Source organism: Aeoliella straminimaris (assembly GCF_024054565.1).
Taxonomy (GTDB): Bacteria; Planctomycetota; Planctomycetia; order Pirellulales; family Lacipirellulaceae; genus Aeoliella; species Aeoliella straminimaris.
On sequence record NZ_JAMXLR010000006.1, the window covers coordinates 114905 to 172575 of the forward strand.

At 58.4% G+C, this 57671-nt stretch carries 36 protein-coding genes and 1 other RNA gene (1 of these 37 cut by a window edge); 14 read left to right on the forward strand and 23 right to left on the reverse strand.

The genetic code is table 11. From position 1 onward, the window contains the following. The 8 genes from NG895_RS01860 to NG895_RS01895 form a co-directional block, all read right to left on the reverse strand. Positions 1-413 carry the 5' portion of a cupin domain-containing protein gene (locus NG895_RS01860; protein ID WP_252850739.1) on the reverse strand. 319 nt of this gene lie to the left of the window's left edge, so only the first 413 of its 732 coding nucleotides appear in the window; its start codon is at positions 411-413; its stop codon lies off the left edge, out of view. Positions 414-503: 90 nt separating this feature from the next. Continuing rightward, complete coding sequence (locus NG895_RS01865; RefSeq protein WP_252850740.1) at positions 504-3428, reverse strand: ABC transporter permease; 2925 nt, start codon at positions 3426-3428, stop codon at positions 504-506. Further along, positions 3415-4221, reverse strand: a complete 807-nt coding sequence (locus NG895_RS01870) for an ABC transporter ATP-binding protein (RefSeq protein WP_252850741.1) — start codon at positions 4219-4221, stop codon at positions 3415-3417. Before NG895_RS01870 ends, NG895_RS01865 begins: the two co-directional genes overlap by 14 nt. Positions 4222-4224: 3 nt before the next feature. After that, positions 4225-5244 (reverse strand): DUF1559 domain-containing protein, encoded by a 1020-nt coding sequence (locus NG895_RS01875; protein ID WP_252850742.1) that lies wholly within the window; start codon positions 5242-5244, stop codon positions 4225-4227. A gap of 335 nt (positions 5245-5579) precedes the next feature. Next, positions 5580-8036, reverse strand: coding sequence for a catalase/peroxidase HPI (katG, locus tag NG895_RS01880; protein WP_279675823.1), 2457 nt, complete (start codon positions 8034-8036; stop codon positions 5580-5582). A gap of 74 nt (positions 8037-8110) precedes the next feature. Continuing rightward, the gene (locus tag NG895_RS01885) at positions 8111-8533 is read right to left on the reverse strand and encodes a Fur family transcriptional regulator (RefSeq protein ID WP_252850743.1); all 423 of its coding nucleotides are present in this window, start codon (positions 8531-8533) and stop codon (positions 8111-8113) included. A 108-nt stretch (positions 8534-8641) separates the two neighbouring features. Further along, positions 8642-9466, reverse strand: a complete 825-nt coding sequence (locus NG895_RS01890; RefSeq protein ID WP_252850744.1) for a DUF1559 family PulG-like putative transporter — start codon at positions 9464-9466, stop codon at positions 8642-8644. A gap of 48 nt (positions 9467-9514) precedes the next feature. Further along, positions 9515-11182: an alkaline phosphatase gene (locus NG895_RS01895; protein ID WP_252850745.1), complete on the reverse strand. Its 1668-nt coding sequence runs from the start codon at positions 11180-11182 to the stop codon at positions 9515-9517. A gap of 317 nt (positions 11183-11499) precedes the next feature. Here NG895_RS01895 and NG895_RS01900 point away from each other — a divergent pair, with 317 nt between their 5' ends. Next, a complete protein-coding gene (locus NG895_RS01900; RefSeq protein WP_252850746.1) occupies positions 11500-13191 on the forward strand; it encodes an amidohydrolase in 1692 nt (563 codons plus the stop codon). A 137-nt stretch (positions 13192-13328) separates the two neighbouring features. Here the strand turns inward: NG895_RS01900 and NG895_RS01905 are convergent, their stop codons facing one another. The 3 genes from NG895_RS01905 to NG895_RS01915 all read right to left on the reverse strand — a co-directional run bounded on the left by NG895_RS01905 (position 13329) and on the right by NG895_RS01915 (position 17448). Next, positions 13329-15083, reverse strand: coding sequence for a HEAT repeat domain-containing protein (locus tag NG895_RS01905; RefSeq protein WP_252850747.1), 1755 nt, complete (start codon positions 15081-15083; stop codon positions 13329-13331). Positions 15084-15160: 77 nt separating this feature from the next. Further along, a complete protein-coding gene (locus NG895_RS01910) occupies positions 15161-15892 on the reverse strand; it encodes a hypothetical protein (protein ID WP_252850748.1) in 732 nt (243 codons plus the stop codon). 278 nt (positions 15893-16170) lie between these two features. Further along, positions 16171-17448, reverse strand: coding sequence for a glutamate-cysteine ligase family protein (locus tag NG895_RS01915; RefSeq protein ID WP_252850749.1), 1278 nt, complete (start codon positions 17446-17448; stop codon positions 16171-16173). 528 nt (positions 17449-17976) lie between these two features. Between NG895_RS01915 and NG895_RS01920 the strand changes: the two genes are divergently transcribed. From NG895_RS01920 to NG895_RS01935, 4 genes are all read left to right on the forward strand, one after another. Continuing rightward, positions 17977-18774 (forward strand): PEP-CTERM sorting domain-containing protein, encoded by a 798-nt coding sequence (locus NG895_RS01920; protein WP_252850750.1) that lies wholly within the window; start codon positions 17977-17979, stop codon positions 18772-18774. 486 nt (positions 18775-19260) lie between these two features. Continuing rightward, on the forward strand, positions 19261-20181 hold the full coding sequence (locus tag NG895_RS01925; RefSeq protein WP_252850751.1) for a PEP-CTERM sorting domain-containing protein: 921 nt from the start codon (positions 19261-19263) through the stop codon (positions 20179-20181). 757 nt (positions 20182-20938) lie between these two features. Beyond that, positions 20939-21580: a choice-of-anchor R domain-containing protein gene (locus NG895_RS01930; RefSeq protein ID WP_252850752.1), complete on the forward strand. Its 642-nt coding sequence runs from the start codon at positions 20939-20941 to the stop codon at positions 21578-21580. A gap of 373 nt (positions 21581-21953) precedes the next feature. Beyond that, entirely contained in the window at positions 21954-23642 is a 1689-nt protein-coding gene (locus NG895_RS01935; protein ID WP_252850753.1) for a SulP family inorganic anion transporter, read from the forward strand. Positions 23643-23672: 30 nt separating this feature from the next. On the opposite strand, the gene NG895_RS01940 is transcribed toward NG895_RS01935, so the two are convergent. Genes NG895_RS01940 through NG895_RS01950 form a run of 3 tightly spaced genes read right to left on the reverse strand, consistent with a single transcriptional unit; the run spans position 23673 to position 25369 of the window. Further along, positions 23673-24425 (reverse strand): YciI family protein, encoded by a 753-nt coding sequence (locus tag NG895_RS01940; protein ID WP_252850754.1) that lies wholly within the window; start codon positions 24423-24425, stop codon positions 23673-23675. Between the two features lie 7 nt (positions 24426-24432). Further along, complete coding sequence (locus NG895_RS01945) at positions 24433-24900, reverse strand: VOC family protein (RefSeq protein ID WP_252850755.1); 468 nt, start codon at positions 24898-24900, stop codon at positions 24433-24435. 31 nt (positions 24901-24931) lie between these two features. Then, the gene (locus NG895_RS01950; protein ID WP_252850756.1) at positions 24932-25369 is read right to left on the reverse strand and encodes a DoxX family protein; all 438 of its coding nucleotides are present in this window, start codon (positions 25367-25369) and stop codon (positions 24932-24934) included. A 347-nt stretch (positions 25370-25716) separates the two neighbouring features. Here NG895_RS01950 and NG895_RS01955 point away from each other — a divergent pair, with 347 nt between their 5' ends. Next, positions 25717-26145: a hypothetical protein gene (locus NG895_RS01955; RefSeq protein ID WP_252850757.1), complete on the forward strand. Its 429-nt coding sequence runs from the start codon at positions 25717-25719 to the stop codon at positions 26143-26145. Between the two features lie 213 nt (positions 26146-26358). Here the strand turns inward: NG895_RS01955 and NG895_RS01960 are convergent, their stop codons facing one another. Together NG895_RS01960 and NG895_RS30515 are read right to left on the reverse strand one after the other, a co-directional pair. Continuing rightward, positions 26359-28005 carry a hypothetical protein gene (locus tag NG895_RS01960; RefSeq protein WP_252850758.1) on the reverse strand — a complete coding sequence of 549 codons (1647 nt, stop codon included), beginning with the start codon at positions 28003-28005 and terminating at the stop codon, positions 26359-26361. Between the two features lie 150 nt (positions 28006-28155). Then, on the reverse strand, positions 28156-28947 hold the full coding sequence (locus tag NG895_RS30515; RefSeq protein WP_252850759.1) for an abortive infection family protein: 792 nt from the start codon (positions 28945-28947) through the stop codon (positions 28156-28158). Between the two features lie 589 nt (positions 28948-29536). Here NG895_RS30515 and NG895_RS01970 point away from each other — a divergent pair. Further along, on the forward strand, positions 29537-30079 hold the full coding sequence (locus tag NG895_RS01970; RefSeq protein WP_252850760.1) for a helix-turn-helix domain-containing protein: 543 nt from the start codon (positions 29537-29539) through the stop codon (positions 30077-30079). Between the two features lie 302 nt (positions 30080-30381). Beyond that, positions 30382-30745, forward strand: a transfer-messenger RNA (tmRNA) gene (gene ssrA, locus NG895_RS01975). Here ssrA and NG895_RS01980 read toward each other — a convergent pair. Together NG895_RS01980 and NG895_RS01985 are read right to left on the reverse strand one after the other, a co-directional pair. After that, positions 30696-32087 (reverse strand): tyrosine-type recombinase/integrase, encoded by a 1392-nt coding sequence (locus tag NG895_RS01980; protein ID WP_252850761.1) that lies wholly within the window; start codon positions 32085-32087, stop codon positions 30696-30698. The genes ssrA and NG895_RS01980 overlap by 50 nt on opposite strands. Positions 32088-32497: 410 nt before the next feature. Next, positions 32498-35650 carry a serine/threonine-protein kinase gene (locus NG895_RS01985; protein ID WP_252850762.1) on the reverse strand — a complete coding sequence of 1051 codons (3153 nt, stop codon included), beginning with the start codon at positions 35648-35650 and terminating at the stop codon, positions 32498-32500. Between the two features lie 177 nt (positions 35651-35827). Between NG895_RS01985 and NG895_RS01990 the strand changes: the two genes are divergently transcribed. The 5 genes from NG895_RS01990 to NG895_RS02010 all read left to right on the forward strand — a co-directional run bounded on the left by NG895_RS01990 (position 35828) and on the right by NG895_RS02010 (position 43493). Beyond that, complete coding sequence (locus tag NG895_RS01990) at positions 35828-36046, forward strand: helix-turn-helix domain-containing protein (RefSeq protein ID WP_252850763.1); 219 nt, start codon at positions 35828-35830, stop codon at positions 36044-36046. 78 nt (positions 36047-36124) lie between these two features. Continuing rightward, on the forward strand, positions 36125-37963 hold the full coding sequence (locus NG895_RS01995) for a hypothetical protein (RefSeq protein ID WP_252850764.1): 1839 nt from the start codon (positions 36125-36127) through the stop codon (positions 37961-37963). An 11-nt stretch (positions 37964-37974) separates the two neighbouring features. Then, entirely contained in the window at positions 37975-39735 is a 1761-nt protein-coding gene (gene mads7 / locus NG895_RS02000) for a methylation-associated defense system protein MAD7 (RefSeq protein WP_252850765.1), read from the forward strand. A 13-nt stretch (positions 39736-39748) separates the two neighbouring features. Then, positions 39749-41947, forward strand: coding sequence for a type I restriction-modification system subunit M (locus NG895_RS02005; protein WP_252850766.1), 2199 nt, complete (start codon positions 39749-39751; stop codon positions 41945-41947). Then, positions 41937-43493 carry a restriction endonuclease subunit S gene (locus NG895_RS02010; protein ID WP_252850767.1) on the forward strand — a complete coding sequence of 519 codons (1557 nt, stop codon included), beginning with the start codon at positions 41937-41939 and terminating at the stop codon, positions 43491-43493. Before NG895_RS02005 ends, NG895_RS02010 begins: the two co-directional genes overlap by 11 nt. Before the next feature lie 21 nt (positions 43494-43514). On the opposite strand, the gene NG895_RS02015 is transcribed toward NG895_RS02010, so the two are convergent. Then, positions 43515-43931 (reverse strand): hypothetical protein, encoded by a 417-nt coding sequence (locus NG895_RS02015; protein ID WP_252850768.1) that lies wholly within the window; start codon positions 43929-43931, stop codon positions 43515-43517. Between the two features lie 87 nt (positions 43932-44018). Here NG895_RS02015 and NG895_RS02020 point away from each other — a divergent pair, with 87 nt between their 5' ends. Beyond that, positions 44019-49679, forward strand: coding sequence for a protein kinase domain-containing protein (locus tag NG895_RS02020; protein ID WP_252850769.1), 5661 nt, complete (start codon positions 44019-44021; stop codon positions 49677-49679). Between the two features lie 248 nt (positions 49680-49927). Here the strand turns inward: NG895_RS02020 and NG895_RS02025 are convergent, their stop codons facing one another. The 4 genes from NG895_RS02025 to NG895_RS02040 form a co-directional block, all read right to left on the reverse strand. Next, positions 49928-53050: a UvrD-helicase domain-containing protein gene (locus NG895_RS02025; protein ID WP_252850770.1), complete on the reverse strand. Its 3123-nt coding sequence runs from the start codon at positions 53048-53050 to the stop codon at positions 49928-49930. Continuing rightward, the gene (locus NG895_RS02030; protein ID WP_252850771.1) at positions 53047-55722 is read right to left on the reverse strand and encodes a PD-(D/E)XK nuclease family protein; all 2676 of its coding nucleotides are present in this window, start codon (positions 55720-55722) and stop codon (positions 53047-53049) included. Before NG895_RS02030 ends, NG895_RS02025 begins: the two co-directional genes overlap by 4 nt. Before the next feature lie 84 nt (positions 55723-55806). Continuing rightward, positions 55807-56613, reverse strand: coding sequence for a hypothetical protein (locus NG895_RS02035; protein WP_252850772.1), 807 nt, complete (start codon positions 56611-56613; stop codon positions 55807-55809). A gap of 476 nt (positions 56614-57089) precedes the next feature. Then, the gene (locus NG895_RS02040) at positions 57090-57542 is read right to left on the reverse strand and encodes a hypothetical protein (RefSeq protein ID WP_252850773.1); all 453 of its coding nucleotides are present in this window, start codon (positions 57540-57542) and stop codon (positions 57090-57092) included. Positions 57543-57671 lie beyond the last annotated feature (129 nt).

Below are 57671 nucleotides of genomic sequence, written 5' to 3' on the forward strand. Positions count from 1 at the left end.
ACCAGCAGGTTCAGGCACGCCTGCCCTCGCACCACTGGCGAGACAAGCAGCGTGTCGCTGCAACCATCGATGTACTGCAGTCGGCCCACTCGCTCCACTGGACCGCCCAATTGAAAGAGCCCTCGGTAACCAAGCTGGGTGATCACCAACCCGCTGCCTGAACCACCGATCTTGCCCGAGCCGGGCTGGGAGAAGTACATGCCAGCGCGGAGGTCGAAGATTCCCGACCCGCCGACCAATTCCGAACTACCGGTTTGCACGTATCCAAAGTGCGTCGCGTTGTCGGGCAGCTTGAGCTCGGAATTGTTCCAAGCGCCAACCTGAAACGGCTGACCAGCATGCACTAGCTGCTGCAACAGGCCCGCCGTGAGCGTGTGTTTGCTGAAAGTTTCGTCGCGATAGATCGTCGTCATGTAGGGCTCCCGAATCCAGCGTCATTGTACCTCGCTCGCGAGGCGACGCTAGCTTGAGAGCCGCAGGAATGCAGAGCGACCTATCGAGTATTACATGGCGTTGCGACCGGCCTGCAGCAGCGTGAGAGGCTGGGCTCGACCTATGCGGAACGCGGGCCACAGGGCAGCCACCAGGCACAGGCCCAGCGCGGCCGCGAACCCCCAAGCCAAGTGGCTCCAGGGGATGATGAACGTCGGCGGTCCGCCGAAGAACGCTCCCGAGTAACGACTCATACCAACCCCGCACCAGCCAGCAATCAGACCGAAGGCCAAACTCACCAGACAGGTCACCAGCCCAATCAGCATGGCTTCGGCCAGCACCATGCGAACCAGTTCGCCGCGTGTGGTGCCAATGGCCCGCAAGATGGCCATCTCCCACCTGCGGGCCCGGACCGACGCGATGATCGTATTCACCACGGCCAGCGACGTAATGGCCAGTGTCACCAGCGGCAGTTGACTCATGCCCCAGATTACGCCGTCGGCCCGCTTCGCGATGCTGCGGTGCACGTTCTCGGTGGCGGTCAATCGAGCGAACGGACGGTAGGCGGTCACTTGGCCCACACCGGCCGCGGAGAATGTCTCGCCGGCGCTTTGTTCGGCAAGCGTCTGCATCGACTCTTCGATTTCGGCAATCGACTGGGTACCATCAAAATTCAGCCAAAAGAACTCGGTGCGATCGCCGAGGCCAAAGTCGCGATGAACGCGATCGTATTCGGCCAGCACGATACCGCCGGTACGTACGAAGTGTCGCCGGACGCCAGAAAACTTGGTAAACCACTGCCAACCGGGCAGCGACACAACGCCGACAATCTCGTACTCCACGTTCTTTTCTGGCGTGGCGGGGGGCGTAAACTGCAACGTGTCGCCGAGGCCTTTGCCGGTCGCCATCTCGTAATCTTCCGACACCAGGCAACCATTGCCCGCGGCGATCATTCGGGCCGCTTCGGCGGCCGTGCCCTCCACGAATCGCATCTGCAACATTGGCGTCTCGCCGCCAATGGCCTGCGCGGCATCGAGCCCAATCACCACGGCGTTGTCTTTGCCCATGCCACGCGGAGCTTGTCCCTCGGGCCACACGACCTTCGCCTGCTCCAAGGCCAGCGGCAACACACCGGGAGCGACACCGGCAATCTGCGACACTTCGGCGGTTTGCTCGCTGTCGAGTCCAATTGGCTGGAATCCCACAATGGCATCGGGCATCCATTTGCCGGGCAGGAATGGCTCGAGCATCGAGTAACCCCAGGTTTGCGCCGAGACGTAAAGCGCCAAACCCGATGCCAAAGCGAGCGTCGCGCCGAGCGTCCGCCACAGGTTGCTCGAAAGGTGACCGCGCAACAGCAGCGGATCGAGACGCAGCACCCATGCGAGTAGCGGACCGAGAACGCGTTCGCTGGCGATGATCGCCGCCGGGGTAACCATGGCCATGCCGATGAGGAGACTCGGATAGCAGACGATCGCCCACAACTTGATGCGGGTGGCATCCTCCATCGAGACGAAGAACACCGACACGGGGGCAATCAGAATGAGCATCAATCCCACGACCAGGCAGAGCCAGGGCCACCGCCGGGGTAAATCATCGGAGTTGGGCGAGATCGCGTCGAGCGGGCGGATCCGCATCGCCTGCCAGGCAGGTACGACGGCAGCGCCCAATGCGCCGACCATCACACTCACGCCAGTCAGCCAGACGCAGGTCCAACCGAGTGTCGCTCCGTTGGCGAACAAATCTGGTTTGCTGGCCGCGGCGATGCTCAGAATCACCCACCCGGCCAGCAGCCCCCCAATCCAACCGACGAGGGCCAGGGCAAGGCTTTCGAAAGCGATAATCATGGCTATCTGCCCGCGCGATAGAGCAATGGCCCGCAACATCGCGAACTCGCGGCTACGCTCACTAACCCCCATGCTCAACGTGCTAAAGATGATGAATACGGCCGCCAGGGTCGCCAGTCCCGTGGCCGAGTAGGCTTGCGTGAGCTTCTGCGAAACCGAACCGCTTTCGGCCAGACCTTCGCGAACCGAATCAAAGTCAACCGCTTGCAGCGGCGGCCGCATCTCCGCCAAACGTTCATCCCATGCCTGGTGAAAAGCGGGCACGTCGAATCCGTCGCGTAGTGCGATCTGCAACAGTGCAGGCGATGAATCGTAGCCGTTGACGATGTCGGCCGTATCGAAGCGGACGTACACGGCGTTCGTAGCCAGCATCGACGACATGCCGGTGGGAATCGACATGCCGCTTCCGGCACTGCCACCTGAACCGCTGCGGCCCGTCTTTGCTTCTGCGGTGGCCGCACCATTGCGACTCGCGTTATTGCCACGGTTGGCACGGCCACCACGGCCACGTCGTCGACCGCCGGGGGCCTGAGGTGCTTGTTCAACAATGCCCACCACCTGCATCCGAACCTGATTGGCGACGGTCGTTACATTGATCTCATCGCCAACGCCCACCTTCAAACTATTGGCCGCGCCGCGACTGAGCACCGCCTCGGGCTGCGTGGGCGAGTCACCGGAAAGCCACTCCCCATCGACCATCTCGTACGCCCCTTCGGTGGCATTGGTCGCTACCAGCATGGGCCCGATGGGTGGTGCTCCATTGACGGGTGGCTTCGCGCCGATCAACAGCCCCACCGAGCTTTCGTCCGCGGCCTGGTCGGTAACGGCGGCCGTCACGCTGGCGCGCGATTGTGCGATAGGGTTCACTTCCAGCACGCCGGCATCGTCCCGCAACGCGGAGATCACCTGCTCGCCCATCTTGGGTGTCGCGCCTGGTCGACCACCCGCTGGCACGACCAACAGGTCGTAGCGCCCCAAGTACTTGGTGGCGTTCTCGTCGAACTGCGAAACCAGCGCATCGTAACCACTCACCACCCACGCCACGGCGGCCGCGGCCGCCACCACCGCCAGGCTGGTCAGAATCACCCGAGCCGGATGCACTCGCATTTGAGCGAGCACAAGCTTTAGTACGAGCCTATTGCCCTCCATGAACCAGCTCCGGCTGCTCGAGGGTCGAAGTTAGCCCGTGATAATGCGCGGCCAGTTCCTGCGGACCGTCGAAGCTGGACGATTCGAATTGCGACTGCAGCTGGCCATCCTTCAGCACCACAATGCGATCGGCCCAGATGGCAACGGTCGGTTCGTGCGTGACGACCACAATCGTACGGCGTTGCTCATCGTTCAGCCGCCTCATCAGCTGACAGATCAATTGCCCATTGGTCGAATCGAGGCTGCCAGTCGGTTCGTCGGCCAGCACGATAGCGGGCTCGGTAACCAGCGCCCTGGCGATGGCAACCCGTTGTTGCTCGCCACCGCTCAGGGCACCAGGGCGATGCGTGCGGCGATCGCCTAATCCAAGTTGCTCGAGCAACTCGCCGGCGAGTTGCACGCGGTGACTGCGGTCCGATGCGGCGTACAGCGGTAGCAGCACGTTCTCTTCGGCCGTGAGCGCCGGCACCAGGTTGAGCGACTGAAACACCAACCCGATCCGACGCCGGCGAAAGTGCGTAAGCTGCTTGTCGCTCATCGAGGCCAGATCCTGCCCTGCGACGCGGACCACCCCTTCGGTGGCATCGGTAAGTCCGGCCGCCAGGTGCAACAGCGTACTCTTGCCGGAGCCGCTGGCACCCATCACGGCGACGAACTCCCCTTCCGCCACTCGCAGGCTTACGTGATCGAGCGCCGTGACTTGCTTGTTGCCTTGTCGGAACCGCTTGGTCAGCCCCACCACTTCGAGCGGTGGGGACTGCAGGGTGGCGCCGTTCTTCATGTTGGTATCCATGGCTTACTCTGCTTCGCTAATCAGCTCACCACCGGCCCGCGTCCAGTACGATTGCCAAACCAGGTAGTTGGTATCGTCGTTGAAGAAACGCACACTACCATCGGCAAAGCATGCGTTGACACCACCGGGATGGTTGCTGCGGGCCGCCTGAATTCGGATACGACGGGCCCCGAGGTCGGGGATGGGGCTATTGGGCGGGAACCTTCCGATCATGATGGTGCCGGGTATTCTGTCCATCTTGAACCAGTTGCACAGGCGCTGCGAGTTCCAGCTGCTGGCGGCCGAGATCGCCGAAGCGGCGCCGCTTTGCTCGGCCTGGTCCGCCGTGGGAACAAGCGAAGCCACGTCGAGCCCCAACGAGGCGACATAACGCTGAACATCGGGCGTGGTGTCGCTGGGTACCTCGTCGCATGGCCCTCGCAGGCTCTCGGTAAAGGCCAGTGTGTTGCTCAGCCCATCGGTCACGCGGGCGAACCGCAACTTCGAATCCTTGTAACACAACCCATCGGTTTTGTTGGCAAACGGATCGCAGTTCTGCGAAGTGCCAACGCCGCTTGAGCCATTGATGCCATAGTTGCACCCCGCCCATTGGCGGGGCGTCCCAAAGTCTTCGACCGTATGCAGCACCGGTTCGCTGTCACTGGGGCAGAGAAACATCGGCACCACGGTGGCTGCCGCCTGAATCGACTCGGGTGCGTCGGTCGCTGCCGACTCGGTGAAGTCGAACTGATCGGCGAGCTGCGATTGTTCGCAGTACGGCAGCAGTATGGCTGTGGGCGTGTAACGGTTCTCCAGCGACGGAAGCATCTGGCGCGCCGATTCATAGTTCTGCAGCGCCAGCCCCAGTTGCTTCAGGTTGTTCATGCACTGGCTGCGGCGAGCCGACTCGCGAGCCGCCTGCACCGCGGGCAACAGCAAAGCGACCAGGATTCCGATGATGGCGATCACCACCAACAGTTCTACCAACGTGAAACCGGTTCGCCGCCGCCGGGGGGGGCCAATCGATCGATAGAGGATGTTCATAGCTACAAGGCAAGATGGTTAGCAGGGCAGGCGAGACCTGCCATGGGGCAGGATGGACGCTGGCACTTTGGCAAGTTCCGTGCCAAGCCCACCCTCGCGCCTGCTGCCATCGAGAAGTGCCGAAGAAAGCGCGAACATCACGCACCGCGCACCATCGTCGCCATCGCCGGGCCACCCGAAACGCTGTTTACCCAACAGACACCACTGTCGGTCAAGGCGTCATCGGCTGGCCGTATTCCGTTGCAGGCCGATAGACAGTGCGCATAAAAAACTAGCCCCGAGCAACAGGGCTCGGGGCTAGTGCAAACGTCAGATTTTTCCGCTGGCTGCGTGGCTTACTGTCGCAGCGCTACGCCGTGCGAAGCTTCGCGCTTGGCCCGCTCCAGGTCGAAGCGATCGAGGTTCATCACCTTGTCCCAAGCCGCGATAAAGTCTTCGACAAACCGCTCTTCCCCACCGTCCGCGGCGTATACCTCCGAGATGGCGCGAAGTTGCGAGTTGGAGCCGAACACCAGGTCGACCCGGCTGCCGGTCCATTTCACGTCGCCCGACTCACGGTCCACAGCCTGAAACTCCTCATCGGTCTGACCCTTCTGCCACTCGCTACGCATGTCGAGCAAGTTGACAAAGAAATCGTTGGTGAGCGTTTCGGGCTCGTCGGTCAAGACACCGTGCTTCGAGCCTTCGTAGTTGGCGCCCAGCACTCGCATGCCACCCACCAGTACGGTCATCTCGGGAGCGGTCAGCTCCAACAGCTGCGCCTTGTCTACCAGCAACTCTTCGGGCCGCCGGCTGTGCCCACTGGCCACGTAGTTGCGGAAGCCGTCGGCAGTGGGCTCCAGCGGGGCGAATGCTTCCACGTCGGTCATCTCCTGCGTGGCGTCGGTTCGGCCCGGCTTAAACGGCACGGTCACATCGTGTCCCGCCTTCTTGGCGGCCTGCTCCACGCCGGCGCAACCGCCCAGCACGATCAGGTCGGCCAGCGAAACTTGCTTGTCGCCGGTGGCCGAGCTGTTGAAGTCCTTTTGGATCTTCTCCAGGGTGCCCAGCACCTTGGCGAGTTGCTCTGGCTGGTTGACCTGCCAATCCTTCTGCGGAGCCAGGCGAATGCGAGCACCGTTGGCGCCCCCTCGCATATCGGAACCGCGGAACGTGGAGGCCGAAGCCCAAGCAGTGGTCACCAACTCGGACACGCTCAAACCGGAGTCGAGAATCTGCCCCTTCAGATCGGCGATGTCCTTGGCGTCGACCATCTTGTAATCCGCTTCGGGCACCGGGTCTTGCCACAACTGCGGCTCAGGAACCTCGGAGCCCAGCAGGCGGGCGTAGGGTCCCATGTCGCGGTGCGTCAGCTTGTACCACGCTTTGGCGAACGCCTTCTCGAACTCTTCGGGATTCTCGTGGAACCGCCGCGAGATCTTGGCGTAGGCCGGGTCGACCTTCAGGGCCAGGTCGGTGGTAAACATCATCGGTGCGTGCGACTTCGAATCGTCGTGCGCATCGGGTACCGTGCCCTTGGCCTCGGGACTGGTAGGAGTCCACTGGTTGGCGCCAGCGGGACTCTTTGTCAGCTCCCATTCGTATCCAAACAAGTTCTCGAAGTAGTTGTGCGACCATTGATTCGGCGTGGTCGTCCAAGCTCCTTCCAGACCACTGGTGATGGTATCGCCCGCGTTGCCACTGCCCAACGAGTTCTTCCAACCGAGGCCTTGCTCCTCGAGGCCGGCCGCTTCGGGCTCGGGACCCACGTACTCGGCGGGGCTGGCTGCACCGTGAGCCTTACCGAAGGTGTGACCACCGGCGATCAGGGCCACGGTCTCTTCGTCGTTCATTGCCATGCGGCCGAACGTTTCGCGAATCGCCTGGGCCGCTGCCTTGGGATCGGGCTTGCCCTTGGGGCCTTCGGGATTCACGTAGATCAACCCCATCTGCGTAGCGGCCAGGGGATTCTCCAGGTCGCTACCGCCGTGATAACGTTTACCACCGAGCCATTCGTTTTCGGGGCCCCAGTAGACGTCCATCTGAGGTTCCCACACGTCTTCGCGACCGCCAGCAAAGCCAAACGTCTCGAAGCCCATCGACTCCAGCGCCACGTTGCCTGTGAGCACCATCAGGTCGGCCCACGAAATCCTATTGCCGTACTTCTGCTTGATGGGCCACAGCAACCGGCGAGCCTTGTCGAGGTTCGCGTTGTCGGGCCAGCTATTCAGCGGAGCGAATCGCTGCGTGCCATCCGAGGCGCCGCCACGACCGTCGGACACGCGGTACGTGCCAGCGCTGTGCCAGGCCATGCGAATGAATAGTCCTCCATAATGACCGTAGTCGGCGGGCCACCAATCCTGCGAATTGGTCATCAACTCTTCCAGGTCCTTCTTCACCGCCGCCAGGTCGAGGCTCTCGAACTCTTCTGCGTAGTTAAAGTCCTTGCCGAGCGGATTGCTCTTGGCCGAGTTCTGATGCAGGATCGAAAGATTCAACTGATTGGGCCACCAATCCTGCACACCCATCGGCTGGCCGGCCATCTCGTTGTAGATCTCGGTGTTCTCAGCCGCGTCGGCCGTGCTCACATGCTGGTGCGCGTCGCCCATGGCGGAGAACATCTGCATGGCCCCGGTGATCGGGCACCTACTTACCGCCGGCGCTTGGAGTGTACTGGCGGCCTGCTGTTTACCTTCGTTTTCGTTCGTCTCGTCTGCCATGAGTCGGCCACTGCTAACCAGCAGCGAACCAATCGCCAGGGCGGCAAGCCACCGGTAACGAGTTCTTTCGTATGCTGTTGGGGGTGCTGGCATGTGGATTCTCCTGTGCCTGGTTAAGAGGGTGGGTGCGTAACCTGTTTTTGCTTGCTGCGTGTCTACTCTTCCGCCTACTGCTGTTTCGCTCGGCACTCGGGACAGGTGCCCCAGTAGATGACTTCCGCCTCGTCGATCAGGTACCCCGAGTCGTCGGCCGCAGTGAGGCAGGGGGTCTCGCCCACCGCGCAATCGACATCCACCGTCTTGCCACAGTTGCGACAGATCACGTGGTGGTGGTTGTCGTCGACGCGATCCTCGTACAGCGCCGGCGAGCCGGCAGGTTGGATGCGGCGGATGATGCCCTTCTCGGACAAGATGCCCAGGGCGTCGTACACCGCCTGACGCGAGATGGTGCCAATCTCCGCCCGCACGCCCTCCGCCACGGCATCGGCCGTCGAGTGAGGACGCGCGGACACGGCCCGCAGCACAGCCAGTCGTTGGGCCGTCACCTGCAGACCACGTTCGCGCAGCAAATTGGCGGGATTCGTTGACACGCCCTAACCCTACCTGAATTCTGGACTATGTCAAGAATTGGCTCGGAGCCAATTTTGCATTTTGCGGCTTTGATAGCGTCAGCTACGGAAGGCCGAACGGCGCAACGGTCAGTCCTCTCTCGGTCGAGCGATGTCCTCTCCATCCGCCATCAACAACGCCCGCACCTCGGCGACGCTGGTCTCGAGCGGCAGTTCGTGCGCTTCGAAATCGTCGCCCAGGTACAGGATCGAGTCGCCGGGATGGATCGTCGGCTCGCCGCGCTGGGTCTCGAACCACTTGAGAAACTCCTCCACCGACAAGTCCCTGGGCTCGGTCCACTGGATGTCGCTCTCGGGCCACTCGACCACCAGAATCTTCGCCGGGTGGTCGATGGCTCTGGTCGCATTGCGATTGGCTGCGCGCTGTTCATCCGTAAGGGGCACCGGCAACTTGTCGCCAGTCATCGGCGTGGGCCACGGCGTGCCCTCCCCTACTACCGCCACGTAGGGCGTTAACTTCGACTGCCGCTCTTCTCGTTCGGGACACTGAATGGTGCCCACGTAGCGATCGAGTACCGCGGTGTTGACCGGATCGTCCCACGGCTTGGACAGGTCGAGCTGAGCGAAGTAGTCGGTCTCGAGGTCGTAGAAGATAGACGGCGAGATGATCGTTCGCCAACTGTGCGTGGGCGTGCCTGTTGAATCGACGAGATGCGCCGGCGGCAGAGAGCCGTGCCAATCCTGGTAACTCTGCAAGCTCAGACCGACCGATCTGAGATAGTTCTTGCAGCTGTTTTTGCGAGCCTCCCGGTTTGCTTGCTCGTATCCTCGAAACAGCAGCACCAGCAGTGCCAACAGCAAGACGGGCCAAATCCATCTAGACCACCGCCGTGTCCGCGGGGCCACGTTCTGCCCGCGTGTGCTGTCCGTCGCTTCAGTCGCTGCCGGTTCCATGGACTGGATCCCCTGCTTATAGAGGAGCAAGGCCGGCACGATCGCCAACTATCGCTTCACCGAAGCGTCTTGCGGCGGGGCCAGCAGCTCGGGATGTTCGATGAACATGTAGTGGCCGTGGTCGGCGGTGACGATCATCACGCTCTCGTGCCAGTTGCTGTGCTTCTCCACCCAGGCGGTGATCACCTTCACCGCGGCGTCGCCGCTTTGCACTGCGCCGGCCGAGGCATCCAAGTTGTTGGAGTGGTTTGCCCAGTCGACGTCGCCCGCCTCGACCATTAACCAGAACGGCTTATCGTCGGCCGACAGTACGGTCAGCGCCGCCGAAGTCATTTCGGCCAGCGTGGGATTCTCACGCAGATCGTCTTCGCTGTAGGCAATCTTGTCGCCCCCCACATGCGGTGCGGGGTCGTAGTTGCCATCGGCCGAGGCAAATGGCAGGTTTCCGCTGGCGTTGCTTTGGTTGCCGCCAATGCCGTAAAAGCCGAACAAGCGGTGATTTTCCCTCGCAGCTTGCTGGGCGGCTTTGGCAAGTTGCTCCGCGCCGTCGGTGCCCGAGGTGCGTACCGAAGTGAGGTACTTGCCGCCATGCTTGACGTCAATCTGCTTCAGGACTTTGTCGGTCAGGTACTTATTGCCAGGTACAAAGTTCTCTCCCTGGCCGCTGTCGCTATCGACTTCCACACCATGGCCGCAGCCGATGAGCACGTCGAGGCCCGGCAACGGCTGCGAGCGACTGATCGAAGCGACGCCCAACAAGTCGCGGGTGATATCTTGATAGTCGCTGCGACTGACGTTCGTCGAGTACGTGGCCGCCGGCGTGGCGTGGCTGATGGGCACGCTCGTCACGGCCCCCACGCGATAGCCTTCGGCCTGGGCGCGATGCGCAATCGATGGCCTCGGCTCCCCGGTCGGACCGACGCCAATGGCCCCATTATACGATTTGACGCCGCAGGTCATGCTGGTGGCCGAAGTGGCCGAGTCGGTGTAGGCGTGACGCACCAGGCCGCCATCCGATTCGGCAATCAGGTACTTCAGGTCGGTTGGCACCGACCACGGGTAGGGCCCCGCCACCAGTGGGCTATAACCGCCCGACAATCCCCCGCTCGGCTTGACCGTTTGGGTATTTACATCCACCTGGGCTTTGCTGCGCTGGGGGCTGGTAACCATCCAGCCGTACTGCGAAGTGCCATCGGCGTCGTAATCCTGGAAGTGCATGCCGACACCACGTCCTTCGGTATAGGCGACGCGGCCCAGCTTGGCGATCGACGCTGCCTGGGTGGTCTGCCAGTCCATACCATCGAAAACTACCAAAAAGATGTGCTTCTTGCCCGCTTCCAGTGCAGCCAGTTGCAGATCGAAGATGTTGGTTTGATCCAGGTACTCCGCGTCCGGGCTCACCGAGTCGTCCATGTTGCCATGGTACAGGCGGGCCAGTCGACGGGCATCGCGGTAGACGCTGTCGCGGCCGGTATAGCTCTCCAGGTCGATCCCCTGCCCTTCCCCGTCAGTGCCGAAGGTATAGACGGGAATCAGCCGGTTGGAGTGGTTGGTCCAACTGCTGTACTTCGACGCGTCGGGTCCCCAGTGCACGGCCTCGGAATGACCTGTTTTCAAGGCGCGATTCTGCACCTCCTGCATCCAGTCTTCTGCCTGCACCACTGCGGCAAACTGCAGAACCAACACACCCCAGGCCAGAAAACAACAACGCATCATCGTGGTATTTCGCTCCGAAAAAACCATGCGCCCCTGCACACGATGGGCGCCAGCCAACACTCTACTCTAGTTCAAGTCTACAGTGCACGCTATTGGGCGGTCAGTCCAGGGGGCCGATCACTAGGGGCCCAGCATTGTGGAGTTGGCTAGCCGAATCCGGTCACTACGGTGTTCAGCCCGCCGTCGACACCCACTGGCCCGCTCCTTGCGCGATTCGAAGAGGAACAAACGGATCGAGGTGTACCAACCATACGATTGTCGCCGTTATCATGACCAGGGTCTCAGGCGTTTCGATTTCCTCTGGTTGCGAAAATCCCATGCTCAGATTTCAGTTTCGCCACGCAATTCTGGCCGCCATGTTGGTGAGCCTGTTCGGTTCCAGCACCTTAGCCGAGCAGCCGGCGACGCTTATCATTGTCGGTGGCAAGGTGTGGACCGCCGAAGCTCAGCAGCCTTGGGCCGAAGCGGTCGCCGTGCACGACTCTCGCATCCTGGCCGTGGGCTCGCGCGACGAAATCGAGAAACTTGCCAACGAGGGCACCCAAGTGGTCGACGCCCAGGGCGGCCTGGTGGTGCCGGGATTCATCGACGCGCACGTACACTTCCTCGATGGCGGACTGCAGCTCAGCCGAGTGCAGCTACGTGGTGCCCGGTCGCGTGAGGAATTTGTCGATCGCCTGGCCCGGTTCGCTCGCAAGCTGCAACCCGGCGAGTGGATTCTCGGTGGCGAGTGGGACCACACCGTGTGGGGCGGCGAACTGCCCACTCGCGACTGGATCGACGAAGTGACCCCCGACAATCCGGTGTGGATCGATCGGCTCGATGGCCACATGGCGTTGGCCAACTCGGCGGCCCTGGCCGCGGCGGGCATCGACGATTCGGTCGAAGCCCCGGCTGGTGGATCCATCGAGCGCGACGCCTCGGGCCGCATGACGGGACTGTTGCGCGACAATGCCATGTCGCTGATCGGCCCCGCGATTCCGACCCCGACGCGCTCGCGACTCGAGTCGGCAATCGACGCCGCCACCGACTACATGTTCGCCAACGGCGTTACCTGCGTCGCTCACATGGGAAGCCTCGAACAGCTACGAGTGCTGCGTGACGTGCACGCCAAGGGCAATCTGCGCATTCGCGTGCATGCCGCCACGCCACTTTCGCAATGGCGGCAACTGCTGGACGACATCGAGCGCAACGGTCGCGGCGACGAGTGGCTTGTGGCCGGCGGGCTGAAGGGCTTTGTCGATGGTTCGTTGGGCTCGCACACGGCAGCCATGCTCGAACCGTTCGCCGACGCGCCGGACGACACCGGCCTGATGGTCAACACGCCCGAGGATCTGTACGAATGGACCTCCCAGGCCGATGCGGCGGGGCTGTACGTGATGGTGCACGCCATTGGCGACCGGGCCATTCGTGTTCAGCTCGACATCTTCGAGCGTGTGGCCAAGGAAAATGGTGAACGGGATCGCCGATTCCGCATCGAACACTCCCAGCACATCCACCCGGACGACCTGCCCAGGTTTGCCCAACTGGGCGTGATCGCCAGCATGCAGCCGTACCACGCGATTGACGACGGCCGGTGGGCCGAAGGGTTGCTGGGGCACAAACGTTCGGAGACCACCTACGCGTTTCGCTCGCTACTGGACTCCGGCGCCACGCTGGCCCTGGGCAGCGATTGGTCGGTGGCCCCTGCCTCGGTGATCGAGGGCATTTACGCCTGCGTGACTCGCGCCACGATCGATGGCAAGCAGCCCGATGGCTGGATTCCCGAGCAGAAAATCTCGGCCGAAGAAGCCCTGCAAGGCTACACCATGGGTTCAGCCTACGCGATGTTCGCCGAAGACGATCTTGGTTCGCTCCGCGCCGGCAAGTTGGCCGACGTGGTGGTGCTATCGACCGACGTTACCAAGTGCGAACCCAAAGAAATCCGCGACGCCAAGGTCTTGGTGACCATTGTCGATGGGAAGGTGGTCTACCAGCACCCCACCGCCAATATCGGCAAGGGCGAGTAAACTCGCTCGCAACAAGTTGTTGCTCCCTGCTCGATCAGGCAGCCCAGATGCACTCCAAGCCCGAGACCTCGGCTCAACGCCGGAGTCTCGGGCTTGGCTTATCTTGTTTAGCAAACTGCTTGTGTGACGAATCGGGACTAGTTGTCCGAATCCTTCGACACCACCAGGATGGCCAGGTTTCGCACGTCGGCGTTGGGGTCGGTCTTCGCCAGTTTCTCGACCTGCTTGTGCAGCTTCGAGCCGGCGGGGCCCAGATCCACCACGGCGGTAATCGACTCGAGGCGCTCGATTTCCGACTTGCTCTGCAGGCCTTCGCTAATCACCGGCACCACCACGGCTACCACCTGAGGATCGTCGGGCGACAGGCGGGCCAGGGTCCAGGCGGCGGCCAGTCGCTCGAACTGCGATTTCTTCTCGTCGTCCGTCGACTTCTTCAGGTGACCAAGCAAGGCCTCTTTGGCGGACGAGGCGTCCTTCCCGATTTCGCGCAGGGCATACATCGCACTTTGACGCACGCCTTCGTCGTCCGACTTCAGCTGGTCGAGCAACTTGTCCGTGGCCTTCGAAGCATCGGGGCCGATGCGGGCCAGCAATTGGTTGATCTTCACCTTGGCCGAAGCGTCAGCGTCGTCCATGGCCGCTACCAAATCGTCAGATGCACCGGAGACCTTTGCACCCATCCGATCGAGCACGTCGAGCGCCAGGTCGCGGGTTTCGGGTTTGGCCAGCGCCTTCTTGGCGTGCGGCAACACCTCGTCGCCCAAGGTGGCCATGGCCGCTACCATGTGCTCGCGAGATTCGGGATCGGCTGCCGCCTTCAACAGATAGGGAGCCGCCATGCCCTTGGGAATATCGAGCGTGGCCAACCCATGAGCGGCCGCGCGCGACATGTTGACGTTGTCGCTCTCGAGTCCCGCCACCAACTTTTCGATGGCGGACTTCATCAGGGCTTCGTCGCCCGAGTTCGTCTTGGCCAGCGCCCAAGCGGCCACCATGGCCACAAACTGGTCGCTGCTCTTGGCACTCATCTCCAGCGTGTCTTGGACGTCGGTGGCACCAATGGTACCCAAGGCGTACAGGCCACTGAGCTGCACCGATTGGTCGTCCGACCACTTCTCCATAGCACCGGCCACGGCGCCGGCGGCTGCCTTGGCCTTGGGACCAATGGCGGCTACCGCCATCAGCGCCTGCGGTACCGATTCGGGATACTCGGCCGACTTGATGTACTCGGCTAACTCGGGCACGGCACCAGCCGCGTCGGCACCGATATCGACAATTGCCACGCAGGCCCAGTAGCCGGAGTTCGGCTGCTTGAGTGCTTCTTTCAACAGCGGCACGGCCTTACCGTCGGCCTCGACGATGGCGTCCACCACGTGGATCGCCACGGCGCCGTTGTTCTCTTCCGATAGTTCACGGTTCAACACTTTGGCGAGCTTTGCAGGCTCGATCTTCAGTTCACGCAAAGCGTTGATGGCGGCGCCAGCCACGCGCTCGTTCGGCGAGCCCACGGCCTTCATCAGGGCGTCGATCGTGGCGTCTGACTTGTCGCCCGTCTCTTCCAGGGCCGCAATCGAATGCAACTGCACAATCCAATTGTCATCGGCAACGCCCTTCTGCAGTTTGGCCACCACGGCCGGGCTACTCAGGCCGCGCAGACCTGCCGCCCGAGCGGCTCGCCAGCGGACGGCCGGCGACGGTGCATCGAGTGCCTTTTGAATCAGAGCCTCGGCTGCTTTGGGATCGACGTCGCCGGTGAGCAGTTGATCGACCTCTGCGGCCGACTTGTCGATGGCCGGAGCCGATTGAGTTGTTTGGGCATGGGCCATGGGGAGCGACGCCACCAGCGCGGCCCCGCAAAACATGGTCGAGAGCGAATATCGTAGAGATGCCATTGTTCGAGCTTTCATCGTGCCTGAATGGGATGAGTTGTTTGCCTGCCGCTGTACCTCAACGGAGCGTGCCATGCGACTTAGCCAAACTGTTCGTTCAAGTCGTGGTGCATCGACAGCAGGAACCGCAACGCCTGACTAACGGCCGCCTTGGGGTACTTCTTGCTGTCGGCAGTGATCGCCCCGCGGAAGTCCTTGATCTGCTTTTCCAGATCCATGAACTCATCCATGCTCAGGCCGCCATACTGGGCCCGCTTGGCCAGTAGCTCATTGATCTTGTTCCGATATTGATCGTAAGCCGAATCGGAACACAACATGGGCCAATTGACCGTGCCGGTCGTAGGATTGTATTGTTCGGTGGTCAGTGGCTTGAGCTTCTTCTTGTCCAGCCACGACGCATTCTTCGCTTTCATCGCGTCGATTTCCTGCTGCTGCCGCGCCTTGGCCGAGTCTTCCCGCCAGCGATATTGCTCGACGTGCTTCGAACGATTGTCGATATTGGCGCTGCGGGCCGCTTCGATGTTGCGGGCCGCCAAGCTGTCGTTCAGGTTCTTCGAACCCTGGGCCGAGATAGCCGAGGCCATGCCCTGCATTGCATCGCCCGCGGCCGTCGACGAGTGGTAACCACCACCATTGCCACCCCAACCACCTCCGCCATAGTAGGGCGTGTATTGCGAGGGCTCCGATCCGGCGTACGGCGGGGCCTGGGGCGGCGGCTGTGTCTGTGTCTGGCCATGCGTAGGCAAACACGGGATCAGCAGGAAGCCGAACAGGGCGGCGAAAGTAGTAGAAATAACGCTTGGCAATTTCATTGCATGCCTCGCAACGGTGATGAATGGACTAAATTTAGGAGGGTCAATGTGGGGAGGGTCTCTGCTCAGCAAACCAAGACCTCGAAAGGTGGGGAGACCCCGAGAAGCCCCCCCTCGAATCCCACACAGATCGACGGGGTGAATGCGTATCTTCCCTGAGACAACTATACTACCACCTGTTTCCGGGTGCTGTCCAGCAACTTGAATGCCACTTCCCGGGAGAATTGCGAAGCTCGTAGCGGCCGCGACCGCGTACTCCGATTAACCGCGTACTCCGATTAATTGGATACGGAGCTACAGAACGCACTGCGTGACGACTTACCCGGCGGGCAAGAACGAATTGGCCGTTGTGCCGTATTCCGCTCGAACCGCTCGGCCCAAGCGCTTAGTCCGTCCACCACCGCGGGGCTGCAGTTCGCCATCCGCGACAACCCGGCCAGCGACAGTTCCAGCAGTTGCAACGCCTGCTCCCGCACCACGCCCTCGGTTCGGGCGCCCTGCTGACATGCTTCGAGCAACGCCCGCTCCCACTGCAGACGGTCGGCAAACCAGTCGGCGCGGTGATAGGCCTCGCACAGGCTTTGGGCGTCGTACAGCAGTCCCGTCCAAAACGCAGCCAGCGTCGGCAGGTCGTCGTCCGCCAGGCGATCGTTCACACGCACTTCAAGCAACTGTTTGCTGCGCACGGGAGTGAAGATCTCGCCGAGTCGCTCTTCGGCCAGTTCGCTGGTCGATTTGCCGTAGTTGTCTCGTTCGATCATCGGCTCGATGCCAGCCGCCCAAGCGGCATACTCGTCGATGCCGAACCGCGTGGCGAACGCCTGCCGTGGCAAGCGAGTGCGGTGCTCGTCCATGCAGTGCCAATACAGAGGTCGGCACGATTGCCAGTTGCGACCAAAACGCCGTGCCGCGCTATTAGCGAACAATGCCACCGAGGCGGGTATGGCAGAGAGAATCACGCGAAATTTTCGCATCCAGTCAACGTCCGACTCGTAGTCGTACGACAGATGGATCGAGGCCGTGTGTTGCATGGGCACCCACGCCCGCGGCCCTTTGCTGCGATACCGCCGCTTCATGGCGTAGTATCGTTTTTTGGGAGGCCAACTGTCGCACTCCCGTTCGCAATCGTCCAGTGCGGTGGCGTCGGCCGTCAGTCCTACGTTCCCCAGCACGGAGTCGCGCGTGGTGTTCCATTCGCGAAGGCTCTGCTCGAGCGCGTCCAGCGACTTCAAGGGAGGCGACGACCACTCCAACTGGCAGCCTGGTTCCAAGCTGATGTTGCCTTGGTCCGACTGCAGACCTACCAGCGCGTCGTCTTCGAACACCGGTTCTGCATCGAGCTCGCGCTGCAATCGTCGGAGCACCTCGAGAATCGAATCGCTCGAGCCGGAATATTCCGCCCGGCGTCCCGATGCGGTCCGACAGAACGTTTCCACTTCCATCCCGATGCGGCGTTCACCGGCGGGAGTGCGACCTTCGCGCACTGACGTAGCAATGTCGCGGGGCCGCAGCGCATCACTACATTGCTGTTGCCGAAAGTTGGTGCGAAGGTTCATTGTTGGCCTCATCCGATTCTCGGTTCCACTGGCTGGTTGGTGGGGGCGTCGAACGCCACGCCCCCAGCTTCGAACGCTTGCGACCTAGTGGAAAGCAAACCCTATGCCATGCCGGGCAACGCAGGTTACCGAACGCTTCCGGCGTCATTCCCGGCACATTAGGCAACCCCGCACCCGCCAGGGCGGCAACCCTGCGATCGGGCAGCAAGCAGTCCGTCCCTCCAGCGATCAGCCCACCGGTCGCCTCAAGCCGACATACCCATCTGCAGAGGGGTATTCTATTGTTAGTTGCTTTTTCCTCGGCGGAAACAGCCAAAGCCGTCGATCAACTGGCGTTCACCGACTTGGAGGTCCGCTTAAAACTGCACAAAAATTTCGAAATTTCGCTTCCATTGTTCCTCAGTTTCCTGCAACATGGATGCTGCAGACGTATTCGGTGGGAGGGCATACTCTTCATTTAGCCGGCAGTCTGCGGTGGAAGTTGCGCAACACTGATCCCCACCAATTCATCACTTGGAGTAGGTTCTAATGACGCGGACAACTTGGTGGACCACACTGCATCTCGCTGCAGCAGTGGCCGCATGCATTTCAATTTCTTATTCTGCCTCGGCAGCTCCTATCCCGATCAGTGTCAGCGGCTTGAACGCCGACCTGGTGGTCGAGGCTTCTTCCACTGCACCGTACTCTGACGATGCAGAAGGTTTCGACATCCCCAATCAATGGGCCTATTTCGAAACCGGCCTGGAAGGTCAGGCCGCCGGCCTGCCTGTCGACGGTGAGTTCAACGCCGATGGTACGGGCACCGAGTTCGACATCGCCGACTACAGCGGCGATAACGCTCTGTTGCTCAGCAGCGCCACCCCCAGTGGTGTGTTGACCCTCGACACTCCTAGTCAATTGGCATCGCTGCACGTGTTGGCGGTCTCCACCAACGGTGGCGGCGCCGGTGCGTTGGTTGTCACCTACGACGACAACTCCACGATGATCACCGACTACGCTGCTCCTGACTGGTATGGCGACATTAGCGGGTCGACCACCTTCAGCAACGCATTCAGCCCCGCGATTCAGGGCTTGGGCCGTATCCGTCTGACCGACGATCTGATCGACACCCCCACTGGAAACCCTGATCTGTACGAGACGATCATCCCGCTCGATTCGAGCAAGGCAGTTGTTTCGCTCGAGTTCACTCGCGCCGTGACGCTGAACTCTGCCAATACATCGACCGGCATCTTCGCCCTTAGTGGCGAGGTGGTGCCCGAACCCTCGACCATGGCCCTGCTGGGTCTGGCCGGTCTGGGCCTGGTTGGCTGGAGATTCCGCCGCTAACTCTTGGCGATAACTTAAGACACCTCTAAGCGGAGCGGACGCCCAAGCGTTCGCTCCGCTTTGCTTTTGTGCCGACACCGTTACACCGACTCTCGGTTATCCACCTATGCCACTGCAGTGAACCGAAGGCTCCCCACTCTTTTAAGGCCTCAATGCGCACGGCACTCTCGCCGACGCGCACCTGCTTTCGCATGAGTTAGAGGCAGCGCGATTGGCTGCGGTAAACGGAACACAGAGCGTGCGCAAGTGCGAGACATATTCTCGCAAAAAGAGCGGGATGAAAAGGTCTTCACCGACTATAAAGAGTAGTGTGGAGCTGTATCTGGTAGCGATGAACGCTGCGTCTTCAGTTCAACTACAGCTTCCGGTGTCGGGTTCATCGCTGAGGTTTGGGCGGCACGCTTGCCGCAGCTTGGTCGACACCACCCATGTGAAACAGGCAGGTCTTTCGTACGTATCGTTTGTTCAACTAGAGAGGTAGATCTAATGATGATGAACCGTGTAGCAACGCCTGTTGTACTCGGAGCCGCGCTCCTGCTGGCAGCGACCAGCACTGCTGCTACTGTGCTTGTTTCCGACGAATTCGAGGCCGACTCTTCGGCGTCGTACCTGGTTGTCGATGAGATCAACGGCGCCTCGGGCGACGGCACCCCCGACAGCGTCTCGACATTCGCTTACGACTACATTACCGCTGGTTTGCCTTTGGCTCCCAACTCCACCGCGGGCGACACGGGCGGACTCTTCTTGGCCGTCAACGAAACCGCCGATGATGAAGGCGCCGCCGACCATGTCACGGCCTTCCTCAACACTCCCGTTACGACTCCGGCCTACACCGTCCAGGTCGACATGTACATGGGCGTCGAGGCAGGTGCTTCCGGCAGCACCGAAATGGCAACCATCGGTGTCGGGTCGGATGGCACCGACTTCAACTCGATCTTCACCCCTATCGCGGGCGTTGGTCAATTCGTTTCCATCACCGGTGAAGGTGGTTCGTCGTCGGATTATCGTCACTACATTTCCGGCACTCCGGTCAACAGTGGCGACATGAGCTACCTCAACTCCGAGATGACCACCCAATCCACGGGCGACACCTACCTGTCGATCTTCCCGGAAGAATCGAGCGATTTCGCTGGTTCGCCCGGCAACCAGTGGGCCACGGTCACCATCTCGGTGAACCCTAATCGAGTGCTCTACTCGATCAACGGTACGCCGATCATCATGGCGCCGTCGACGGCCGTATCGGGCTTGGTTGGCTTGGGCTACAACGATCCGTTCAGCTCGGTCGGACCGCATTTCGTGGTGTACGACAACCTGACCGTCACCGAAGTCCCCGAGCCCAGCACACTGCTTCTCGGCGCTCTGGGCATGGTTGGCCTGGCTTCGCTTCGCCTGCGTCGCAACGGCTGAATCACCACCTAGTTTTGAATGTTTCCCGCACACGAGGTCATGGCGACTTGTCGCTGTGACCTCGTGTTTTTTTACGCCAGTGGCGGATCCGTTTGCTTGCCAAGCGATAATTCGTCCCCTCTCTCGCCGGCCCGCCCCCCGATACAGCATCTCATTGCCGCGATCCGCAGCGCCATATCCTGCCACAATCCATACCCTTGGCGGGCGAGCGCACCCTCGCTGTGTTTGCCCGGTGAACGGCAGGTCAAATATCTAACACACCTTGCGCACCATGCTGCTTGACGCATCTTCGGTTGCAGCGATATACTCTCCGCGCTCTTCAGGACACACGCAGTTGAACGAGCCCGCCGGCGACCGTCGTTGTCGTCTGGAGTGCCGACCAGGCTGCTCGCAAAAGTGACCTTTATTCGTAGGTTTTGCAGGGCGTCGCCATGCAGGAGGCGCACTTTATTGACTCGTTGCAACGTCACAGGACGGTAAGGGAATTACAAGTGAGCTGCTGTTCGCTTGCCAGAATTATTCGTGTGCCGGACGTTCACGTGTCGCCCCGCCTACGCTGGTGCGCATCGCCCTGAAAATCGATGGTGCGCTGCGCGAAATCGGTTCCCGCGGTTCGCCAGCAACACCGCAGCAAACGCTTCGCATTCGCTCGCCCATCCTTCTCCTCACCTGCAGGCCGCTAATGAATTATTTCGTTGCTACAGATGAGTACTACGAGCTTCGCTAATAACCACTTTTACACGAGGAAAGATTTCTAATGAAAACGCAACTTATTGTCACCGCTATCGTCCTCTCGTTCGCCGCGGCACCAAGCCAGGCGGACGTCATCTTCAGCAACCTGGGCGCCGGCGACACGTTCAGTGCCGCTGGTCGTATCTTTCAAGGCGAGAGCGTCGGTACGATCGGCAATGTCGATCAAGCAGCGAGCTTCAGCGTTGGTGGCACCAGCTACCTGCTCGACAGCCTCGAACTCGGTGTGAATGTTACCTCCGCTGGACCGCTCGACGTCATTCTGGCGGCGGACAATGGTGGTGAGCCTGGTGCCGAACTCGAAGCCATCTCCCTCAACCTGGCCGTTGGCGAACAACTCGCGCTGGCATCGGCGGCTGGCACCACCATGCTCGACGCCAATACGACCTACTGGGTGATTGCCGATGCCAAGGGCAGCATCGACGGCGGTTGGCGATTTAACACGACCGGCGACGTCGGTCTGACCGCGGGCCGAAGTGCCGGCGTGGGATCGACCAACTATGGCGATTGGAATCTGCGTCCCGACGACGACCGCTATGCCTTTCGCGTGCAAGGCACGCCCATGGAGATTCCCGAACCCACTTCGGTCGCCTTGTTTGTGATCGCTGGCATCGGCGCCACAGCGCTGCGGCTGCGCAAGCGGGACTAGGCGCACGTCGACCCAACGCTGCAACCCACCACCCGCCGCAAACAGGCACGTCCTGCTTGCGGCGGTTGTTTTTTGTCACGGTGACTTCGTTGGAGAAGATCGTCCAGAACGTTCAGTTACATCGATCATCGCCGTGGGCACCGGTTCGTTTTCCCGACTGCGTTGCCCCCGTTGCCGCGCGATTTGCACGTTTGGACCTTCGTGTTCACAGTGCCGTGTGGCGATGCATGGATAGCTCTATCCGATGGCCCGCTGCTAGGATAAAACCTATAGCTTGAAGCCCAGAGTTCTGACCGGCGAATGGCAACGTATCGCGTACGCAGATCCCTCAGACACACGCGGGCTGTGTGGCCGTGTGCCGGAAGTCTCTAGGATGAACATGCAACGTTTGCCCAAGCTGATTGGCTGTTTGCGTACTTACAATCGCCAGACGTTCTTGGCGGACCTGCTGGCGGGCGTAACTGTAGGAATGGTGGCCTTGCCGCTGGCGATGGCATTCGCCATTTCGTCTGGCGTGGCTCCCGAAATCGGCCTGTACTGCGCCGTGGTGGCGGGCTTCCTCATCTCCGCACTGGGTGGCTCGCGCACGCAGATCGGAGGTCCGACCGGGGCGTTTGTGGTGGTCGTGTTCGGCATTGTGGCCGACCATGGTCTCAATGGGCTGTTCCTCTGCACGATGATGGCCGGCGCGATGTTGATCGCCCTGGGCGTGACCGGCTTGGGCGCCGCCGTGCGGTTCATTCCTCGGCCCGTCGTGATTGGCTTTACCAATGGCATCGCCATCCTGATCGCCAGCACGCAGATCAAAGACTTCTTCGGTCTCCAGGTCGACAAGGTGCCAGGTGAATTTCTCGAGCGGGCTCACGTGCTCGCGGCGAACTTCCATACCTTGAGCATCACGGCCACGCTCGTGTCGATAGCGGCCCTGGCGGTGGTGCTGCTCTGCCGCAGGTACCTGAGCCGGGTGCCCGGGGCCATCGTGGCCATGTTGCTCGGCACCTTGGTGGTGACCTTGCTGGATCTGCCGGTCGAGACCATTGGATCGCGGTTCGGTGGTATTCCTAGCGGCTGGCCGACGTTCGCCTTGCCAAAGTTCGACACCGCGGAGATTGGCCCGCTGCTGCTGCCGGCGTTCACGGTCGCCATGCTTGGAGCCATCGAATCGCTGCTGTCCGCGGTGGTGGCCGACCGCATGAGTGGCGACAAACACAATCCCAACGTCGAACTCGTGGCCCAAGGCATTGCCAACATCGCCTCGCCGCTGTTTGGCGGACTGCCAGCCACCGGCGCCATTGCCCGCACGGCCACTAACATTCGCTCCGGCGGCAAAACACCGGTGGCCGGTATGGTTCATGCCCTGGTGGTATTGGCCATCCTGCTGTTTGCAGCCCCGTTGGCGCACTACATTCCGCTATCGGTGCTGGCCGCTATCCTGCTGGTGGTCGCTTACAACATGGGCGAGTGGCGCGAGATTCCCAAGCTGCTGAAAATGTCGAAGGCCGAGATCAGCGTCTGGCTGGTCACGCTGCTACTCACCGTGTTCGCCGACCTGACGGTCGCCGTGCAGGTCGGAATGGTGCTGGCCGGTTTGCTCTTCATTCGCAAGGTCTCGATGACCACCACTGTTACCCAGGTCACTGGCGAGTACGTCGAAGACGGCCGGCTGCACAGCTTGCAAGACAAACACATCCCCGACTACGTCACCATCGTCAGAATCCATGGACCATTTTTGTTTGGTACGACCAATAAGCTGACCGACCTGTTCGAGCACGTCGATGCGTTCGCCCCTATCGTCATCCTACGACTGCGAAACATGACCGCCATCGACGCCACGGGCCTGCTCACGCTGGAGGAGCTGGCCGACCAACTGCACGCCTCGGGACGCCACCTCATCCTATGTGGCGCTCGCGACCAACCGGCCCAGCGAATTCAGCAGGCTCACGTCTTGCACCACATCGGCCAACAGAATGTGTGCCCTCATATCCATGCGGCGCTCGAGCGGGCTCTGGCGGTGCACCAGCAGCAACAACCTCTCACCGTAGAGATCACGGCCACCACGTAAAAGCACGCGCACCACCGCGCCGTTGCAAGTTCACTCGCGCGCCGGCAGCGGAAACAGCGGGCGAATCTCGGCGGTGCCGCGGCGCGAACCGGGTATCATGGCGGCCACTCGAATCGCTTCGTCCAGGTCCTTCACGTGGATCAAGAAGTAGCCGCCAAGCTGTTCCTTGGTTTCGGCGAAGGGACCTTCCGAAACCACGCGGCCACCCTGGCGAACTTGCACGCACTTGGCGGTAGCAGGCGCCTGCAACGGAGCGGCCGACAAGTACTGCCCTTGGGCGTGCAACTGGTGACACAACTCCACCGACTCGGCCAGCGCCACCGCGTGTTCCTCCGGCGGCCACGCTCCTTCGGCGGCGTACAACAGCACGATGTAATTGGTGCCCGCTTCGCTTTCGGTCGCGGCCGGTTGCGCCTGCTCGACGTCCGGCAACTCGAGCGGCTCGGGAATCGGCAGCAGCGGCCGCACCTCCACCGCCCCCTTGCTGGCCGGCGGCAATCGACTGGCGATGGCGATCGCTTCGTCCATACTGTCGACATCCAGAATATAGTAACCGCCCAGCTGCTCGGTGGTCTCCGCAAACGGGCCGTCGGTCACCTGGCGTTTGCCCTCGCGGACGCGTACCGTCGTGGCGGTGCTAACCGAATGCAGCGGCGACGAGGCAATCCACTTGCCCTCGGCCTCCAGCTCGTCGCAAATGGCCATCGACTGCAGCATGCAATCTTTCCGCTCCTGTTCGGTCCAGCCCTCTTCGGCTCCGTAGATCAGCAACATGTATTTCATCGGTATCTCACCCGTCGTAAGCGGCTTGTAGTTTTGCCATGTCCAGTTTAATCATCTGCACCATCGCATCGAACACCCGCGCGGCGCGGTCGGGATCCGGGTCGCCAATCATCTGGCCAATGCTCGCGGGCACGATCTGCCAGCGGACGCCAAACTTGTCTTTCAGCCAGCCGCAGGCCACTTCCTGCCCACCGTCGGCGGTGAGCTTCGCCCACAAGTCGTCGATCTCCTCCTGCGTCTGACAACTCACCGCCAGCGAAATCGCTTCGGTGAACTCCCAATCCTGGCCGGCGTTCAGGGCGACGAAGGTCATCCCTGCCAGCTCGAACTCCACGGTGATCACGGAGCCAGTGTGGGGATGCTTGACCGTCTGCACGATCCGCGAGTCCGGCAGAACCGAGACATAGAACTCCGCGGCTTCTTCCGCCTGATCCTTGAAGCCGAAAAACGGCGTGATCTTGTTCTCGAACTGCATGGTTTTATCTCCTCTCGATATCGTTTCGCTCTTACAAAGCGGTTTGGGGTTCTGTGCTGGTTGCTTCTGGCGGGCGGCACCCAGGCACGTTGCCCAGCACCAGGGAAAACACGATGGGCCTCCGCAGCGCCAGTCCGGTCCACATCAGTACGCCGATGATGACTGGAAACAGGATGCCGAACAGCTCGTCCCCGGCCCGCAGATGGGTGAAGACAGCGCCGCCCAAGTAACCAGTGGTCAGGATGGCTCCCAGGAAACTTGTCCGCGGAATCAAATACAACGCGGCTACGGCGATCTCAATCATCCCGATCGTCGGCAGCAGCCCCATGGGAATGCCCAGGTGGTCCATCATTTCCTGCTTGCCAGGCCAGTCCAGGAACTTGGGCACCCCGCTTCCGCCGATCAGGAACAAGCCGACCAGGATGCTCAAGGTCCAGCCGATGGTCCTTTTGGCTTTCGAGGTTTGCATGGGAATATTCCTAGGATCAATTGAAATGTAGGTGACCTGTGGTTGGAGCCGGCCCGTGCTCATCCACGTCGACTGTTTGGCGGGAAGAACCTCCGCGTTTATAAGCTAGTCGAACCACCAAGGCCGGAATCGACCGCCGGGGAGAATCTTTTTCGAAGTTTTCGCCGCCCCGCGGGGTGGGGCCGGCTAGTTCGCCGCATGGCTCGTGTCATCGTGAAGCAGCGGCAAGCGACCAAAGGATCTCGCCGCAATTCTTTGGGAGCGTCTACCGTGACGGTTGCTACACGTGCGTTGGGAACAAAGCTTGCATGCTTATTGCTGGAACGGTTGGCCAAAGGAGCGGCGTCATGTTGCTTTCCTCCACCACGCCTGATGTGTTCATCGCCGGACTCGAGGCACTTTTGATGGCAATTTGCCTGCCCGGCATCGTGTTCGGAGCGCCCATGCTCATCGCCGCCTGCTGGCCGCGAGCCAACGCCCGCCTCCGCCGCTATGTGCTGCATGGCACATGGACCTGTGCGGCCGTATCCCTGCTGTTCAGCCTTTTGGCCGTCGCTGGGGGAGAAGGTTTTGAACTGGAGAACGTCTTCTTCACACTGCTACTGTTCGGTGCCGCCGGAGCCTTCTGGGGCGGCGTGATCGCCTTGGTGATCGAAGCCCCCGCGGAGAAGAAGCGGCTGTACTTCGTACTGCTCGGCATCCTCGCCGTCGTGCTGCTCGGGCTCTGGATATGGCTGACCCAGGTGTTCTTAGCGTTCCAAGATTGGGGCCGGTGACTTGCCGCTTTGTGTCATCCTGAAGGAGCCGTAGTCGTAGGCCGTAACAAGCCCTGCGCACTTACGGCACCTCAACTCTTTGTGTCATCCTGAAGGAGCGGCAATCCTTCCCGTGTCTTCCTGAAGGAGCCTAAGCGACTGAAGGATCTCGCTGGAAGTTTGCGGGGTGGTTGGTTGTGACGGTTGGTGCTCAACGGGTGCCACACTGAGCTATTAATGCGATGAGATTGAAATGACTCCATCTACGTACGGCCATTTGTTCAATTCCTGGATGCCAGTCATCAACTCAGAAAGCGATACACATGGAAAATCCGGGATGAAGTAGGATGCGTACGTTGGATACAGCGTTACCAGTGCACCGGCAACTCGTTGTGGCTCAATTGCGGGCAAGTTCGGGATGATCGTGCGAAGGGACCGCGATATCGGTCCGATATTATTCTGCACCCAATCAAATTTGCGCCTCAACTGCTCTGCGTAACACTTATCTCCCATGGCGAATTTGGATATGTCATCACGAATCAACGATGGTTCGTGCCCTGCATCAACCATCTTGCACTCGACGACTATTATCAGTGCTTCATTTGGAAGGTATCCAAGGAAGTCTATCTCGCCAATGTCCCCAGGGATTTGAATACTTGTATCCCCGACACCAATTTTCTTCTTCAGCGATGCTCTCCCGAGTATACCCGCGCGCTGCAAGTTGCGATCGACCTCGTTCTCAAACCATTTGCCAGCGGCGTTCTGAAGTTGACCCAGTGCTCTATTGGTAGACGAAGTTCGCCATTCGCGTGGAAAGCGCTGGAAAATTGTGCCATCACGCAACAAGAGCAAGCACTCTCGCGCCATCCTCCGGGACCAAGCTAGGTGGTGCCCAGTCTCATGTGTCAATTCAAGAAAGCCACGACGCGTTGGGCGATATTCTCTTTTGGGTTTCCAAACTTGTCTCCCTTCGGCACTAGCTCTGTCGAATAGTACCGTAAACCCATCAAGGAGCAGTTCCGCGGCCTTTGCTGTCCACCCACGCTCTATTCTCAGCCAATCGAGAACAGACGATCGACTGGTGACGGGAACATCAAAATCGTTGGGGGCACATTGGACTCCGTCAGTTATTTCGACCAATGTATCTACAGCTGTCTGATAGGAAAATCCCAACTCTTGTTCGCAGATGCTGTTAAGAATGCGGCTTTGAAAAGCGGTGTCCACATTGGGTTGCTTCCCAATAAGAAAATTGTCTCGAACATTCCTGTCTGCCGTGACCCGCCGTGAGAAATCTTCAAATTGCTTAGGGTGCTCTATAGCTAGGTCCCAGTAAATCTCCCCACCTTCGGGCAATATCTTAAAAGTAGTCTGGTCGGGATGAATTCCATAAGTTTGATCGCTCAAGATATATAGATGCACTAGCATCTCGCCGCATACGCATATTGTTTCCAGCCCGAGTAGCAGCGATGGTCGTGGAGTGTCCTGGTGTTTTTTTAGACCTTTCGCGGCTACAAGCTCAGCTATGTGCTTTAGGCTGCGCCGAATCAGAGGTCCTTTTTCTGACCAGTACTTCCGTTCGTCGTATGTAAGTGCGTTTGCTTTGGCCTCGAATTCGATCGCGGTGGCCTTGTCGTATTGGTCGAGAATGCAGCGGAGTAAATCTGCTGATGCGAGTTTCTCCATCTCTGTGGAAATCACAGCGTGGTAGTAGCCAAATTGGTATTGGAGAATCTCATTGATCTTGGCTCGATCAGAGTAAGTTCCAGTTGAGTACCCTTCTCGTAAGTGTCGCTCTGCTTCATAGCGGAGTATAATTTCTGTTTCTGCTCGGGGTCGAAAAAGGATCTCTCCACCAATTTCGATGTGGAACGCGCTGTCCATGAGTTGCTCCTTAGCCGGTATCCATCCAAGGATTTCGATTCTGCTATCTGTTCTAATGAGCCTATAAGGTGTTTCCGGATGAATAATTGCAGAGATTTGTTGTCTCCTATTCAACTCGTTTGCATGTGCTTGGGTTCCGTCGAGGTTCTTCTACTTGCCGTACCTTGCTGACTCGATGGTTCTCAGATACACAAGAATTGAATTCATTGAATTTACAACGAGGCGCGCTTCTGCTGGCTCCAGGATAGAGTTGTCATGAGCCAAGGAATGGTTGTTTCGCAAGTCGTTGAAGCTGTCGAGTAAGCCAATGAATGACTTTAGTGCCCTCGCAGTAAAGTCATGAAGTTGACGTTCTTGCTCTAGGCACTTGCGGTACTTCCCGAATCTCGAATGAAGTGGCTCACTTTGAATGCAGTTAATGCCTCTTGATGCAAGCAAATGTGTGACTTTCTTTGTGCAGTAGGTGTGTAGATGGTCTATGGCCACCTCGGGCTTGTTGGCTGCTAGAGTTCGCTCAATGTCGTCGACCAGTTCTTCTAAGGTTCTATCCGAGGCAAATGACTCGATGCCATCTGTGGGCATGCTCGATGCATCAGATTCTAGTCTTGTGATGACTTCCAGGAAGTTCTTGGATCGTGATCTGGCGAGTTCGGTCACCTCAGAATTTGTATCTCTTTCGAGGAGGCCCTCCCTGTGATTCCAGAGCGCTCGAAGCACTTGAAGTGCTCTGGGTGAGCTTGCCTTAGTCAGAAACGCCGTCAGGTAGTTCCGCTTCGAAGGGCCGTTACTTCGGTACTCCTCGGAGTAGATGTCAACCCCGAACTCATCTTCGAAGAACTCCGCCATGGTTGCATCCGAAAAGTCGAGAACGTAGCCGAAACCGCGGGGGTATGCCATTGCGTCCTCGATCACCTTAATCTCCGATCGCTTTAGATTTGCCACGCCAGGAGCTCCTGTGAGATTCAGTCTTATCTGCAACGTACTCCAGTGACAGTCAACCGAGGTATTGGGTTCTTGAGTTCATCGCCAAGAATTCAATTTCTTCGGATATACCAAATCCTCTAACACGCTGGGTCGAACTCTGATGTTGGCAGCGATTCATTCTACAGGACTGAGCTGTAGGAATGTGATGCAGTTGGCTTCTCCAAGTGTGGGTGCCTAGGGGCAGCTCCCTCCAAGTCGAAATTGAAACGTTGCTTGCCATAAAAAGCGATATCCATGGCGAGGCCACCACCCTCCCCGGGCCTGAGAGCCCGACCCTCCCGCAAGCGGGAGGGTGAATTCTTGGGGTCGCGGTTTCTCGTGTTGCAGTGCCCTCCCTTCTCCAACCTAGATCCTTCAGTCGCTTAAGCTCCCTCAGGATGACACGCGCGCTTGCGTCTTTGGAGCAATCGGCGGGCCACCTCGCTCGTTCGCGGAGCGAACGGCCACACTCTAACTCACCATTTTCTTGTAGTTTTCTTACACGCACTGCGGTACAACCAAAATACGGTTAACTGTACGCAAGAACACTACCAAGAAGGAGGCCAAAATGGCGAGGCCGAGGGTGTTGGATGAGGAGAAGTTGGAGCTGATTCGCAGGATGGTGGCGGCCGGGATGTCGCTCGCGCGGACTGCCGAGCACGTGGGGTGCGATGTGAAAACCATCTGGCGGCACCGGCGGCAGCATCCGGAGTTCGATGCCGAGCTGCGGCGGGCGCGGGTCGCGGCGGATGCCGGGCCGCTCGAGACGGTGCGGCGGGCGGCGGCCACCAACTGGCGAGCGGCCGTCTGGTTGCTGGACCGGCAGGCCCGGCTGCAAAAGCAACAAGAACGGGCGCGCAAGCAAGGAGCCACGTCTCGAAAGCAAGCAGACCCACGCCAGCGGGCTCGGCAGCAGCGCGATCGGCAGCTGCAGGATCTGCGCCCCTTGGCGGTGGCCGTCGAGCGGTGGGTTGCCGAGTGGAACCGCCGCCATGACGAGCGGCGAATCGACTCGGTTGAGGTTTTGGTCCAACTGGCGGGCGGTGCGGAGAACAACGCGGCCAGTTGTTCCCCACCCCGCGAGCAGACGAGTCGAAAAAACAAGGGGTAAACTAACCTGGGGGGAACCAAAACCCCCGGAGTTTTGGGCCCATGAATATAAATCCCCCACCGTTGGCCCAAAACCACGGTTGGCCCAAAACGAACAAGGCTCGGATAGCCGGTCCGCCACGCGGGCCGCGAAAGTGGTCCATCCACACCCAGGGGGCTCGCGAAAGTGCTCCGTCTGGCGACGGAAGCTACGGGGGGTCCTGCGCGACTGCGGCAAATTGACGAAACAACAGAACCTTCACCAGCCGATAGTGGTCGCATACAATAGGGAGTCCGCCTGCGGGCGGCAGCTTCACTCTACACGGGGGCGAACAGGGTTCGACCGGATAGGCGAAGCGTAAGTGGCGTGTCGTGGTTGATCGGTGGCCCACGTAAAAAGCCGATCAAAACCTTCAATTGCCGAAGGTAACTACGCTTTGGCTGCCTAGAACTAGGCTGCCCGTTCCCCAGCTGCTCGCCGGAAGCGGCTGACGGAACGTATAACCCCCTCCGGACCGCTGCGGTTCATTGCTGAGCACGGCCGCGGTTAAATAAGTTCTCGGCTAGTTCATCGGTAGCCCTGCCTGAGAGGCGCCCGATGAGCGAAATCAAATCTCTCGGGACACACACGTAGAAGCTTACGTGGAGATATTACGGGACGCGGGTTCGATTCCCGCCGCCTCCACTTTGTCACTTGTTGCCAACTGGCGACGATCAGCGTCAAAACCCTTGCCTCGGCAAGGGTTTACGCGTTTCTGGAGATTCTCTTCGGTGTCAGACGAAGTCATCCCATGCCCCTTGGCGCCGCAAAAAGTGCAGCGCATTTGCAGCGCGCCAGATTTTGGCAGCGCTGCAAGAGTGGCGGGTTCTACCCTCCTTTGAGGTGTCGGCAGGTTTGCGACGGCCTTGGCCTGGTCGCTAAGGCCAATGTGCGTGTATTTCATCGTCATGGTCACGTCAGAGTGTCGCGCCAGCTCTTTGGCCTCCGGCAGAGACACGCCATTCCGCAGAAGTTCGGTGATGTGCGTGTGGCGACCAGCGGCATGGAAGTCCGCTATTCCCTCCTCTGTCTTGTAGGCGATACCGACCCGCTCCAGGTCCTTCTTCACCATGAGCCACGTCTTCTTTCGCTCCAGTCGAGGAAATAGTTTCTCAGACGGCTTGAGTCCTTTTAGCCAGCTTTCGAGCAAATTGACGAGATCGGGGTGTAGCGGCAGGACATCTTTGCGGCGGTGTTTGGAGCACGCCGCTTCTACAGTGACTGTAGCTGGACTGACGTCTAGCACAAAGCTCCTCGGCGTCAGGCTGGAGAGCTCTTTCCTCCTTAGGCCCGTCATGTAGGAAAGCAGATATACTTTGGCCCTCTGCTCGCCCGATAGGCCCTGGATTCGCTTACTACTCGACCGAGCCGACTCGACTAGCTCATATACCTCCTCCGAGGTCAAAGCCCGACGGGGATGTCGCACGTCAGTTGCAGTGTTAAGACGCTCTAAGCGCACAAGTGGGCTCGCTAAGAGCCGTTTCGTAGTCACACACCAGTAGCAGAATGCGTCCATGGCCTGCAGATAGTGATTGTAGGTGCGATGCCCTAAATTCTCCGCTTTCCGCAGCTTGCGAAGATAGCTCTGGACCTCCTCTGCCTCGATAGCTCCAAGGGTTTCAAAGCCACATCCCTCTACTACGCGGCGGACACGAGCCATAGTGAGCTTCACGTGCTTTTCGGTATTGTCGGAGAGGCTTTCTTCGAAGGCCGACAAGTGCTCATGGATTGGGGCAGACCGATGCGTGGCTACGCGATCCTGCGACGGATCGATGAGACCCGTGGCTCGTTGCCTTGCTTCGGATTCGAGCTTTGCTGCAAGTTCCTCCGTCAATCCCTTGTCGGTAAAGCCCCGCACTGTGCGGCGTTTACCTAGGTGATCAACGTACTGGATCAGGTACGGCTCGTTGCGTCGCTTACTGCGTTTGAAAATAGAAGCCATGCTTATCTCCTTGATCGTCCATTGTCGCCGTCTTGCTGCGGCGGACAACCTTCCGCAATCCAGTTTTTGATTTCGTCAACTCGCCATCGAACAGTTCCAGCCAAACGAACTGGCTCTGGGAGCTGTCTCGCACTTCGCATACGCCATAAAGTACGTGTAGAAATTTGCATCATGCGAGCCAGATCACCTGCCGGGATGAGCAGGGATTCTTGAGCTGTGGCTGAAGGTTCCTGGGGTATCGCCATACCTAACTCCTGTAACATCGCCCACTGAATTCGCTATCAACTGCAGTTGATCGTATCTCCGTTGCAGCTGGACAGTTTCCAACTCCATCACATATCTAGGCACGGTTTCTGCCCACTCATTGCGCTACAACACGAATTCATTACCCGATGCGGCGTCAATACTGTGCACAACTGACGGTGGAGCAGCGGTCAACAGGCCATCGGAAGATTGGTCTAGCGGCTTGGACTTACCCGGTCTAGTTGCCTCAAGCGATACTCTGAAAAGTAGTGCAGACGTGGCATCCCCACGTAGTAATTTGCAGTCTCGACGGATTTTCGATAAGCCTCTTCGGCGTCCTCAATTTGACCATCAAGTTCATTTCGCTGTCCTACATAGAACCAGACGAAAGAGTCTTGTCGCTGGTTCTCTGGCTGCAGCTTCGTCCATTGGTTCACGTATTCCTCAGTACTCACCCATTGTAGAAAGTAAGCGGCAGTCCATTGGTTGCGATCGCCATTTGCCAAGTCATAGTCCGTCGTACCGCCCTTAGCAGGTTGCCCCAAGGGAGCGAGCAAGTTTCTAAACGTATGCTCAGCAGCTTCCTTGTCCCCCAGCGCATATAGTGCCCATCCAAGCGACTTCTGGTAGAAGCGTGATTTACCACCATCAGCAATGGCACGGCGAATCTGTTCAGCAGCACGTTCGTTCTGTCCGTCAAGAAGGATCAGCTCAGCGAAAATGAGTCGCTCCAGTGGTGTCCACGCGTGTTCCAGATCGATATCGTTGGCTACTTCGACTGACGCTTCCAAAGCTGGCATGCGATCGGCAATTGCCTGAAACACTGGCTCTATCCAATAACGCCCATCTCCAGGTTGAAATTCACTGGCGAACTCTTCAAGTAGCGACTTGGCATCGGCGGCACGGCTCATTCGTAGGTAAAGGCCCACGAGAGTACCCAGACACTCGGCTTCGTCGCGAGTCCTTTGCAGGCTTGTCGGGATGGCGGCAAGAACCTGTTCGAGCAGTTCGATTGCCGACTGATGCTGGTTTGTGCGTAAGTACGCGTTTGTGAGCGCACGTACTGTGTTTACGGTGTCTTTGTCATAGTTACTGGGATTCTGCTTCCAAGCATTCAAGGCCTGCTCGTAGAGTGCAACTGCCTCGTCGAATCGACCAATGGACTCATAGGAGCGAGCTAGATTGTTCATGCTCCGGCGAGTGAGGTAGTGTTCGAGACCAAGTTGTACTTTCATGAGTGCATATGTCTGCTCTCGTAATGCCATGGCGTCATTATCGCGCCCGAGAACATCATAGCTGTTCGCTAAATCATTTTGGATTCTCAGCGTCTGGGGGTGACTTTCGCTAAGCGTAGCTCTCGTTGCCTGCAGAGTTTCTTCTTGCAGTTGTGCTGCCTTGCCAGTCTCTCCGATGTTGTAGTAGCAGTTCGCAACATTATTCATGCTATTGAGCGTATCAGGGTCATTGGAACCAAGAACTTGCCTGCGTCGTTCAAGTGTGGATTGATGAAGTTGCAGTGCATCCTTAATTCGTCCAAGGCGTAGATAATTGTTGGCGAGACCGTTCGTGCTGCGAAGTGTATCAGGGTCGTCGACACCTAGCTTTCCCTTACGCAGTTCCACGGTCTCCTCGTACAATGAGTTCGCCTTGTCATGCTGTCCAAGTGCAGTGTAGCTATTAGCTAACCCGAATAGGCTTACAAGCGAATTTATGTCTTCAGGCCCCAAGTGCTCCTCGTACAACTGTCGCGCTTCTGAATACTGTTCCAGTGCGAGCTCAGACTCGCCAAGGTAGAGAAATGAAGCGCCCAGCGTGTTGCGAAGGCGAGCTTCAACAAGCGGCTGATCGACAAATCGAATCCTTACATCTTCCATTGCCGCATTAATTGCTTGTCGCAGCGTTACTTCTCGGCCGAGGCCCCCGTCTTGTCCCTCCGGTCGTGCCGCCGCAAGCACTCTGTCTTCCAAAAAGTCCAATACCGCGACGGTCCGCTTTTCACTCGCTTGTGCCAAGTTCCTCGCGTCAATTGCATCCGCCGCCTTGCGACGGGAGTCAAGTGCAAACAACAACGATAGTGTTGCGCCTCCCACAAGGGATGCAATGGCTACAGCCGCCGCCGTTGCAACGCTCTTGTTGCGACCTGCCCAGCGGAAAGCACGCGCAAAGCGTCCCACTGGGCGCGCTACAATCGGCTCACCACGCAACAATCGGTGAAGTTCATCACTGACATCATTCGCCGTTTGATATCTTTTTCCCGGATCCTTCTCTAGACATTTCGAGGTTATCGTTTCAAGATCTTTGGGAATCGTTGCATTCAACTTTCGAGGACTAGGAGCCTCCGCGTTAATTACTTGATGAAGAATCATGCGTACATTGCCGCGAAATGGGAGCTCGCCGGTGAGAAGTTGAAACAGAATCACCCCCAGCGAGTACACGTCGCTACGGCGATCGGCAGCATGCGATTCCCCCTGGGCTTGCTCCGGTGACATGTAGGCAGGGGTCCCGACGACTTGCCCGTCAATTGTCACCGTCACCTCGCCCACTTCGCGACGCGCCAGGCCGAAATCCATCAAGTGAGGCTCGCCGGCCCCGTCCATCATGATGTTTGCCGGCTTCAGATCGCGGTGGACAACACCTTGCTCATGGGCATGATGCAGGGCATCGGCAATCTTTGCACAGACTTCTGCAGCTTCCGGGCTGGAGAGCTGCTGTCCCGTGAGCCAGTCTCCAAGCGTAATTCCGCGAACCAAGTCGCTGACGATGAAGACGGTATCTCCCTCGCGGCCGACTTCGTGGACGCTGACTATATTCGGATGCCGCAGTTGGGCCGAAGCTCGCGCCTCACGCAGAAACTTCTCTGTCTCGTCCGCGTCCATATCCGAACGACGCGGGATCTTCACGGCGACTGTTCGGTCGAGTTCTTTGTCACGCGCCTTCCAGACGCTGCCAAACCCTCCCATCCCCAATCGCTCGATCAATTCAAACCGCCCCATCTCCGTTAAGGAATCGGCGCTCCGCGTCGACCGCGGATTGTCAATGAGGCTAAAGTGGCTGCCGCAGCTCTCGCAGATTAAGTCGCTCAGTGGACAGTCCGCCGCCAACTCCTGCGGCGCGTGACACTGGGGACAGCGAATCCGAAGACGTCGGCCGGGCGTTGAGTCGTGTTTCAACGTCGCCGTCTCGGCTGCCTCCGCAGCAGGCCAGAGACGCTCTTCGTGTGCGAAGAACGACCTCAGATCTTCGGCCAACGCTGGATGTTGGGCGATTAGCTCTTCACGGTCGACGTGCACACCCTCATCGAGCTTGCGCAGGTATTCGGCAAGAACCTGCTCGAGTTCGGAATGTGCGTGGTTGCCTGTGGGGCTCATTATCCGCAAGTCGGCATGTGCCGATTTAGCTGCACGATAGTGCCTTGGAACCTCACCGCCTTAGTGCGGCGCCGATCAGAAACGTTCTGTGTACTGGGTGGTGTCATCAATTGTGCCGGTTTGGTAAGGTTAAGCAACCCTTTTGGGGAGTCCGACCGAAATCTCGGAAGAAGTGTAATGTCCAAATTAGACGGCTACTTGCGGATCACAGAGGCCGCGGAGTACCTCGGCGTCTCGCCAAATACTCTGCGGAATTGGGGGCGAAGCGGCAAGCTGGCTGAGCGCCGGCATCCAATCAATGGTTACCGACTGTACTCTCGCGAAGAACTAGATCACATCCTCAGCGAGGCTCAACAACCGAAGTCAACTAGCCTGCGCAAGAAGAAACCCCGTTAGAAAGTCATCCTGCAGCGGTATCTCAAGAGCAATCCAATCCCCTCGGCAGAAGACCTTAATCTGGCTGGTGGCAAACACATGGCGAACAACCCGTACCTCGACCAGTTCCTTATGTTCTACAGCCAGTCTGACGCTGGCAACGGACTGACGCGCGGCCTTGAGAATGATTTGGCACGTCGGACCTATGTGCCCACCAAGCTCGATCGTGAACTTCGAGACGCGATTCTGGATTGCACGTATCGCCTCGTGATCCTGACTGGAAATGCCGGTGACGGCAAAACCGCTTTCATTCAGAAACTAGAGGAAGCAGCAGAAGCGACAGGGGCAACAGTATCGCGTCCTGATTCTCTGGGAAGTCACTTTGAGCTAGGCGGTCGGACGTTCCGGACGTTGTATGACGGTTCGGTTGAAGTTCCAGGCACCACAAATCAAGAAATGTTGGCGAACTTCTTCCTCGATTTACAAGGGGACGATCCACCCACAGCCAACACGTGCCTCGTCGTTGCGATGAACGAGGGCAAGCTCATTGACTTCCTGTCGCACACAACGCAGTTCAAATGGCTTAGCCAGCAACTGCTAGAGCATCTCCAGCTCGACTCCCCGCTTTCTGACGACATGGTTCTCGTGAACTTGAACTTGCGGTCAGTCGTAGACGCCGCTCGCGGTCAAACCGACAGCATCTTTGATCAGATTCTTGATCGGTACGTCGCTGAGGAGTTCTGGACGTCTTGTGACGGGTGCCCTGCCCGACACCGATGCCCAGTCAAGTTCAATGTCGACACGTTTCGACTCCGCAGTACAAGTGGGCTCAGTGACAAAGATGCCGAAGAGGTCGAGGAAAGAAACGCCTCGGCGCGGATCGCCCGATCACGCCTAAAAAGCATATTCCAGATCCTACACTTCCGAAAACGGATTCACGTAACGGTACGCGATCTGAGATCAGTGCTCGCGTTTACATTGTTCGGCAAGCACACGTGCCAGCAGATCGAGCAAGAGATTCAAGGCGGAAACGCAGACTTCACAGATCGTTACTACTACAACGCCGTTTTTGATGCGAACGAAAAAGATCGCATCCTCGGCCTCCTACGCGACTTTGATGTCGGACTGGCTTCGTTGCCTATGACCGACAGCCGATTGAGCTTCACGAGGCCGGGCACCTCCGAGTTTCGCCAACTCTTCTTGCGATTTGACCAAGCTGGGACGCTCGGTCGAACCACCAGCGATGTCGAAGACCTCTGCCGGCTCTACGATACCCGTCCAATGAGCCCTGAGCAGCGTACGCAAGACGCCTTAGAGACATCACGAAAGTACGTAGCATCCTTGCGTCGCAAATTGTTCTTTGAAGGCGATCAACCGGACGAACAGGGACAACGCAAGTTTCTCTCGCATCTGCTTCCATACGACAACATTGAAAAGTTCATGCGGTTCATCGAGACCAAGACTGACCCCTCGGGTCAACTCAAGCAATGGATCGTGCTCGCGATCAGTCGAAGCGAGAGCATCTACGACGAACAACGCGGCCGTGAGAATATCTGCATCCGCACTCGCCATGACGCAGACACGGCCGTGAAGGCCTACTTCACGTACCCAGCCGGACACTTCAACCTTGAAGTAGAGGAGCCGCCAGCGCAAGCCACGTACGTAGAATTCCTGCCGACGAGTGTCCATCTGCGGCATCACGAACGCAACATCATGCTGGAAATATCACTGGATCTCTACGAAATGTTGATGCGTATCCGCGACGGCTACGTTCCCGCGGCGGGAGAGATGAGGGCGTTTTTCTTGAACTTGCTGATGTTCAAGAAGCAGCTCATGTCTCTGCCCTCCGATCGCCTGCTCCTTTCGGGTTCCGACTACAATCTTTACCAAATGTCACGGACGCCGCAGAACGGTGTTTCCATCGGCGTGCCTTCGTGAGGTAGGTAAACATGGCAAAGAAGAAAGCGACTAGCCCGCTTACGCGGAATCAAAAACTGTTTCAAATGCCGCACCTGTACCCCGTCGACGCGAACAACCTCGACGTGGATGAGGCGATGAGCCGCTTGTTTATCTACTTGCGTACGGGCGGGCGGCTGATTCGGCGTTCTGACAAAGTTGTCTTCGACGCCAAGCTGTGTGAAGACGCGGAAACGCCTAAAGCTGTCCTTGAGGCTGTCCTCGAAGAAAACGGTCATCTGTTTGATGGTGTTGGCGACGACCGTCGCGATCTGCTTTCTTCGTGGCTAGAGTCGCACTTCGCGATCATGTCTCGTCGCGGTAAGTCGGCCGGTGGCGCGTACCGCATGGCTGGTCTTCGACCACTGCATTTTATGGTTATCAAACTGTTCAACCCCAATGTGAAGGGGCAAGACCGTCGTTTGAGCCAGTTCTTTTATAACGCACTCAAAGATGACCCAACGCTGACATCTGCTCCGGATTCGCTTATGCGTCAGTTCTTTGAGATTGGCGCTCGGCGACATGGGGACAATGACTATCGTGTCGACGAAAACGCACTGAAGCAGCTTGCCACGGATCACAAGCTCGACATCGAGTTGCTATTCCTTCTTCGGCTACTCCAGCCCTTTGATACCGACAAATACAGCACAAAGAAGGATGACCAGGTCGCCGACACCGAGTTTCTATGCCCTGAGCAGATTGACTTAATGAAACAGGATCTCAAGCTGCTGTTTCTCTATAAAGACTGCATCCCGCGCCGTGAACTCATCAATTACATGACCACCTTGATGGTGTTCCATGCGGCATTGTATTTCTACCAGATCGTTCGCATCGCCAACCACATGATCGAGCACGGCAAGCTGCCCGAGCCGCAAGGTGAACAGCCACAACCAGGTGACCCCCGCAGTCACGCACCCTTCACGCTAGACATTTTTTGCGACATGGCGGGAGGTCATCACGAACAAGTCGATTCAATTGCCAAGCAACGGTTTACCGAACATTTCAAAGACGTCGAGAAGTATTTCAAGTCAGCATATCTGATGAAGAAGTTGGAGGAGTTCGCGGGTGGATACCTAACTCCCGACCAGAAAAAGGGCGGCGGAAAGGCGTACATTGAGCTGTTGCTCAAGGGCTATCTGAATCACAAGGACATCGACGGTTACTTCGCTAGAGACATTCAAGCGATTCGTCAGGCAGGCTACGACGAAGAAAGCGGTGAGTTCAATCCCGACGTTGAACGGATCATCGCCATCTGCAACGGCCGCGGGCTGAATCGTCTGCAAACCTTCGTCGAGATTCTTTACCACTTCCAGTACAGCACGCTCCGAGAACAGCATCGCAAGCTGATTTCTGGGCTGTGCGGCAACGAGTTGGATCGAGGCTTCATGGCAGGCCGAGGGCGTGCTCGCCGGAAGTACGTGATCGGGAACGAACTGTTGGAAGTGTTGATTCAACTCGCAGCGCTGGAAAAACGCGAAAGCGACAACAAATGGCAAACGCGGCCGATGCCCATCCGCAAGTTCGTTGATTGGCTGGGTGGTCGCTACGGATTGCTAATCGACACGCTTGGTCCCAACGGAGAAGAGAGCGAGCAGAACAACCGTGCTCTGGCGGCCAACTACGAGGCACTCAAAACAAGGCTGCGGCAACTTGGATTCTTTACGGATTTGGCGGACGCCTCGAACTCCCAGGTGATTGAACCGCGGTTCCACATCGTCAGTGGTGAAATGGAAGATACGCTCTCCGGAGCTTGAAAGTGATACGTCTATGGCAAAGAAGAAGAAAGCAGTACGAAAGAAAAAGGGAGCGGACGCTATCCTGACTGCCGATCCGTCCGTTGACGATGGTGATCTGCCGGAAGGGCAAGCTGTCGACAGCGTGCAACTCGACGAAGGCCAGGTCGTCGATCTTGTCACCGGCGAGGTCGTCAAGCTCAACGATCTGGAGCTGATCATCCAAGAAGAGCAACGGAAGCTGCTTGAGGAGTTTGGCTACCCCGAAGAACAGAAGGCGGATCTCATTCGGCGTAAGTTTCGGGTTAGGCCGAAACAACTCAAGGCGAAAGCATTTCCGCTGGTCGTCTTGCGTTCCAACGGCGGTGATTCGGACGTCGACGATCAGGACCGCGTCTACATTCTGATGGACATCCAGAAGCCCAAGGTCAAAGCGGAAGACTCGAAGAAGGGAGCCGAGGGCCTTGCCGAGTTCCTTCGGGACACGCCCGGTGCGGAGTACGCGGTGTGGACCAACGGCACCGATCGTGTGGTGTATTGGAAGGAAACGGGGCGCATCAAGATTCGCACGCGGTTGATCAACGACATCCCGCGTTTCGGCCGTGGCCCCGAGGACTGTTTTGCGCCGGGCAAACAAGCGCTACGAGCTGCAAGCGGCCTTTCGCTCCGACAAGCCTTTCAGCGTTGCCACGATTATGTCTATGCCAATCGAGGCGGGTCGAACGAGACGATCTTCTGGGAGTTCCTCAAGATCGTCTTCGCCAAGATTCAAGATGAGCGTTGCATACAGAAGGCCGAATCAGAAGGAGCTGAGTACGAGCGCCGTTTTCGCATTGCCAGTCTGGAAGAACGGAACGACGCGGAGAAGTCGCAGCGAGTCAAAGATCGCGTGGAGGAACTTTACGCCGAAGTCCGGCAGCTTTATCCAGAGCTGTTTGCTCAGCAGGTTGAAGAAGTCGACCTCGCACCACGAATCCTGACTTACGTCGTTGCCCAACTGGCCGATTACGACTTCCTCAACTCGTCGGTCGATGTGAAGGGCGAAGCCTACGAAGCGATCGTGGGTAAGAACTTGCAGGGAACGAGGGGCGAGTTTTTCACGCCGCGTAACGCGGTGAAGATGGGCATCCGGATGCTGGATCCTGAGCCGGGCATGAAGTGCATCGACCCGGCTTGTGGAACAGGCGGATTCATCGTGGTCATACTCAATTACATGGCGGCGAAGATCGCCAGACGCATGGAGAGTGAGGGCAAAGATCCGAAAGCCAAGGACCTGAGTGAATACAACCACGAGCTGAAGCTCGCCTCCCAGCGCATCTTCGGCCTCGACATCAACCCTAACCTCGTTCGTGTCGCCCGCATGAACATGGTGATGAACAACGATGGTCAAGGCGGGATCACGCACTTGGGTTCGCTGGATCGGCCTGAGAGCTGGGAGTTCCCACCGGGTAAGACAAAGACTTACCAGTCGGATGGAAAATTCAAAGACGTTGATATTGCGAGTTACTTCCGTGACGAGTTGCAGGAGGGAACCTTCGACATTTGTGCGTCCAATCCTCCCTTTGGAACAAAAATCAAGATCGACTCGGAAGCGATCCTTTCCCAATACGATCTCGCCCGACGTTGGAGCTACGATGAAGAACGCGACCTTTGGTCCGCCACACCGGCACTCCAAGCAGGCGTGTCGCCGGAAATCCTATTCTTGGAGCGGTGCGTCAAGCTACTGAAGCCAGGCACAGGCCAGCTCTGCATCGTTCTTCCAGATGGACTTCTCGGCAATCCGGACGACGAGTACATCCGCGTTTGGCTGATGCGGCACTGTGAGGTACTCGCGCTGGTGGACATGCCGGTGGAACTCTTCCTTCCCAAGGTTGGGATGCAAACGCACCTCGTGTTTCTTCGTCGCAAGACTACGGATGAGATGAACGAAGAGAGTTTGGGTGGGGAGTTGAAAGATTACCCCATCTTCATGGCAATCGCGAAGAACGTCGGCAAGGATCGTCGCGACAATCAGATTTTCAAGCGAGACCGAGAGGGACGGATACTTGATCACTTCAGGAACGCGAACGGGCAAGATCTTCACGGAGCCTATTTGAAGGCGTCGGTTCTCGACTTTCTACCTTTCGTCGATCAATACGGACGCATGGTTGACGATGATCTGCCATTCATTGCCAAGGCGTACCACGACTTCTTGTCGGCAAAGGAGGAGGGAACGGTTGACTATGAGCGATGATTGCCGGTTTCAGTCAGCGTTTGCGACAGCCGAGGAGTTCTCTTCGATTGAAGTGTTCGCAGCAGCGTCGACGGAAGTGTATTCCGGAGCACATCGTCTAGACGGCGAGTACTATGGTGACGATGGTTATCGTGCAAAGCACTCGTTGGAGCGGTCCGGATTTCCACGCGGACAACTTCAAGATACGTCTGCTGTCTTTCAGCCGGGCCTTTGCGGCCCAAACAGCGAGTCTCAGGCTCACCGAGGAACTTCGCAGCGTTCGCCGCGAAGCCGTGGGGGTCGGACATACGTCGATGACAAGGAAACCGGCGTCCTGTTTCTTACTACCGCTGACATGCTTCAGGCCCGGTTCGATTCTCCTCGATACATCTCGCGAGTTTTGTCATCTTCCGTTTTGAGGATTCAGCCGGGGTGTATTCTCATCTCGGGTTCGGGCACCATTGGCAATACTGTCCTTGCGACTGACGATTTTTCCGATGCGTACGTCTCGCATGATGCCTTTAGAGTTACTCCCAATGATCACAGCGATTTGGGTATGCTCTACTGCTTCTTTCAAAGTAATGCTGGCCAGTTCTTGTTGACTCGGAACAAGTCCGGAGGTGTTGTAGAACACATTTACGAGCACGATCTCAATACGCTTGTTATTCCATTGCTGCCGCGGGCGTTTCGCAAAGAGCTTACCCGCCTGATCGACGAATCGTGTCACCTGCGAGTAAATGCTAACAAACTGATCGACGAGGCGATCGCCGATGTTCAGCATCAGTGCTACTTGCCAGACCTGAGCCATTTCATGTCTGGTCGCACGCCAGACGCGGAGCCGCTCACGTTCATCCACTCAGCCAAAGCGAGGCTTTTTCCAGAAGACGCACAGTTCGGCGAACGCCGGCTCGATGCGACCTACCATGAGCCAGCCGCTGTCGCCCTCGCCAAATACATCCTTTCGCACGACCGCGGTTGCCAACTCGGTCAAGTGCTGACGGCCGTACGAAACTCAACACTCCGAAAGCGGAACTATGTTGACGATCCGGAACTCGGCGTGGCGCTGATCGGTGGAAAGCAGCTCATGCAATGGCGTCCGCAGGGACTGAAATACCTTTCAAGCTCGCTCACCAGAAACCTTGAGAAAGAAACGGTAGAGAGCGGATGGACGATTGTGTCCTGTGGCGGAACTCTGGGGCGTTGCCAGTACATTCATCGCAACTTTGAAGGCTGGGCGATGTCCCAGGACGTAATGCGAATCATTCCCGATAAGGACAAGATCGCCCCAGGCTTCATCTATGCGTTCCTATCTTCCGCCTACGGTCAGACTCAGATTCACTGTCGAGGATATGGCTCTGTCATCCCGAGACTTCGTGACTTTCAGTTCAACACCATTGCCATTCCTGTTCCTGACGACCGGGGAGAGTCGATCCATGAAAAGATCGTTGCGGCATACGAAGCCCGGGGAGAAGCCCACGACCGTGAAGATGAGGCGTTCAGACTTTTTGATTCGGCAATCGAACGCGGCAGGGCTTATACCGAAGCTGAATGGGGATCGGAGTACTAACAAATGAGCACATCCACAGAGCTATTCCGACTCGACGATGCCGTCGTTGTTGACGAATACGTCGACGCCTTGTTCGGTGAACTGAAGTCGTTTCTCCAAGCGAAGAACCCTGGCCACTGCCAGCGGATCGACTACCTCCCGTGCGATGTGATGAATCGACTGGGACAGCGATTGGCCGACGACCCCGACTTGCAGTCCGCAAAGGTGGTCTGCCGTGTTGTGACCGACAAACCCGATCACGCGGACCATGAGCCGTGGGAAACGAGTGGCAGCGGTGCGGTCGCATTTCGAGAAGATGCAACCTATGGGCGTATCCGCGTGTTCTGCGCGCTGTTCCCGGCTGGAATCCGTCTGGCCGAGGAAGACTCGCTGAATATCGCCACCTTCAAGACCGACGACGCGGTTAGCTTCAACGTCCGCAAGTGCTTGGACACGCACGTTCGAGCGAAGGTCAATATGTTGCCGGAGGATGAGCGTAAGATCCTGGACGCCATTCTGAAGGAAGAGTCGGTCAGACAGTTGGACGTGCGACTGAAACTTCGCTACATCCTGTCCGTTCTCGGGCAGAAGGAAGCCAGCAATCAGCCCGTCAACTGGGAAACTGCTGGAGGGTACCTGTACGAACTACGCATGATTCCCGACTTCAAACTGGAATCGGAGAATCTTCCGGTGCAGCTTACACGCAACCAGATGTGTGCTGCGATCTTGAGTGACGGCGATAAGAGCTTGACCCAGAATCTGGATCGACTGGTCGCCGAAAAGGGGCTCGACGACGAAGAGCGGCGTCGGGACCTGGCTGTTTTTCTGTCTGACAAGGACACGATGCAACCGGACCAGTGGTTGCCGGATATCTGCCACGATGACACTGCTCGTGAAAAGTTGTCTTTCGACGAGTGGCATTTCAGCGAGCCGACAACTGGCGTCAGCATTGAGCTGAGCCCACTACAAAATCCCAATACGTCCAAGGTCGCCAAAGGCCTGATTTATCAAAACGGTGCGTTGGTCAATGACGGCAAGAAACCCATTCAGATTCGATGGACCGTCAAGCCGGTTGGCACAAAAGACGTCGGCGGCTATCGCATCTATGTTGTGCGCAACACGGAAGACGAAGGCGAGGTAGACGTTGTCACGCCCCAGGCACTGTCGGGCAAGCGCAAGTCGTTCATGGTGCCGATCGCCGACAACAATCTGGACGACGACGAGAAGTGCGTCGTGCGCCTCCGCATCCAGGCTCTGAACAAGAACGGGGTTCCGCTGCAAGATGCCAGTGACGAATCAGAAGAGTTCTGGATCGAGAACGGCGAGGAGATCACACCCCCACCGCCTGACCGCGGAAAACGCCTTCGTCATTTGAAAGAGGTGTCTTTCCGAGCGACTCACAAAACGGGCAAGGCTTACGATGTGCGCAGTCGTGGATGGGATGCCAAACGTGACTATATCTATGCCCTTCGACTCACCAACAACGACCGCGGTGATTTGGCACTGAATCCGCTGCTGCGAGACCTCGAACGCGAGATCCTGCTCAATCCAAACAACCTTGGCGTCTACGAGGCAAACATTGTTGGGAAGCGAACGGCGCAGCTTGCTGATTTCCACGAAATCGAACTGCCTGACTCGGTCAACACGATGGCGAACGACTTCTTCGAGGCAAGAAGTGCGTTCTTCACGGCCGTTCGCGAGCTGGAAGATGGAACGGGCGTCGTGGAGATTGCCGATCTCCACACGGTCATGGATGAGTCGTTGATCTACATTCAGAAGTATGTCGAACTGCTCAAAAAAGTTGCCGAAAAGGTTGGGAACGCCACGGGCCCGGGACAAATCAACAACATCCTGCACGATTACTCGGCAGTCATGCGGATCGACACCGTATTGATGAGGATTGGCCCCACAGAGTCCCCAATGCAGGTTCTCTTGCTCAGCCCCACACATCCCCTGCGGATTCTGTGGCTGTATCAGTACGAGACTTTCGTGGATCAGTGGATTCAGAAGATGACGGGCCGAAAGCCCGACGAGATCCAGCGGCTGATTTCCGAGGACAGCATCGACAAACTGATCAACCTGAACATCCCCAACGCGATCTCCTGGGAGCAAGGCCAGACTTTCATCAACACGGACAACCTGGATCTGTTCTGGAGTGTGTTGCCGAATGGAAACGTGAAGGACTTGCGGACGGCGGTGAACGCAGCCCGGCAAGCTGTGGGGGCCAGCCGACAAGAGGTCGTCGTTTCAACCGTCACGCCGAAGCAGATTGCCGACAAGATTGAGCGGTATCTCTGTCATCATCCCTACGTACGGTCGCTCAAGGTCAATGTGATCAATCCAGGCGACGGCGCGTTGTTGTTGGAAGCAATCAAGAGCTTGCTCGGCAAGCCGCTCTACGAGAACCTCAACTTTGACGTGAAGTTCTTCGCACCAAAGGATACACGGCACGAACTTGTTGGTGATGCGTTCGACGACTTTATGACACAGCGGCGTCCTGAAGAATGGACGTATGGTGGAACCTTGTCGGAGACGGAAGAGCGACTGCTGCAACCGAATGAAAACCCATTGTTTCCCAAGTTGGTTTACGCGAAACACTCCATCGCAGAGTTGTTGAACGACAATGGGGGGCGATTTGAGTCGCACTTGACATTCCTGATCGACTACTTTGGGACCAGTATCGCCACCCGACCTCACACGGAACTGATGGGAAGTTCCTCGCTGCACAACCTCCTCGCCGAGTATGTCACCGACTACTCGGCCGGTGCGGCAACGGCAACATGGTCACGCCTGATCGCACCCAACGAGTGCCCTGAGTTGGCGAGCGACGGAAACACAAAGCGATTGTTTCAATCGCACGACACGTTGTCCCATCTATCTGCGTGCTTCTACGACTGGGCGGACAGCCTTGAGAAGTACACCACGGTTCAGCTTGAGCTGACAGATTCTGGTGGAAGGCATCACCTCAAGTTGCTTCGGCAGGTTCATTTGATTTCGGACTGGGTCTTCACGATAGATCGCAACTTCGGCATCGAATACTACGACGATCCGAAGCGGCCAGCTGGCGGGGAATCGAAGGGCTATTTGATCGACTATACGCCAGAGTTCCTGGATGCCGTCGCTCATCGCCTAATCATCTCGACCTATCACCAGCAGGAGATTGAAAGCATATTGCGACACGGTTTTGCCAATCTGCTAACCACAGCGGACGGCGAGGAGCCGGTTATTGCCAGTCACACGATTGGACGCATCCTTCAAATCCTGAAGTCCGTCTCCGGGAAGCTCGCGCTGAAGTTGATCAACAACCCAAACCAGGCCCAAGAAGTCATCGGCTTGGCACTAACGAGACTGTCTCTTGAACGCGACGACCGACTTCGTGGTCGGGTTTTGATTCCGGTAGACAGCCACATTGACCTTTTCTACCAGAACAAAAAGGAACTTGAAAACAGCGAACTCACGCTGAAACGCAATGATCTAATGCTGGTCGAACTTGCGGGATCGAAAATGACCGTTGATCTGATCGAGGTCAAGAATCGCAAGCACTCCAGCCCGCAAGAGCTGCTCGATCTTCAAACGCAGATTTGCGAAAAGAACTCCAACACCGAACAGCATTTTCGCGCACACTTCGTGGGCTCTGGTGAAACGAAGCGTTTCGATTCCGACATCAAGAACAAAGAACTGGCGAATATCTTGCTGTTCTACTTCGATCGTGCCCGGCGATATGGTTTGTTTGAGACATCCGAGTTGGATGAAACGAGTAGCTCCACTCGAATCCAGGCTTTCTACAAGGGCATTGAGGCCGTCGAGGCTGGAGCGTGTGAAGTCTCATTTCGCCATGAAGGATTCATTTTCAATGGCTCCGCTCTGACGAACCAAGAAGATCGCGACATCAACAACAATGACATACACATCGTAGGCAGGGCTGGGATCAGCGAGTTCTTGGGTCTGGTTATCGACGAAGAAGAAGGGACGACGGATACATCAGGAGATGAACCTGGCGGCGATCCAGGAGACGGGACGGGACCTGGACCTGAGCCGGAACCGTCCCCCGGGGGAATCGGGGGGCAAACGGGTTCACCCGAACCCAGCCCTTCCGAAACTGACACGTCGGGTGATCCTGAAGTTGCCGTAGTGACAGAAGAAACCGGCACAGTGCCACCTGACGAACCAGCGGTCTCTGGGGAGACCAAAGCAACATCAGAAGAACCCACGCCTTCTACTGAGGGCAAGAAGGGTGTTAGCACTCCAGAAAATCCGAAGGACACTTTTGTTGCTTCCGGTGATCTTGGAGCCGCAGAGGTCAACATTCAACTCGGCAAGAACTGTGTCACCGGCCAGGAAGTCTATTGGAATCCGCAGACGAAGAAGCCGCGTCGTCTGACCAACCAGCATCTGCTCGTAGTAGGCAAGAGCGGGTCGGGTAAGAGCGAAACGACCAAAGCGCTCATCTGGGAACTCGATCGGCTTGGCGTCCCTTCGATCATCCTTGATTATCAGGGCGAGTACGCTTTTGGCGAGTTCGCCGAAGCTGTTGAACCACAGAAGTTCGACGTTATGAATGGCCTGCCGGTCAATCCGTTTGAACTTCCCTTTGATCCGATCGCCAATCGAAAACGTCCTCCGATCGAGATGATCTTTGGACTCGCGGACACATTGAACACCGTCTTCAGTGGTTCCGGGGATATCCAGCTTGGCATCCTTCGTGAGGCGATCGAAGCCTGTTACGTCCAAGCAGGGTTTGATTTTCACAATCCCGCGACGTGGGAACTTGAACCGCCCACGTTGGAAATGCTTGAGGCCGTACTTGATCACATGGCACAAGACCACGGCACGCAAGTTCGCAATCTTCAAATCCGCCTCCAACCGCTCTTCAAGAGTGGCATCTTCAAGCAACAGAACGCGGGTTACAGCTTCGACGAACTGTTTCAACGTACCAGCGTGATCCTTATGACATCGGGCATCAAAGACCTAATGCTCGCCGCCAGTAGGTTCATCCTGGAGAAGGTCTATTCCACGATGCTGATGCAAGGCGTCACCAAACAGCTTCGCGTGATGGTCGTCATCGACGAGGCACACAAGCTGTGTGGCGATGAGACGATTATCAGCTTGGTGAAGGAAGCGAGAAAATACGGCCTTGGGTTGATCCTTTCGTCTCAGGAAACACGTGACTTTCATGGCTCTGTCTTCGCGAATACGGGTACGCTCATCGCACTTGGACTGGAAGATGCCGACGCCACAGTGATGGCAAAGCACCTCGGGTTGACCGACAAGAAGCAGCAGACGGGTGCCAAGGAACTAATACTGAGCCAGTCGAGCGGCCAAGCTCTCGTCCGATCCCAGCATTTTCTGCCATACGCACAGGTGCAGATTCGGTCGTTTGAAGACCGGGTTGAAGATGCCGAGCCCGTTCCGAAGAAAAAACCGACAGGGCTGGGAACTCCATCGGGGAGCGATCCGAATCCGAATCCTCCTAAATCTTTTCATGGTTACAGGCTAGTCAAACCCCTCGATGTTGCAGGGATGTCAGAGGCGTATATCGCCGAAAAGACCGGAGATGGAAGCCAAGTCTTCCTAAAGCGAGTCCGCACACACTCAGCGGATAAAGCCGCCCTGGAACGCGAGGTGAGGATTTATGAGAAGTTGTTACGACTGCAACCCAAGTATGTCGCGTCCGTTCTGGACTACTTACGTGACGATGACTATGTAGCGATCGTGACCGAGTGTGCAGACGGCGGCGACCTTCAGACGTTTATCGAAAGCCAAACGCATGGACGCGGTCTCAGTCCGAGCGATGCTAAGGCCATCGCTCTCAACCTAGCGATGGCCTTGCAGGAGCTTCACGATAACGAAGTTGTCCACCGTGACTTGAAGCCTCGCAATGTGCTGTGCTTCGGTGGTACGTGGAAACTAGCTGACTTTGGCATCGCCAAAAACCTCGGTCGGCTTGGTACTCTCAAGACGTTTCAGCAGCATGGTACCCGCGGCTATGCCGCACCAGAACAGTTCCAGGGGGTGGCCGCTCATCCTAGTGCTGACGTGTATTCTTTTGGAAAGATACTTATTTTCTTGCTAACCGGGCAAACTGATGTAGATTTTGTCCCCTACAGTGATTGGAGCCGAATCGCCAAGTTATGCATATCGGCGAGCCCGCAGAATCGACTTTCGATTGAAGCCGTCGTTGACGAGCTTAATTCGATTGTTACCTAGTAGTCTAGTAAAGATAGGATCATGTCCAGAATAGTCCTGCCGTGCATGGGAATTCGGAGTTGGCCGAGCTGAGTACATTAAGTGTGACTCGTAGAGGACTTGCAGGACGGAACCGGAGTCGTCGTTACGCTGACAGACGGACCGTCACCGACGCGCGGTCTGCCGTGGTTGCCGTGTAACACCTGGCACGAAGAGGGGGCGTAGAGCGTGGCGGTTCGAGAAACTCGCTCGCCAATCGCACAATCTGCTCATCTTGCATATCTGACCGGACAAACCACCCCCGCCAGCGGAAAATGCACCACCGTCCCCGCGACACAAACGCCCAACTCGCCCAGAATCTCTGCGTACGCTTGAAGTTGTCCGCTGTAGGTTTGCGCCTTGGCAGCGCACTGCTCGCGACGAATGGGAGCGCTCTTGTGATCGACGACAATCGCCTCGCCATTGGTCGTTTCCAGCACGAGGTCGATGGCGCCGACCCACTGTCCTCCGTCAGCACGTGGCGCTGACACCGGCATCTCACTGTGCCAGGTTGCCCCGGGATACTGCGCCTCAACCCAATCAGAGAACGCGTCGCCCTGCTTAACCAGTGCGTCCGCTGTCAAAAGATGGCTTACCCCAAAACCTGCGAGACAACGCGTTGCGACCGTCATCTTGACTTCATGGCTCGCCTCGATGAGCGAAGGCAACGCGGCGAAGTACGTGTGGACTGCCTCTCCGATTGCTGCGAAATAATTCTCTGAGGCTCCCAACGGGAAACTTGGATGCTCAGAAATCACCACCGCATCAAACATCGCCGCCGTCGCTGGCGCCGCTTCGCTCGGCCAATGGTATCGCTCAACGTGTTCGGTTGCATTCACCTCTGGTGCCGCTGCGAACCACCGCTCCTGCTCCTTGCGCGATACCTTGCACGCACCGACTAGACTGGCGTCGAGCGTACGCACCAGCAGCGTCGTATCGACGCCATCGATGGGGTGTTCGCCCGCGGCTAGCCCAGGAGGCAAGAGCCGGTCGACGTCGGGAAGCTGGTCGAGCCATCCGCACTTCCCATCACGGTGCGCGAGCACCAGCTTGTTGCGGGCCCTGCTGAAGCCCACGTACAGCAGGCGCAACGATTCGTCGGCCTCGGACCTGCTTTTGGACGCCCCCTCGGCGGAAGCGAGTGCGCCTTGCTGCAAGCCACTGCCCGACACCCGTTTACCGTAGGGTCCGTCGGAGACGCCGAACGGCCAACTCCAATACCGTACCGACCGTCCGTGCAGCGGATCGTCTGGGTCGATGCCGTCGGCAACGACGGATGGCGACCACATGTCCGCGTCTCGGGAGTAATCGAGCCCGGTTAGCACCACCGCGGGCCACTCCAGCCCCTTGGCCGTGTGATAGGTCAACAGCGTCACCGCATCATGACCCAAGGGAGCATGACGCAAGTCGGCCCCGTCCGCAGCAAGGCCTTCTAAGTAAAGAATCAAACCCGTCAGCGTTGCCGCCCGACCCTCGTCGACCGCCAAGCGTTCATACTCCGTCGCATGCGCCAGCAGCGAATCGAGGTGGCCGCTGCGTCGGGATGGATCGCCCCATTTTGCGATGCGCTCCGCAGCCCCAACCGCCTCGATGACGCGCTGCATGGTTACCGTGGGCGGTAGCGTTCTGGCGTCGATGTACTCTAAGGGCTGCAAGCGAGCATCCTCGTCCCAAGGCGGACGATACGCATCTTTATTGCCACTTGCCTTGTTGTTTTGCACCTCGGTCAAACGCTCGCTGAACCACTGCGGCGTTTCAACATCGGGATCTTCCAGCAGGTGCAATAGCGTGGCGGCCGCCAATGAGTCACCCCGGTCGGCAACCAGCCGCAGTCCGGCAAGCACCATCGCTCCCTCGCGAGTAGCCAACAAGCCAGGGCTTTCCAGCAGGTAAGGAATTCCCAATTCATCAAGGGCTGCCGCTAATTGGCTGACTTGCAGATTGGTGCGAGCCAGGACCGCGATATCGCGATAAGCGATGCCCTCGGTGTGGAGTTGGGCAATCCCGCAGCCAACCGCGAGCGCTTCGTCCGTGACATTCCCCGCGTCGACCAACCACCGCTCGATGCCCTTCGGCTCCGCGCTTCGCTGGGGTTCTTGTCGTGCATCCTCTCCCAGCACGGGCCCGAAGATGTCGCCAATCAATTGCACCAAACCGCATTGGGCTCGATAGTTGTTGGGCAGGCTTTCCCGCTTGGAGTCCTCGGCGCTGTCCCACACGGTGTTGACCAAGGCGGGGTCGGCATGGCGGAATCCGTAAATCGCCTGCTTCGGATCACCCACCCATCGACTGCGCGGGGTGACCTCGCGCAAGCGTTGGAAAATCGCCAACTGCAGTGGGTTGGTGTCTTGAAATTCGTCGACCAACACCAAGTCGTAGTCCGACTGCAAGCTCGCTGCGAGCTGCTCGTTTTCGAGCAGGTCCAGCAGGAGCACCTCCAGATCGGTAAAGTCAACTAGGCCCCGCTCCTGCTTGTAACGGAGGTACCGCTCGCCAAGCTCTATTGTTTTTGCTCCGAGCTGCGCCGCCAGCGACTTGACGTCAACGTGCAGCTCTGGGTTGGCTCGCACGCGCGACGTTTCCGTGCGAAGGTTGTCCAATAATCCGTCCGACTTTTTCGCTGCTTCAATTTTGCCAGCAAGAAGGTGACTCTGCCATGCTTGCGCTCGCCGCGCGACCAGCCGCTGGAGTTTGCGGACCGCCTCCTGCGTCTTCTTGGTCGTATCGTCACCAGCGCCTTCGATTTGTCGCAAAGCGTCATCGACCAGATTATACAATTGGTCGAAACTCACGCCTGTCGCCTCTGGCGTTGCCGCTAGCAACTGACAGAGCCTGCCGGCGCTCGCGGCGAGCTGCTTCTGGAAGTCGGCGTTGCTGATGCGATTTCCCCGCTGCAGGGCAAGCAGCGACAGGATGAGTTTCGGTATGTCCTGCATCGCGAGTCGGTCGGCCACTTCGTAAACGTCGTCCCAGCCTTCGGCCGCTTCGCCCAGCAAGTTGTTGAGTGCTCGATCGCTACCCTCGTCGTCGAGCACGGTCAGCTGGGGCGACAGGCCCATGGCGATGGCCTGCCGCGTAATCAGTTGGTGCGCGACGCTATGCACCGTGCCGATGGCGGCTAGCTCCAAGCGGTCGGCCCAGGCATGAGCGGTCTGCGGATCGACGCCGTCGCTTTCCAGCAACCGCGCCTGCACCCGCCCTTTCAGCTGCACCGCTGCTTTCCGCGTGAAAGTGGTTGCCAGAATGCGTGCCGGATCGAGCCCCGCTTTCACCGCCTCGGCAACGACTTGGCAGAGGTCGGTCGTCTTGCCCGAACCTGCCCCTGCCCGCACGACTTCCAGAGCGCCACTCATGTCAGCCTCCTGACTCCGCACAGCGCCTGGTAGTCACAGTAGCGGCAGACCTCTTGCAGGTCGCCCACTTTCAGATTCCTGGCTAGCACCAGGTCCGTTCCGTCCGGCCAATCTTCTTGCGATTGCAGCGGGCGAGCCGGTATCGAGTTCGCACCGGAAAGCCAATCCTCCGCCTGGTTCATGGCAGCGACCAGCTGATCCCAAACAGCCTGAATCGCTGGACCGGGCACTTCCGTGCAGGAGGTGTGATTGGTGAGCGCACTGCCGCTGGGCGTGAACAGCTGTCCGTCGGCCAGGATGAGGTACGCCACCGCGGGGTACCTGCCGCCCGCTTGCTGAGACCGAGCGTGGGCGTAGGTCGCCAGCTGCACGGCGCGGCCGTCCGCGAGCAAGCTGCGATATTTTTCCCGACCCGCGTACTTGAAATCGACCACCGCCTCTTCGCCGTCTTGCCGCTCCGCCAGGCAATCGATCCAACCACTGAGGTCTTTGCCCGTGGCGGTTGCCTCTACCTCCGCTTCAATACCAACGATGCGATAGCCGCCTGCAGTTAACGCCGCAACCAACGTCCGTGCCGCACTCGAAAGCTCCTCCTGCAAACGCCGCCGCTGGCTTGCCATTCTTGGTTGCGCCAGCGGCGCAGCGTCAAGCGGCAGCCGCTCGTCAAACGCCGCGCGCACCCGCCTGACCGCTATCGTCTCCGAGGGGAGTTCGCCTCCGTCGCCAAACACCCGCTCCAACACGCTGTGGCAGAACGACCCCTTGAGCAGGAAGTTGCTCGGCAAATCCGCGATCGCGCTGTGCTTAAGGTTACCCTGGTAACGCAGCGTCCACTTCAACGGACAAGCTAGTCGAGTCTGCATCTCTGTCGCCGACGTGCGTGTGCGATCTTCAAGAGCGCCCCCCGCCTGCCACAACGGCCGCTCGCTGGGAGCAGCCTCCACCGCGTGTTGCGTGAGCTCTACATCAAACGGTTGTAAGGCCTGAAGACTCCCCAACGCCACCAGATCCTCTAATCTCTGTGGTTCCGGGTCTGGTCGCAGGGCGTTGCGAATCGCCAGCCAAACGGGGTGCCATCGACGCGTTGTGTCAGCCGGGACCAATACCGCAAGCAGGTTTTCCTTCACGCAGCAAAGCCCATTCACTTCCGCCAGTCGCGTGGCGGTCACTCGACGGCTGCCGTCGTCCAGAGCCACGCCGCATTCCGTGAGCGCTGCGCGGTCCGCCTGAGACCAGTGCGGCGACGGAGCGTCCGCCGTTCCCAGGCCCAACCACACGAGCCGCTGACACGCTGCATCGATCTCGGCTAAAGAACGGACGCGGACCGGCCCCATCGCCGTTTCCTCAGCCACGGCCGCTGGCACGCCGCCGCCCAATGTCTCTTCAAACAGGCGGCCCAACTGCGGCTCGCTGACTTCGACCCCTTGCGCCTCGACCAATTCGCCCAAAAGCGCCGCGTGGCCGGCAGCCGCGTCTAACCCGGCGACCAATTCGACCTGCTGTTCATCTTCGCGCAACTTGGCTGCTAAGCCGCTGGCCCATTGCGCCACCAAACTACAACACATGCGCACCTCCGCCGTTGGGGCAGACTGACCTCGCGCTGTCCGTGGCGCGAGCAGCCAGGCGTCCAGTCGCTCGCGGAGTTTCCCGTCCGGATCGCGCTGGGCGCTGGTCACCTCCGCCAGCGTACGCTCCCAGGCGTCACTCCCCAGGCCCGGCTGCTGCGCGAGACTCTCCGCCAATCGGTAGGCCGCCCGCCGCGGGATCGGCCCAATCGGCAAAGTGAGCAAGTCGAGCAGCACCTGTGGATCGACCGGTTCCCACAAGAGCGCCAACTGCAATGGCAACAGCTGCATCACCGGGTGCGCAGGCGTCGTCGATGTCGCGCCCATGGTCGGAAGTCCATACCGCATCAAGCATGCATCCAGCCGCAGAGCGAGCGCGTCGTCTTCACAGTAGATGAACGTCTCGGGCAACCGCTCCGGCTCCTTCGCCAACACACGGACAACCCATTCGCAGGCCGCCGTTTCGCTTCGTGTGGAGACGAACCGCAACGACTCGTCGGGGGTTATGTCTGCGTGCCCGCTGCCACGAACGATCTCTTGCGCAATGCGAAGCGCTGTTTTCTGCTCAGCCTGCGGCAAGGTCGCCGCGGCGGATTCACATGACAGTCGTTTTAACACTGCCTGCCAAGCCGCCGGCCAGTCTTCCACGGGATCAGCCAGGCAGCACTGATGCAGAGGGAGCTTTTGACCGGCGTCGAGCGCGTGCTCAATCCGCGCGAGTCGTTCCGCTTCTCCCAGGTTAGACCATGCATCGACACGCGCTGCGGCCAAGTCTGCGACCAGCTGCGGAAGCCCTGTCGAGTGCTCTTCGTTCCAGCCAGCCAGTCGCAACTCGTCGCGGAGCTCAAGCAATCGGGTCGCGGTCGCCCAGCGATCCGAGCTTAAGCTCTCCTCGAAGAGTCCGCCTCCGCACTGGTCTAGCGCGGCGACGTACTGCGTCACGCGTGCCGACCTGTTGACCGGCGCACGTCGCAAACCGAGCTGGGTCTCCAGCCAAGCCAACAGCGTTTCTGGTCCGCCGTAGAGCTTGTTGAGACGTTGTGCGCCCACACGCGGCCGCAGCAAGCCGGGTACCAGTCGAATGAAAAGTTGCGTAGCGGAAAGCATCTTATTCTCCAGTGTGGCGGTCGATTATCGCAGATCGAGCCACCAGCGAGAAGCGCGCGCTTGGACGCCGCTTGCAATGAGTAACTACACCCTCGCCGACAGTCCGTGCTCCGGGCAAAACCTGGCGGCGAATGCCAAGATGCTACTGCGCTTCCCCTCAAAAGAATCACGCGTAGCGTAAAAAGAGTTCTTAGGAAGGGTTTCTTTCTTTTCGTTCCGGTTTTGGGAAGCCGCTGTTCCGGAATTTGGCATACGCACACTCGGAGTACTCGCCCTTGAGCGTTCCGGTGCATGGTAGTTCACCGAGATCTTCGATCCATCGACGAACATTCTCCCGTAACGCGAGGTTTCAACCATGGGGCGCCACACCAAAGCAATCAGCTTCTGATTCCTGAGAAGTCGTAGAGAAGCGACAATCACATCATGACAGAGGCCTGTCAGCTTGCGAACAGTTCGTACCGACAGTCGGCAGTATCGTTCGCTTCGCACCAGGCACTTGCGCCGCGAACGCTGGGGCATCCTCCGCAGGAAGTAACACAGGGCGGTTACCATCTCAGAGACCTCTAAAGCGCCCCTGGCCGCTGACCTGACGAACTTCCTGGGAAGTTTCACACGGTAGGCCTCCTTCTGCGGCTGATGCTCAGCAAGCGCCTTCACAAGCCGCTCGTTGGCGGCGTCTTGCTGACCAATGGTCATGCGCTTCTTCTGTTTGCGATGCTTGTTCAGCACCACGTCGACTGGCGCCATGCCCCGGCTTTCGCGGTGTTCTAGCTTCGCAAAGAACAGCCGCAACTCGTTCTTGCCGATCGCCCGCTGCTTTCTTGCCTCAATAAGTGCAGGTACGTCGTTAGTGCGGCAGTAGCCGCCGTCGAATTCTCGCTTGGTTTTCATAAGCCTCCTCGCTTAGTTAGCGCGTACGCTCTGCCTAACATTGGGCAAACCCGTCCTGTGCGACCTGGATCGTTTGACAGTTGACTATGCGTGAAGAATCCTGCTACTGTCGGCTTGGGGAAACCAGAACAGCCGGTTCTAACGCATCAGCCCGTCGGGCCTGCTTGTTTGATCGGCGGCGAGCGCTGTTAATTCATCATTCACTCCCTCCCAGGGCGACGATGGAAATCGCCTCCGCTGGTAAGATACTCTGAATCACCGTAGCAAGGATTGCCGGGGCCTGTCACCAACAGAAATCAATGACTGGCTCGCAGCCTGGACCAAGCATTGTTTCCAGCGGTTAGCATCTACGCCACAGTGGGGCAACAATGAACAACCGCCTGCTGGAATACAGATTCGAATTTCGAGATACAGAACGTGCTGAGTGCTGTGGGCGAATAAAGCTGATCGCCGCCGAGCGGCGATCAGCGGAACCTTTACGCGAGAGCCAGTTGCTCCGCGAAACCTATTAGAACCACGGGCCGACCCGACTCGCAGGTAGAGTATTCTACGCGGAGCGTGCAAAACGCCTCTTCCTGGTCATCGGTTGGCAAGAAAGCTTGGAACGTGTACGCGTTGCGGCCCGACGTGCGGGCCTGCTGCAGGGCGTAGCTCGCCATCCAGAGTATGTCTCGGCCGCGACTGGTGACGGTTTGCCACCGCTTGGCCCATGGCGAAATGCGAACCAGCACCCGCCACAGGTCGGCGGTCAGCATGGCGTTGACGCGGCCGGTTGACTGGCTGAAGCCCATCTCGGCTCGCACCCAACTGGTGACATTGACCAGTTCTCCCTGGTCCGCCAATTGGCGGTAGGCATCGGCGTACACGTTAGGGGTGAAGGATGTTTGTTCGAGCTGGATGTCGGCTGATGTCTTCGGCGTAAGTTTCATGGCGTCGTGCCTCCGTTTGAGTCTCTTCGCTCATCGGGAATCGGCCCCAGTGGGCCGCCGCCAAGGCGAGGAGTGGTTTGCGTTCGCCCTCCGGCCTCACGCAAACCGCTCCGATGTTGGCGGCAGGAT

Coding starts and splice junctions, on each gene's coding strand:
- NG895_RS01930 (WP_252850752.1), top strand. CDS start 20,939: ATGAAAACGCAACTTATTGTCACCGCTATCGTCCTCTCGTTCGCCGCG.
- NG895_RS02035 (WP_252850772.1), bottom strand. CDS start 56,613: ATGAAAACCAAGCGAGAATTCGACGGCGGCTACTGCCGCACTAACGAC.
- NG895_RS01915 (WP_252850749.1), bottom strand. CDS start 17,448: ATGAACCTTCGCACCAACTTTCGGCAACAGCAATGTAGTGATGCGCTG.
- NG895_RS01955 (WP_252850757.1), top strand. CDS start 25,717: ATGTTGCTTTCCTCCACCACGCCTGATGTGTTCATCGCCGGACTCGAG.
- NG895_RS01920 (WP_252850750.1), top strand. CDS start 17,977: ATGACGCGGACAACTTGGTGGACCACACTGCATCTCGCTGCAGCAGTG.
- NG895_RS01895 (WP_252850745.1), bottom strand. CDS start 11,182: ATGATGCGTTGTTGTTTTCTGGCCTGGGGTGTGTTGGTTCTGCAGTTT.
- mads7 (WP_252850765.1), top strand. CDS start 37,975: ATGGCAAAGAAGAAAGCGACTAGCCCGCTTACGCGGAATCAAAAACTG.
- NG895_RS01925 (WP_252850751.1), top strand. CDS start 19,261: ATGATGATGAACCGTGTAGCAACGCCTGTTGTACTCGGAGCCGCGCTC.
- NG895_RS01990 (WP_252850763.1), top strand. CDS start 35,828: ATGTCCAAATTAGACGGCTACTTGCGGATCACAGAGGCCGCGGAGTAC.
- NG895_RS01940 (WP_252850754.1), bottom strand. CDS start 24,425: ATGAAATACATGTTGCTGATCTACGGAGCCGAAGAGGGCTGGACCGAA.
- NG895_RS01985 (WP_252850762.1), bottom strand. CDS start 35,650: ATGAGCCCCACAGGCAACCACGCACATTCCGAACTCGAGCAGGTTCTT.
- NG895_RS01935 (WP_252850753.1), top strand. CDS start 21,954: ATGAACATGCAACGTTTGCCCAAGCTGATTGGCTGTTTGCGTACTTAC.
- NG895_RS01910 (WP_252850748.1), bottom strand. CDS start 15,892: ATGAAATTGCCAAGCGTTATTTCTACTACTTTCGCCGCCCTGTTCGGC.
- NG895_RS02040 (WP_252850773.1), bottom strand. CDS start 57,542: ATGAAACTTACGCCGAAGACATCAGCCGACATCCAGCTCGAACAAACA.
- NG895_RS01870 (WP_252850741.1), bottom strand. CDS start 4,221: ATGGATACCAACATGAAGAACGGCGCCACCCTGCAGTCCCCACCGCTC.
- NG895_RS01970 (WP_252850760.1), top strand. CDS start 29,537: ATGGCGAGGCCGAGGGTGTTGGATGAGGAGAAGTTGGAGCTGATTCGC.
- NG895_RS01865 (WP_252850740.1), bottom strand. CDS start 3,428: ATGGAGGGCAATAGGCTCGTACTAAAGCTTGTGCTCGCTCAAATGCGA.
- NG895_RS02005 (WP_252850766.1), top strand. CDS start 39,749: ATGGCAAAGAAGAAGAAAGCAGTACGAAAGAAAAAGGGAGCGGACGCT.
- NG895_RS01890 (WP_252850744.1), bottom strand. CDS start 9,466: ATGGAACCGGCAGCGACTGAAGCGACGGACAGCACACGCGGGCAGAAC.
- NG895_RS02010 (WP_252850767.1), top strand. CDS start 41,937: ATGAGCGATGATTGCCGGTTTCAGTCAGCGTTTGCGACAGCCGAGGAG.
- NG895_RS01905 (WP_252850747.1), bottom strand. CDS start 15,083: ATGGCATCTCTACGATATTCGCTCTCGACCATGTTTTGCGGGGCCGCG.
- NG895_RS01875 (WP_252850742.1), bottom strand. CDS start 5,244: ATGAACATCCTCTATCGATCGATTGGCCCCCCCCGGCGGCGGCGAACC.
- NG895_RS01950 (WP_252850756.1), bottom strand. CDS start 25,369: ATGCAAACCTCGAAAGCCAAAAGGACCATCGGCTGGACCTTGAGCATC.
- NG895_RS02030 (WP_252850771.1), bottom strand. CDS start 55,722: ATGCTTTCCGCTACGCAACTTTTCATTCGACTGGTACCCGGCTTGCTG.
- NG895_RS01960 (WP_252850758.1), bottom strand. CDS start 28,005: ATGGACAGCGCGTTCCACATCGAAATTGGTGGAGAGATCCTTTTTCGA.
- NG895_RS01900 (WP_252850746.1), top strand. CDS start 11,500: ATGCTCAGATTTCAGTTTCGCCACGCAATTCTGGCCGCCATGTTGGTG.
- NG895_RS01945 (WP_252850755.1), bottom strand. CDS start 24,900: ATGCAGTTCGAGAACAAGATCACGCCGTTTTTCGGCTTCAAGGATCAG.
- NG895_RS02025 (WP_252850770.1), bottom strand. CDS start 53,050: ATGAGTGGCGCTCTGGAAGTCGTGCGGGCAGGGGCAGGTTCGGGCAAG.
- NG895_RS01995 (WP_252850764.1), top strand. CDS start 36,125: ATGGCGAACAACCCGTACCTCGACCAGTTCCTTATGTTCTACAGCCAG.
- katG (WP_279675823.1), bottom strand. CDS start 8,036: ATGCCAGCACCCCCAACAGCATACGAAAGAACTCGTTACCGGTGGCTT.